The organism is Archangium sp., assembly GCF_057119385.1.
Genome location: NZ_DBNGVP010000111.1, coordinates 1 through 55,737, shown reverse-complemented (window position 1 = coordinate 55,737; position 55,737 = coordinate 1). Strand labels below are relative to the sequence as shown.

Sequence of the window (55,737 nt, the reverse complement as noted above, 5' to 3'; positions counted from 1 at the left end):
TGGCCCTGGCCGGAAGGCTGCCCGGGAGACACGGACGAGGGGGCGGGGAGGAGGTAGCCCGCCAGACATTCCGTCCACAGCTTGAAGCCGAGGCCCGGGGAGCGGAGAGGGAAGCCCGGGCGGAAAGGCACAGGACACGAGATGGCATTCGGATTTGCGGAGAACCCGGCACTCTCCATCACGCCCCACCTGGACTCCGTGGACTACCCGGCCACGCGCGAGCAGATCGTCGCGGCAGCGGAGGACAACGGCGCGTACACGGACATCATCAACGTGCTCAAGTCGCTGCCGCGGGAGGAGTACCCGTCGCGCGAGGATGTGATGAGAGACCTGGCGGAGGCGGCGCGGCGTTTCGCGTTGGGAGGCCGCAACTACGACGATGATGGGGTGGATCGGGATCGGCGCAACATCGGCCGGGACCTGGTGGAGAACGCCCCGGATGGGAACCAGCGGCATCCGTAGTCACGGGTGACCGTGTTGAGCAGCCGAGGCGCTCGCGGGCGCCGGCCACCAGAGGCCGGTCCTCGCGGGCGCTGTGGTTTTCCGGCGTGTGATGGCTTCTCTCGCGGCCCGCTGTGTAGGCTCCGGGTTCCTTCGGGCTCAGGGGGCCAGGGCATGAACCGCGTGCGCGTGACGGCAGGGCTGCTGGTGCTGATGCTTGGGACAGGGTGCCCCGTGGGCGGTGAGGCGGGAGTGCTGCGTCAGGCCATGCTCAAGGACCTGATCGAGGAGATGGCCCATGACAACTGCCCGGAGGAAGAGCTCCGAGCCGCGTGTGGACCCAGGTTCAAGGAGTGCATGGCGGATTGCCTGAGTGCGAGGGAGAAGAGAGGCTGGAAATGAGGTGGCGTGCGTGGCTCGCCATGGCGTTGGGCCTTCTGCTTCCAGTCCCATTGATGTGGGCCACGAGCAGGCTGCTGCTTGGCGGATTGGATGTGCCCGTCACGTACGAGCATGGCAGCAAGCTCGTGCCCATTCTTCCACCGGACGAAACGGGCCGGTTGCTCACCTTCAAGCGGTCCTGCGAAAAGAATGAAGACTGCGACGCTCCGCTCGCCTGTCTTCGCGATCAATTCATGTTGAAGAAGGCCTGTGTGGCGAGCACCTGCGCGACGGATGCGGACTGCGGCCAGGGCCTCTCCTGCTACTCGATCGCAGCGGGTGAACGCGTGGTGCGCCTCTGTGGTGCGCCAGGTGAGGTCGCGGAAGGGGAGTTCTGCATGGAACTGCCCCGCTTTCGTCACATGGCATGTGCGCCGGACCTGGTTTGTACGCACAAGTCTTGCCGCCGCCCCTGCCAACCCGAGACTCCAGGGAGTTGCCCGCGGGGTTATTCCTGTCACGCCGCGGATGTGAAGGGCTCCGTGTGTCTGCCGACCTGCGAAGGGCGTTCCTGCCCCGATGGGCAGCGATGCGTCGCTCTGGAGCATGGGGTCTCGATTTGCGCGCGGGTCCATGGAACGGATTGCCAGCTCAATCCCTGTCCAGCGGGGCAGGTGTGCGATGTTGCGGCTCGAGAAGCACGAAATGCCGTGAAGATGAGGTGTCTGCTTGAATGTGATTCCCAGTCAGGCTCATGTCCCGAGGGCTTCTCGTGCCTGAATGGTCAATGCATCCAACGATGCACCTCGGATGCGCCGGGCGCCTGCGGGCCGCTGGAGGAATGCGCCGGTCTACGGGAGGATCACCCCGGGTTGTGCATGCTCGACCTCGACGAGTGATGCGCGTGCGCATCGCTTCATGGCAGGCACGGCGGTGTTTTTCCCGGCATGCGATGGCTTTTCTTGAAGTTCGCGGTGTATGCTCCGGGTTTCTTCGGGCTCGAGAGGGCAGGGTGATGAACCGCGTCTACGGGGTTGCATGGATGCTGATGCTTGGGACAGGGTGTCCCGTGGGCGGTGAGGCGGGAGTGCTGCGTCGGGCCATGCTCATGGACCTCGCCAATGAACTGTCTCATGACGGTTGCCAACCCGCGGACATCCAGGAGCGGTGTGGGGACGAGTTATACAATGACTGCATGGCGGCATGCATCGATAAGATGAACAAGAGGGACCGGAAATGAAGTGGCGCGCCCGGCTTGCTGTCCTGCTGGCGTTTCTGCTCCCGCTCCCACTGATCTGGGTCTCGAGCAGGTTGCTGGTCGGTGAGCTGAAGGTGCCCGTTGCGAGAGATGAGGCGATCAGACTCGTCCCCATGCTTCCGCCGGACGAGACGAGCCGATTACTCACCTTCGCGAGGTCTTGTGCGGGGAATGAGGATTGCGAGGCTCCGCTCGTCTGCCTTCGCCAGTTGAAGTGGAAGATGGCCTGCGTGGCGAGCACCTGTGCAACGGATGCGGACTGTGGCAGCGGCCTTTCCTGCTATTCCGTCGCAGTGGGCGAGCGCGTGGTGCGCATGTGTGGCGCGCCAGGTGAAGTCGCGGAGGGGGAGTTCTGCACGGAGCTCCCTCGTGAGCGGAGCTGGGCGTGCGCTCCGGGTCTGGTGTGTACCCAGATGAGATGCCGCCGCCCCTGTCCGCCGCAGGCGCCCCAGGGCTGTCCCGCTGGCTATTTCTGCCGTGCCGCGGATGTGAAGGGCCCCGTGTGTCTGCCGGCCTGTGAGGGACGGACCTGTGCCGGGGGTGAACGATGCGTGGCGCTGAACCATGGCGTTTCAGTGTGCGCGCGGGTGCATGGAACGGATTGCCAGCTCAATCCCTGTCCAGCGGATCAGGTATGCGACGTCTCGGCCGGGAAGGCGCAGGGGCAGGTATGGATGAAGTGCGCGCTTCCTTGTGACAAGCAGGGACCTTCATGCCCCGAGGGCTTGTCGTGTATCGGGGGCAGGTGCCGCCAGCGCTGCACCTCGGATGCACCTGGCTCGTGCGGTCCAATGGAGGTGTGCGCGGGATTCTCGGAGCGCGCCCCAGGCGTGTGTATCTTCGACGTCGAGCCATGAGGTGCCCGGCGCCCGATTGGAGTGGGGCTGCTCACACGTGCTCGGTCTGACCATTGGGGTGGACTCGTCTGGCTTGCGGCCTCTATGCTTCACGGCTCCAAGGGGTTTGGCCGGGAGTGGTCCGATGAATCGCGCGTACCTGTTGGCATGGGGATTGTTGGTGGCGCTGGAGACAGGGTGCCCGGTGGGGGGAGATGCGGGAGTCCTTCATCAAGCCCTCCTCAAGGACCAGCTCAACGGACTGGTCCGTGACCGTTGCCGCCCTGCGGCCGTCGATGTCGTGTGTGGGCCTGACGACTACGATGACTGCATGGAGGCCTGCAGGCAGGAGATGGAGAAGAGAGGCTGGAAGTGAAGTGGCGGGCGTGGCTTGCCGTTGGGTCGGGCCTTCTGCTGCTGGTCCCGTTGATGTGGGTTTTGAACAGGCTGTTGCTGGTCGGCTCGGATGGGGCCGCTGTCGCGCACAAGCAGGGGAGCAGACTCGTCCCCATGCTCCCTCCAGACGAGACAAGACGGTTGCTCACCTTTGAGCGGTCCTGCGAAAAGAATGAGGACTGCGACGCTCCGCTCGTCTGCCTGCGCGGCCAGCTCATGCTGAAACATGCCTGTGTGGCGAGCACCTGCGCGACAGACGCGGACTGCAGCCAGGGCCTTTCCTGCTACTCCATCGCAGCGGGTGACCGCGTGGTGCGCCTTTGTGGTGCTCCCGGTGAGGAGGCGGAGGGGAAGTTGTGCATGGAATTGCCCATCTCCCGGAGCATGGCGTGCGCGCCAGGACTGGTGTGTACCCACAGGAAGTGCCGCCGTCCCTGCCAGCTTCAGGAGCCTCGGAGTTGTCCGGAGGGCCAATACTGTCATGCCGCGGATGCGAAGGGCTCCGTATGTCTGCCGACGTGTGAGGGGCGCTCCTGCCCCGAGGGGCAGCGGTGCGTGGCATTGGAGCACGGCGTATCGATTTGCGCACGGGTGCATGGGCCAGATTGTCAGCTCGAGCCCTGCCCGGTAGGTCAACAATGCGAAATCTCGGCTCGAGCGTCACGAAATGAGGTGCGGATGCAGTGCCTGCTTGCCTGCGATTCCCAGTCGCAACCGTGCCCCAATGGCTCTTCGTGCATGAGAGGCCGCTGCCTGCGACAATGCTCGGACGCACCGGGCTCCTGTGGGCCGAGGGACAAGTGTGTCGGATTCTCCGAGAGCGAACCCGGGTTTTGTATACCCGACTTCGGCAAGTGAGCAGCTCTCGGATTCATGTGTCCCTTCCGGAGACACGCGGCGCGCGGAGCGCCGCTGCCTCGGCATGGGCCCAGCCGCTCAGCGCCAGTCCGGCGGAGCCATGCTGACGCGGGGCATGTAGTAGCCCTCGGGTCCCTGCAACACCGTCTCGAAGCGCGGATCATTGAGCACCACACTGCCCGGGCTCTTGTCCACCCGCGCCGGGTCCACCTTGGCGCCATGCATGGGCAGCTTCGCGTACGTGGGGATTCCGTACTGGTGCTTGCCATCCACGGCCACGCCACAGATGGGATACGTGGTGCCGTCCGACAGGTAGAGACGGTCGAACTGGATGTAGACGCGGTGGGGCATCGTCACCGCCTCGCCGGTGATCTTCAGGTACAGCTCCTGGCCGTTCATCTCCACGAACATGGACGCACTGATGGGACCCGGTTTGAGGTTGAGGGCGCCTCCATCCTCGATGGATTCATCCGACACGGGAGTGCCTGATTCCGGATCGATGAAGGAGCCCTGCTCGTCGGGCTTGATGCCCAGCTTCACAGGGGTGGCACGAGCCTCGGGGGCGCAGCTCGCGAGGTAGCCGATGGGGTCGGGCCGCACGGGAGTGGTGGCGCACCCGATCAGTTGCGCGGTGACCGCTCCCAGAATGCTGGTGAGCAGCGCGCACCTGTGCGAGCCCGTCTGAGGCGGCATGGAGGAGGTATCGGGTGCTTCGGTGGCGAGAGGCGGCATGGGCGGTGTTCCTTTCTCGGAATGCGCCGGAGTGACCGGTGCGGTGGGCTCCGTGCGGAGCTGCATCCACCCTATCCCGAGCACTCCCATCCCGAGGGCCAGCGCGGCCAGACGCCGCAGCCGCTTGCCCCTCCTCCCCGTGCGAGCAGGTGGAGCGTTCTCCCGGGGAGGGCCGGAGGGCTCTGGTTCCGCGAGTTCCTCCCGTGGCTCCTCCAGCAGGTCTACCCCCGGGAACAGCTCCCGTACCCGCGCGCACTCGGAGGGGCGCTGCGCCGGAGTCCGCCAGGGCGCGGTGTGTCCCTCTTCCCCGAGCAGCCGCTCCAACTCCTCGCGGACGGCCCGGGCGCTCGGAGGACGCTGGGTAGGGTCCTTCGCCAGCAGGCGCAGGGTCAGTCCGCACAATGACGCGGGGGCACCGGGCGCGAGCAACCCGGGCTCCAGGGGCGGCGTGGAGGCAATGGCCGCCAGCAATTGCTCCAAGGGCACCCGGGTGCTGAAGGGGCGGCAGTTGGTGAGGGTTTCGTACAACAACACGCCCACGGCATAGAGGTCCGCCGTGGGACGGGCCTCCAGCCGCGCGTCCCGGGGCGCGTCCGCCGAGAGCAGGGACGCCAGGAAGAGGACGGCCTCGGGGGGCTGACAATGGAGCGTCCCCGGCGCGAGCCCGTCCGTCAGCGCGCTCGCACACGGCAGGTGGACCGTCCCGAAGTCGATGAGGAAGAGGGCGTCATCTCCCTCTCGCACCAGCAGGTTCTCCGCCTTCACGTCCCGGTGGCAGATGCCGCGTGCGTGCAGCACCTCGAGCGTCTTCAACAGCCCGCACAGCTCGCCCACGGCGCGATACAGCGGGGCGCGCTCGCGCCAGCGCCAGTCGTGGAAGGTGCGTCCGGAGACATGGGGAGTGACGAAATAGGCGTAGCCCTCCTCCGGGTCGGGCCACCGGCCCCGCTCGAGCACCGGCAACAGGTGGGGATGCTCCAGGTGCTCCAGGGAGGCCACCTCACGGCGCATCCAGTCGTCGACCCGATCCTCGTCCTCCTTCGAGGCGGGCCGGGCCGCCATCTTCAATGAACAGCGGCGTCCCCCGCGCTCCACCAGGAAGACGAAGGAGAACCCCCCGACGCCCAACCGGCGCACGATGAGGAAGTCCCGGAGGTGGTGCCCCGGGCGAAGCTGGTGGGGATGCAGTGGCGGGCTCATGGGGGCGTCCGCGCTTCTTCGAGGGGAAGGGGTTGGAAGGTCCCAGGCGAGTCCTCTCCGTCCAGCGCCAGTTCCAGCCGCGAGGCTCCCTCCGGGAGGACACCCGTCAGGATGTGGCGCTGACGTATCGGCCCCGCCTCTCCCGAGAGCAGGTGGGCGGGCCACTCCAGGAGGACGCCGTCCACGAGCGTCGCCCGCAGGCGCGCCTGGACCAGGCTCCACGGGGAGGCGCCCTTCTTGCGGCTGCGCAGGGCCACCGTGGCGAAGAAGCGCCGCTCCATCCAGAGCACGGACTCGGCCTCTCCCCGCGAGGCGCGTGTCTCGAGGTCCACCGTGCGCTGGGGGACGGCGAGCGTGGCGCGGCCGTCGGAGGTGGACAGGAGGCTCCTGGCCAGCGCCGACACGGCGGCCTCATCGGCGGAGGGCTCGCCCTTCACCACGCGCACCTGGAGATCCACCGAGTCTGGCCGTGTGACGAGCACGAAACGGAGCGGCTCGGTTCCAGGCCCGGTCTCCACGGAGAGGGGCACCTGCGTCCCCTCGGGCAGGTCCGTGATGGGGACGATGATCAGCGAGCCGTCGTCCATCGGTACGAACTGGAGGCGTTTCTCTTCCTCGGGGAGCGCCACGGCTCCGGGCTTCAGGGGTGCTTCGAACAGGAGGAGCGAGGCCACCCCCGTGCGCACCTGGAGCTCCAGCGGCGGCACCTGCCCGGGATGGAGGGGGAGCACGAGCATTCGCCGGCGGATCCACGGCGAGTTCAACCGGACCTGTGCGGCGGCCGGGACGGAGAGCAGGATCGACAGGACGAGGAGGAGCCAGGAACCAGGGCGCACGCGAGCACTCACAGGGCAGGCGCGCAGGGTAGGGGAGGCGCTTTCCTGGGGGCAAGAAGAAACCCACTTCCGCCGTTGCCTCGGTTTGGAGTACTCATGAGGTCATGGCGTTCCAACGGGTCCCGGTCACGGGCGTCACCGATCTCATCACGATGACCCTGGCACGGCTCCACGAGGTGGAACGGCATGCCGCTACCTCGGACCAGGTCGACGCCCTCGAGGCGTGCAGGACCACGCTGTATTTCATCCAGGGCAGGGGCGAGACAGGTGAATTCGCGGCGTTCGTGGAGAGCTTCGACACCGCCCCCGTGACGCCCCTCCTGTCGTTCACCACCCAGGAGGCAGCGGAAACCTGGCTGCTGAATCATCCTGCCCCGCCTCACGGCGCCCTCGTCAGGGCAGCGAACGACTTCTATACCGTCGTTGACGCACGCGCTCTCCACCACCGGAAGTTGCTCCTCCTTCCGCACCCAGAGGAAGTGACGCAGGTGGATGAGGCTGGGGAAGAGGCCGAGCAAGAAGTCGAGAACGCACCGGAGCCACCCAAACCGAGCCCTGGCGCGAAGTTCAGCCTCTTCAAGCTCTACGAGAGAACCTGCTACGACCTCCATCAGATGGAGAAGCGGATGTCCTCACCCGAGGATCTCGAGGCCATCAGGACCGCCAAGATCTCCTTCGACTTCGTGATGCGCGTGGGCGAGGAGTATGGCTTCGAGGAGTACCTGGAGAGTCTTCGCTCCGCCAGGACCTCACCGCCTCTCGAGTCCTTCACAACCCGCGAGGAGGCGGACAACTGGTTGGCGACTCAACCCGAGCCTCCGCCTCCAGCAGTGGTTTCCATTGGGAACGAGCTTTACTCCGTGGGCTACAATCGTCGCCGGAAGATGCGCTGGTTGATCCGTATCCCCACGCGACGGGAACTGGACACCCGCGCGCCGTAAAACGAACCGCTCGCGAGCCCGGGTGCTTTCTGCCAGCGTGCGTGGCCGTCATGCGCCTTCTCCGTTCGAGCGTCCTGCTGCTCCTCGTGGCCCTGGCCAGCGCCTGCAGCCGCAACGTTCCCTCGCTGGTGCCCAAGACGGGTGCGCCGCCTTCCCCGCGGCTCGAGTTCCGCCCTCCGGCTGACACGGTCCTCACCGAGTCCTTGAAGAGCACCGTGGGACGGAGCGGCGCCCTGAGCACGCAGGAGGCGGAGCTGACCACCGTGACGCGCTTCACCCCGGAGCAGGGCGGCTGGCTCCTCACGCAGCGGGTGACGCAGGCGCGCTACACGCGAGACGGCACCCCGGTGGAGACGTTGGTGGATGACGTCCTCACGCGCTTCCCCCTGCGCGTGCGGCTCGCGGGGGACGGAACCTTCGTGAGTCTGGTGGAGCCCGAGGCCGCGCTGGCGGCGCTCGCGGCGGTGGCCCCGGCGGGGCAGGACATCTCTCCGCTGGAGGGCTTCTTCGCCCCGGAGGCCCTGGAGAACCGAACCCGGGCCGAGTGGGACGTGAAGTACGGCGGCCTCTACGGACGCGCCTGGGAGCCGGGTGCACGCTCCTACGTGGTGGGCACGGTGCCCCTGGGCGGGCGCGAGGTGACGTACCTCCTGGAGCGCACCTTCAGCGGGACGGTGCCCACCGGGCACGGCGAGGCGATGCTGTTCTCCCTGCGCTGCCTGGAGGCTCCCGGAGCGGACGCCTCCCCCCAGGTGCTCGAGGCGTTGAGCCAGGCGGGGAACCCGGAGCTGACGCCGGGGGTTCAGTGCGAGGGAGAACAGTTGCTCGGAAGAGGCCGTTTCCTCCCGATACGGCGCGGGCTCACCTTGCGGGCGACGTTGGACGGAGAGACCTGGACGTGGGCGGCGAAGTCGCAGCTGGAGTCGCCGCAGGCGCCCGAGGAGGAGCGGAGATGAGCTACGAGCAGAACCTCATCGAGGACGAGGCGGGCATTCGCGCGGTGGTGCAGGCCAGCAAGCGCGTGGCGGTGCTGGGCATCAAGACGGAGCAGCAGCAGGGCCAGCCGGCCTTCTACGTGCCGCAGTACCTGGCGGGCGCGGGCGTGGAGGTGGTGCCGGTGCCCGTCTACTACCCGGACGTGACGCACATCCTCGGCAAGCCGGTGTTCCGGCGGCTGGTGGACATCCCGGGCGAGCTCGACCTGGTGGACGTGTTCCGGCGGCCCCAGGACATCGACCAGCACGTGGACGACATCCTCGCCAAGAAGCCCAGGGCCGTCTGGTTCCAGTCCGGCATCCGCAACGACGCGGCGGCCGAGAAGCTGGCCCGGGCCGGCATCCAGGTGGTGCAGGACCGCTGCCTCATGGTGGACCACCGCCGCTACGGGCGCTGAGCTCCGCGTGCGTCAGGCGTGCTCGAAGGGCACGGGCGGCCGGGCGATGGCGCGCTCGGCGCTGAGCTTCGCCTGGTGCAGGGCATCGAAGCCGCGCTCCATCCGCGACGGCGACACCGGCGGCAGGTTGGACACCACCACGTAGACGGGCACGTTGCGCTCCTTCAGCAACGACAGCTGCAGCCGGAAGTGGTCCTGCCTCAGCGCCGCCGAGCCCGCCGCGATGCCCTGCGCGTACGCCATGGGGCCTCCCAGCATCTTGCGCGTGCGGCTCGGCAGGTAGTGCACGAGGATGGCGTCCAGGTCCTTCCCGAAGCTGCTCTCCCGCATCGCCAGCGCGGGCGCCTTGTCCACCAGGCCTCCGTCCCAGTACAGGTCCCTCCCCAGCCGCACCGCGCGGAACAGGCCCGGGTAGGCGCACGTCGCGTGCACCCGCGGCGCCAGCTCGCCCGAGGTGAACACCTCGTGCGTCCCCTGCGTCAGGTTCGCGCTCACCAGCAGCAGCGGGTGCGGCAGCTCCTCGAAGCCGTGCACCGGCAGTGTGTCCTCCAGCAGCCGGCGGAAGCGCTCGCCCTTGAGCAGGCCCGTGGCTCCGTGGCCCTCGCTCGGAAACCCGTTGAGCACCGCTCCAATCGGATCCGGATCCCAGAACGCCTGCCGCGTCTGCTTGAGGACCAGCTCCTCAATCGTCTGCACGCTCGCCCCGGCGGCGGCGTAGGCGGCCACCAGGCCCCCGGCGCTCGTCCCGGCGTACGCCGCGGGCTTCAACCCCGTGGCCGCCAGCCCCTTGAGGAAGCCGGCGTGTCCATAGAAGCCGAAGTACCCGGCGGAGAGGACGAGTCCGAAACGTTTGCCTTCGAGGAGCTGGTTCAGGGTGGGGGCGGGCATAGGGGTTTGTCTCTAGACGACGCTTCCCCACATGGCAACGCGACGCGTCGCCCTCGCGAACTTCCCTGGCCTTCCGCGTCACATCGACGTATGTTGATTCGCCGATATGGAAGAGCTGTCCCAATCCTTCCGGGCCCTGGGTGACCCGACACGCTTGCGCATCCTGCGGCTGACGGCGCGGGCGCCGCTGAACGTGTCGGAGCTGGTGTCCCTGGTGGGGGTGGCGCAGTCCTCGGTGTCGCACCACCTGGGCAAGCTCAAGGGGCTCGGCCTCATCCGCGAGGAGCGGCAGGCGGGCTTCACCTACTACTCGCTCGCGCTGGAGCCCCAGGACGCGCGCTGGCCCCTCATCCGCCTGGCCCGCGAGGCCGCGGACGAAGAAGGGGACCTGGCCCGGCTGGAGGACCTGCTGCGCCAGCGCGAGGACCGGCAGGCCCTCAACGAGCGGCTGCTGGAGCCGGGGCAGTCCTGGTTCCTGTGGGCGGGGGCGCTGGCCTCGCTGCTGCCGGCGCTGGACGTGGCGGACTTCGGGTGTGGCACGGGGGTGCTGTCGGTGGCCATCGCCCGGTGGGCCTCGCGGGTGTGGGCCATCGACCAGAGCGAGGCCGCGCTGACGCAGGCCCGCGAGCGCGCCGCCCGCGAGGGCCGCACCAACATCACCTTCCTGCGCGAGGACCTGCACCGGCTGTCGCTGCCCCCGGGCCAGCGCGACCTGGTGGTCATCTCCCAGAGCCTCCACCACATGGAGTCCCCCCCGGCGGTGTTGTCGGAGGCCGCCCGTATCCTCAAGCCCGGGGGCAAGCTGGTGCTGTTGGAGTTGATGCCCCACGACGAGCGGTGGGTGCTGGATCGGTTGGGCCACCGGCACCTCGGCTTCGCGCCGGAGACGCTCGAGGCTTCCCTGCGCGAGGTGGGCTTTGGCGCCCTCACGCGCGAAACGCATGCACGCGAGGGGGCGAGCCCCTTCCGCGTCTTCCTCCTCACCGGAGTCAAACAGTCATGAGCAGCCATCTTCCCGCCCCCCTTCCTCCTCCTCCGGGGCAGCACGGCCGACGCGTGGAGGCCCTGCGGGCCGCGATGCGCGAGCGCGTGCTGGTGCTGGATGGCGCCATGGGCACGCAGCTGCAGGCCCAGAACCTCAAGGCCGCGGACTTCGGCGGCGCCGAGTACGAGGGCTGCAACGAGTACCTCGTCCTCACCCGGCCGGACGTCATCCAGGGCATCCACGCCGCCTACTTCGCCTCGGGCGCGGACGTGACGGAGACGGACAGCTTCGGCGGCACGCCGCTGGTGCTGGGCGAGTTCGGCCTGTCGCACAAGGCGATGGAGATCAACATCGCCGCCTCGAAGCTGGCGCTCCAGGCCGCCGAGGCCGCCGAGGCGAAGGACGGGCGGATGCGCTGGGTGGCGGGCTCCATCGGCCCCACCACCAAGGCCATCAGCGTGACGGGTGGCATCACCTTCGAGGAGCTGGTGGACAACTTCGCCCTGCAGGCGGAGGGGCTCGCGCTGGGCGGCTCGGACTACCTGCTGATCGAAACGTGCCAGGACACGCGCAACGTGAAGGCGGCGCTGCTCGGGTGCGAGCGGGCCTTCCGCAAGCTGGGGTGGAAGGTGCCGGTGGCGGTGTCCGGCACCATCGAGCCCATGGGCACCATGCTCGCGGGCCAGTCCGTGGAGGCGCTCGCGGCCTCGCTGGAGCACGTGGAGCTGCTCTACCTGGGCCTCAACTGCGCCACCGGCCCCGAGTTCATGACGGACCACATCCGCTCGCTGGCCGCCCTGAGCCCCTTTCCCGTGTCGTGCGTGCCCAACGCCGGCCTGCCGGACGAGAACGGGCACTACCTCGAGTCCCCCGAGATGCTGGCGCGCTCGCTGCGCCGCTTCTGTGAGCAGGGCTGGCTCAACGTGGTGGGGGGCTGTTGTGGCACGCACACCGGCCACGTGAGCGCCATCGCCCAGGCGGTGAAGGGCCTCACGCCCCGCCGTCAGCTCCCGCCCCCGCGCTCCACGCTGTCCGGCGTGGACTTCCTGGAGGTCCGTGACGAGGAGCGCCCCGTCATCGTCGGCGAGCGCACCAACGTCATCGGCAGCAAGAAGTTCAAGGAGCTCATCGTCGCGGGGCAGCTCGAGGACGCCTCGGAGATCGCCCGGGCCCAGGTGAAGCGGGGCGCGCAGGTCATCGACATCTGCCTGGCCAACCCGGACCGGGACGAGCTCGAGGACATGCGCCGCTTCCTGGAGGTGGTCGTCAAGAAGGTGCGCGTGCCCCTGATGATCGACTCCACGGACGAGCGCGTGCTCGCCATGGCGCTCACGTACTCGCAGGGCAAGGCCATCATCAACTCCGTCAACCTGGAGGACGGGGAGGAGCGCTTCGAGAAGGTGGTGCCGCTGGCGCGCGAGTTCGGCGCGGCGCTGGTGGTGGGCTGCATCGACGAGCAGGGCATGGCCGTCACGCGCCAGCGCAAGCTGGAGGTGGCCGAGCGCTCCTTCGCGCTGCTCACCGGCAAGTACGGCATGAAGGCGGAGGACCTGTACTTCGATCCGCTCGTCTTCCCGTGCGCCTCGGGCGACGCGCAGTACACGGGCAGCGCGGTGGAGACCATCGAGGGCGTGCGTCTCATCAAGCAGCGCTTCCCCCAGTGCAAGACGGTGCTGGGCATCTCCAACGTGTCCTTCGGCCTGCCCACCGCCGGCCGCGAGGTGCTCAACTCGGTGTTCCTCTACCACTGCGTCCAGGCGGGCCTGGACATGGCGCTCGTCAACTCGGAGAAGCTCGAGCGCTACCCGTCGCTGCCCGCCGAGGAGCGCCAGCTGTCCGAGGACCTGCTCTACAACCGGGGTGGAGACCCGGTGACGCCCTTCGCCGCGCACTTCCGCGAGCGCAAGCCGAAGAAGGCGGACGTGAGCACGCTGCCGCTGGAGGAGCGGCTGCAGCGCTACATCATCGAGGGCAGCCGTGACGGCCTCCAGGCGGACCTGGAGCTGGCGCTGGAGAAGTACGCCCCGCTGGAGATCATCAACGGCCCGCTGATGAAGGGCATGGACGAGGTGGGCCGGCTCTTCGGCGCCAACGAGCTGATCGTGGCCGAGGTGCTTCAGAGCGCCGAGTCGATGAAGGCGGCGGTGAGCTACCTGGAGCCGAGGATGAGCAAGGCCCAGGCGGCCAGCCGCGGGAAGATCGTCCTGGCCACGGTGAAGGGCGACGTGCACGACATCGGCAAGAACCTGGTGGAGATCATCCTCGCCAACAACGGCTTCCAGGTGGTGAACCTGGGCATCAAGGTGCCGCCCGAGCAGCTGGTGCAGGCGGTGCGCGAGCACTCCCCGGACATCCTCGGCCTGAGCGGCCTGCTGGTGAAGAGCGCGCACCAGATGGTGGCCACGGCGGAGGATCTCAAGCGCCAGGGCGTGGACGTGCCCATCCTCGTGGGCGGTGCCGCGCTGAGCCGCAACTTCGTGGACCGCAACATCGCGCCGGCCTACGGGGGCGGCACGGTGGCGTACGCGCAGGACGCCATGAGCGGCCTGGAGCTGGCCAAGCAGATCGTCGATCCCAAGGCCCACGAGAAGCTCAAGGGCGAGCTGGCCGAGCGCCGCACGAAGCTCGCGCGGCAGGACCAGGACCGGCCCAAGGCCAGCGCTCCGGTGGTGACGGCGCGCAGCAAGGAGGTCTCCATCCTGGAGCAGGTGCCGCCCGCGCCGGACTACGTGCGGCACGTGTTGACCAACACCCCGCTGGACACCCTCTGGCGCTTCATCAACCCGGTGATGCTCTACGGGCGTCACCTGGGCCTGCGCACGGCCTCGCGCGCGCTGGGCACCCCCGCCGAGGCGGAGCTGGCGAAGACGGAGGAGGGCCGCAAGGCGCTCGCGCTCAAGGAGCAGGTGGAGCTCATCAAGGGCTCGCTGCGCGGCGGGCGCATGCAGGCCAAGGCCGTGTTCCGCTTCTTCAAGGCGGGTGGCGAGGGCAACCGCCTCCACCTCTTCGACGGCGAGACGGGCCAGCCCAGCGTCGTCTTCGAGCTGCCGCGCCAGGACAAGCCGGACGGGCTGTGCCTGGCCGACTTCGTCCAGCCGCTGGTGAACGGCGAGCCGCGCGACAACCTGGCCATGTTCGTCGTGACGGCCGGCCAGGGCATCCGCGAGCTGAGCGAGGAGTACAAGGCCAAGGGCGAGTTCCTGAAGATGCACGCCGTGCAGGCGCTCGCGCTGGAGACGGCCGAGGCCTACGCCGAGATGCTCCACACCCAGCTGCGCAGCATGTGGGGCTTCCCGGACAAGCCGGACATGACGATGCTCGAGCGCTTCCGCGCCGAGTACCAGGGCAAGCGCTACTCCTTCGGCTACCCCGCCTGCCCCCGCCTCGAGGACCAGACGCTCCTCTTCCAGGCCCTGCGCCCCGAGGACATCGGCGTCCAGCTCACCGACGGCTGCATGATGGAGCCCGAGGCCAGCGTCTCCGCCCTCGTCTTCCACCACCCCCAGGCACACTACTTCTCAGTGTCGTGAGAGGGTTGACGCCATGTAGAAGTCCATCCCCACTGGTGGCGCGGTGGGGCGGCTTGCCTCATCCTGGAGGCCCATGAGCACACGCAGTCCGGAAGGCCGTCATTTCGGAGTCGTTCGGGAGCTGAAGAACCAGTACGCGGAGGCTCAATCCCCGGCCGTTCCGAAGGAGCACCTGGAGCGCATCCAGGCGCGGGTGAAGGAGCTGGTGCCCTCGCTGATGGCCTGGCGGGAGCGCTTCCCGGCCATCCTCGCCTCGCGGCTCAAACCCGCCACGTTGGGGAGTGTGGCGGGCCACCCGGACGTGCCCCTCGAGCAGCACCTGCTCATCGCCAAGGCGGGCCTGCTGGTGTTCGCCGTGGACGACATCGCGGACGGGGAGATCGGCTCGCTGGAGGACGCGGAGATGCACCGCGTGCTCGAGCGCTACGTGGAGACGGCGCGCGCTCCGGACTCGCAGGAGTGGACGGGGACGGACGAGGCGAGCCTCGTGGGCGGCGCGGTCCAGGACGTGGCGAGGCAGCTGCACGCGGCCCCGGGGGCGCGGCGCTTCCTGGCGCTCTGGCAGGAGCACTTCCGGCGCATGTGCTCCGGCCACCTGACGGAGCTGCACGACAAGCGCCGCTACCAGCACGACGGCACGCTGCCCACGCTGGAGCACTACCTGGACGTGTCGCGGTGGACGTGCGGCGCGCCCATGTACCACAGCGCGGCGCTCGTGGTGCTCGGGCCGGACTTCGCGGCGGATCCGCTGCGCGAGCCGCTCGTGGAGCAGGCCCTGTCGGACATGGCGCTGCTGGGCCGGTGGATGAATGACGTGCGCAGCCTGGAGCGCGAGCGCGCCGAGGGGAAGGTCAACAGCCTCACCCTGCTGTGCGCGGCGGGCCTGTCCGAGGCGGAGGCCGAGCGCGAGGCGGTGAAGCGCTCCGGCGAGCACCTCGCGTCGCTCGCGGACGTCGCCGGACGGCTCCCCGAGCCGCTGCGTCCCTGGGGGAAGACGCTGGTGGCCACGGGCCACTTCAGCCGGATGTTCTACATGCAGCGCGAGTTCCACCATCCCGAGTCCCGCTCTTCCGAAGAGGACTGATGAAACGCATCCAGGACGTCTTGTTGGCGGAGCTGCACTCGCTGGTGTCCGCCCTGGGCTCGAAGGGTGGACTGATGAGCCCTTCCGTCTACGACACGGCGCAAGTGCTCCTGACGTTGCCTCCGGCGGAGGGGGGCTGGCCGGCGGTGGAGTGGCTGCTGTCCCAGCAGCACCCGGATGGGGGGTGGGGAGACCCGGCCATGCCGCTGCACCGGGACATCCCCACGCTGGCCGCCGTCCTCGCGCTGCGGGAGTACGGGCGCCGCCAGGGAACCCGCGCCGCCATCCAGGAGGGCGTGTCCTTCCTGCGCAAGCAGGCGGCGCTGTGGGCCAGCATGGCCAGGGATGATCTGCCCGTGGGGGGGGAGATCGTCCTGCCCAGCCTGTTGAACCAGCTCGACGCGGCCGGGGAGATGCACATCCCCCGCAGGCCCTATGGCAAGTTGCTCGAATTCGGCGAGCGCAAGCGCCAGTCCGTCGCGAAGCTGCCGAAGGTGCAGGGCATGCCCTGGAACCATGTCTGGGAGATCACCGGCACCGAGCCCGAGCCCTGGCTCATCGACGGCTCGGGAGGCCTCAGCCACAGCCCGGCGGCGACGGCGGCGTGGGTGAAGGCCGCCTCGGGCCGGCCGGAGCTGGAGGAGACCGCGCAGCGCGCCCGCGGGTACCTGGCCAACGCCGAGCGCGCGTGCGAGATGGGCATTCCCGGCGTCACCTCGACCATCTACCCGTTCGATCGCTACGAGCAGCTCTTCTCGCTCTACGCCCTGCAGATCGCCGGCGTGCTGAAGGATCCGCGCCTGGAGGGCGTGGTGATGCCCATCGTCCAGGAGCTGGCCACGGCGCTGGGCCCCAAGGGCATCGCCATGAGCGACCATTTCCTGCAGGACGGGGATGACACGGCGGCGGCCGTGATGCTCCTGCACGAGTTCGGCTATCCGGTGGACCTGTCGGTCCTCTACCGCTTCCAGAACGACAACCACTTCGTCGCCTACGCCGGGGAGCTGCACCCCTCGCCGACGGTGACGGCCCGCTGCATCCACGCCCTGAGGGTGATGGGCCAGGACGTGGCGCCCTTCCAGCGCTTCCTGCTCGACCGCCAGGACGCGGATGGGCGCTGGACGGTGGACAAGTGGAACCGCTCCTGGCTGTACACGACGGGCCACGCGGCCATCGCCCTCATCGGCTCGCCGCACGTGGAGGCGCTGCGCGAGGCCGTCGAGGCCGTGCTCGTCTGCCAGAACCGCGACGGCGGCTGGGGCACCAATGGCCCCTCCAACCTGACGGAGACGGCCTACGCGGTGTTGATGCTCGCCTACCTGGAGCGCCAGGGCTTCAGCCACCAAGGCATCCCCCTGGCACTGGACCGGGCCTTCGCGTGGATGCTGCAGAACTACCGGCCCTTCGCCCGGCCCGACACCAAGGTGAAGTGCTGGATCGCCAAGGAGCTGTACCGCGTGGACCGCATCGACACCCTCTTCGAGCTGGCCGCGATGCTGATGCTCGACCAGCGCAAGTCCAGGGAGCGCGGCGCCTGAGCCCCGGTCCGGGCGGCCGGACCCTACCTGCATTGCAGGCCCAGCCAGGCCCGGTCGAACCGGCAGGCGCGTAAATCCTGCTCGCGGATGAGGAGGTAGAGGTTGCCCGCGTCCCCCCAGGTGAAGCCGGTCTGGTCGTCCGAGCCGATCTGCCACAGCAGGCGCCAGGAGGAGGCACCGGGCTCGAGCCGGCGCGCCTCGGGGGAGTCGTAGCCGCGCGAGCCGCCGCAATACAGCCCGTGGGTGACGAGCTGGGCCTCCAGGCGGGCGTCGTTTTGTATCCACCAGGGATGGCCTTCCACCTGGTGGGCGTGCTCGCCGCCGGTGAGCCGCTCGCGCAGCACGGCGTAGTCGTCCGCCTGCGCCTGGCCCCACGCGTCCGCGGGCAGGGGGGCGCGGCGGTCCCTCGGGTCCGGCAGGCAGACGCCGAGCCGGGGCTCCAGCCGCAGCGGCAGATCGAAGGCGAGGCCCGCGTCCTCCAGCTCCTTCGGGGGCGCGAGGGGCACGGCCTCGTCGCGGTGGGGCGTCCAGACGAGCTTCCAGTACTCGCTGTCCTTGGGGTTGTACCCCCAGCGTTGCTCCTGGGCGTCGTAGAAGAGGGCGAGGACGCCATCGCGAGGCAGGTGGGGCAGGGCGTCGCCCCGGCACGCGGCGAGCTCGGCGAAGTCGAGCTGGCCCACGAAGACGAGCGGCCCCCGGGGCGAGCGGGGCCACGGCGTGCCCGGAGGGACGAGCGGGTGTCCTCCGTAGCGGCAGCCGGGCATGTCCGGGTCCTCCGCGTCGCGGGCGGAGAAGAGGAGGCAGGGCGCGGCGGCGGCCTCGAGGCGCTCGTGCCAGGCGTGGAGCGAGGAGGGAAGGGGAGGGAGCTCGAGCATGGGCGCGGCAGGGTACCCGACTCCGGGCGGCCACTGGTGCTTCCGTGGTAGGGAAGGGGCCATGATCACGCGCACGCTCGACCTGGACGGACCCGTTCACTACATGGACTTCGGCGGCACCGGGCCGACGCTGGTGCTGGTGCATGGACTGGGGGGCTCGCACCTCAACTGGATGAAGGTGGGGGAGCGGCTGGCCCGGCGGGCGCGGGTGGTGGCGGTGGACCTGGTGGGCTTCGGCCTGACGCCGCTGGAGGGGCGCTCGGCGAGCGTGCACGCCAACCAGGCGCTGCTGGACCGGTTCATCCAGGCGGTGTCCCCCGGCGCGCCGGTGTTGCTGATGGGCAACTCCATGGGCGGGGCCATCTCGGTGATGCAGGCGGCGCGCCGGCCCGAGCGGGTGTCCGGGCTGGTGCTGGTGAACCCCGCGCAGCCCCGGGCGGAGGGCACGAAGATGGAGCGGGCGGTGCTGCTCCAGTTCGCGCTCTACGCGATTCCGGGCGTGGGGGAGTTCTTCGTGAAGCGGCGCGTGGCGAAGCACGGGCCGGAGAAGCTGGCGCGGGGCATGCTCAAGCTGTGCTGCCAGGACTTGAATCGCTACCCGGAGGGCGTGGTGCAGGCGCACGTGGACTTCGCCCGCGAGCGGCACGAGCGGATGCCCTGGAGCAACGACGCCTTCGTGGAGGCGGCGCGCTCGTTGGTGAAGCTGCTGGCGCGCAAGAAGCAGTTCCGGGAGATGGAGAAGAGCATCCGGGTGCCCACGCTGCTGGTGCAGGGCTCGGAGGATCGGCTGGTGCCGGTGACGAACTCCCGGGAGCTGGCGCGGGTGCGGCCGGACTGGACATATGTGGAGTACCCGGGAGTGGGCCACGCGCCGATGATGGAGATTCCGGACGGGTTCCTCTCAACGGTCGAGACGTGGCTGGAGGGGCCGGGCCGGGGTGCGCTGGGCAACGGGGAGCGGGTGGCGCGGGCTTCCTGAGTTAGAGTGGGGCGCATGAGCGCGCCGAACATCCGCCGGGCCATCCAGCTGCTCCCCACGTGTGCCACCACGGGCATCGGGAGTCTTCCGCACACGCAGCTCGAGATGGGCCTGCAGGCCGCGCTCGCGCTGGACATTCCCTTCCTGCCGCAGCTGCCGGTGGGGAGGCCGGCGGAGTTCATGATTCCGCAGGCGCTCGAGGGGTTGCCGGGCCTGAGGTGGGACGACGAGGGCATGTGCACGGTGGACCTGGGGGCGTGGGAGGCGGGGCGGGCGGACTTCCTGGCGCGGCTGGAGGCGGGGCTGTCCTCGGGAGCGCTGGAGGGCTTCGAGCCCTCGCTGGACAACTGCCGGGCGTGGAGGCCGTTCCTCTGGGAGGTGGAGAACCGGAAGCTGGCGTTCGCGAAGGCGCAGCTGGCGGGGCCCTTCACGGTGCGCTCGGTGGCGCGCACGAGCGAGGGGCTCGCGACGCTGGACGTGCCGGGGTTGGACGAGGCCATCTTCCGGCTGGTGCTGGCGCGCTCGCTGGGGATGGTGAAGGCGCTGAGGCGGGCGGGGACGACGCCGCTGTTCTTCCTGGACGAGCCGGGGCTGTACGCCTTCGAGCGCTCCAACCCGAGGCACCTGCTGGCGATGCAGGAGCTGCGGCTGCTGGTGGTGGCGCTGCAGCGGGAGGGGGCGCTGGTGGGGGTGCACTGCTGCGGCAACACGGACTGGGCGAGCCTGCTGGACGCGGGGCTGGACGTGCTGTCGCTGGACGTGAGGCTGTCGCTGGACGCGGTGCTGGAGGAGTCGGGAGCGTTCTCGCGGTTCCTGGAGTCGGGGGCGACGCTGAGCCTGGGCATCATCCCCACGGACCTGGCGTCCACGTACGCGGTGGAGGAGCTGGTGGACGCGGTGGAGGTGTCGCTGAAGGCGGCGCTGCCCCCGGGACAGCGTTTCGAGCGGGTGGGCGCACAAGTCCTGCTGACGCCGGCCTGTGGCCTGGCGATGCGCACGGTGGTGGACGCGGAGCGGGTCCTCGAGCAACTCAAGGTGGCGCAGCGGAGGCTCCGGGAGGCCCTGTCCGCCGAGCCGTCCACCGCGAGACCCCCGTACGTCAGCTGAGCCCCCACCCCGAGGGCCCACCCCTCTCCCTCTGGGAGAGGGCTGGGGTGAGGGTCTACGCGAAACTCAGCGTCCGAGCTTCAGCTCGCGCTCGGCCTGGGCCCAGTCCTGCTCGTGCTGCCCATGGCCACCGCCGCGAGCCATGAAGAGCTCATAAGCGCGCCGGGCGATCTGCTCATGGGTGGGGCCGTTGCGGTGGGAGGCCGCGGCATTGCGAGCCGGGTTCTCCGGCGGCATGTGCTGGACCGGAGTGTTGTGGGACGTCTTGGAGTGCGTACGTGCCATGCGGGGCTCTCCTCCAGGTGCAAAGGAAGACTGCGGCCCGCAGCATCGGCACGGGGGCGAGGGAGGGAAATTGGCCCCGTGAGCCTCCGTTGCCGGAGAGACACGGGGGAACGGAACCTGTCCTCCAGCGGACGCTCCTCAGTCGCGAAGCGCACCGGCGGAGACAGCGGCCTCGAGGGCCTTGTGCATGGCGGTGCTCATGCCGAGCGAGGAGGCCTCGTCGGGGGTGCACCAGCGCAGCTCCTGGAAGGCGGGGGCGCGGGTGGGGTGCTGACGTCCCGTGACGCGCAGCAGCCGGAGCGAGAGGGCGCGGTGGGTGAGCTGCCGGCGCACGGTGCCGAGGTGGGCCCGCACGGAGACGTCGGCGCCGAGCGCCTCGGCGAGCTTCACGGCGGAGTCGGGGTCGGGCGTGTCGTCCTCGACCTCGGCGGCGGGCAGCTCCCAGAGCCCACCGAAGAGGCCCTTCTCGGAGCGCCGGGCGAGCAGCAGCCGGCCCTCATGGGCCCAGACGGCCACCGCGAGCGTCATCCGCTTGGGAACGGCGCGCACCTTGGCGGGAGGCAGCTCGTCCACGCGGCCATGCCTGTACGCGAGACACGCCTCGCGCACGGGGCACAGCAGACACAGAGGATTCTCCGGGCGGCACACGGTGGCGCCGTGCTCCATGAGGGCCTGGTTGAAGTCACCGGGCCGCTCGCCGGGGACGAGCGCGGTGGCGAGCTCCCACAGCCGGGCCTCGCGGGCGCGGTCTCCGGGGGGACCCTCGACCTCGAAGATGCGCGAGAGCACACGGGCCACGTTGCCATCCACGAGGGGAGCGGGCTCACCGAAGGCGATGGAGGCCACGGCCCCGGCGGTGTAGCGGCCGAAGCCGGGGAGGGAGAGCAGCTCGGCGGCGGTGGAGGGGAGCCTGCCGCCGAAGCGGGAGACGATCTCCTGCGCGGCGCGGTGCAGGTTGCGGGCGCGCGAGTAGTAGCCGAGCCCGCGCCACCCGGCGAGCACGTCGGGCAGGGGCGCGGCGGCGAGCGCCTCCACGGTGGGGAAGCGCTGCAGGAACCGCTCCCAGTAGGGGATGACGGTGGCCACCTGCGTCTGCTGGAGCATGACCTCGCTGAGCCAGATGGCGTAGGGGTCGCGCGTGCGGCGCCAGGGGAGGTCGCGCTTCTGCCGGTCGTACCACGCGAGCAATCCGTCACGGATGGACTCGCGGCGAGTGGGCTCGACGAGGGGCGCGGGGGAGGACGCCTTGCGCTTGCGCTGGGGGCTCATGTGCGCGGAGGGCTCACGGCGCCTTGGCGGGGTTGACGATGCGGCGGGCCACGCGGTCGAAGAGCGAGGGCATCCACCGGTTGGCGAGCACCATGACGCGGCCGGGGAGGGTGAGGACCGTTTCCCGGCGCTTGCGGCGGCTGGCGCGCACCATGGCGGAGGCGACGGTGGCGGAGCTCATCGCGTTCAAGGGGATGGCGTCCTGCTTCCAGCCCTCGGCGTTGAGGCGGGCGTCGCGGAACTCCGTCTCGGTGAGGCCGGGGGAGACGAGCAGCACGGAGATGCCCTCGGCGGCGAGCTCGGCGCGCAGGGACTCGGTGAGGAGATTCACGGCGGCCTTGGAGGCCCCGTAGCCCCCGAGCAGGGGCAGTCCCCGGTGGCCGAGCACGGAGCTGACGTTGACGACCTGGGAGCCGGGAGCGCGCTTGCGCAGCAGGGGGAGGGCGGCGCGGGTGACGCGCACGAGGCCGAAGAAGTTGATGTCGAAGACCTGGCGCAGCTGGGCCTCGCTGAAGCCCTCGACGGGGCCGTAGAGCCCGAGCCCGGCGTTGTTGACGAGGATGTCGAGCCCGCCGAACGCGGCCTCCGTCTCGCGCATGAGACGTGTGACCTCCTCCTCCACGGTGACATCACAGCGGACGGGGAGGGCCCGCACGCCGAGTGCTTCCACTTCGCGCGCGGCGTCCTGGAGTGGGGACTCGCGGCGGGCGGCGAGCACGACGTGGGCGCCCTGGGAGGCGTAGGCGGAGGCGGCGGCGCGGCCGATGCCACTGGAGGCGCCGGTGATGAGGACGACCTTGCCCTGGAAGTCTCTGGTGGCCATGAGGCGGGGCACCATAGCGGCTCGGGGGAGGGGGAAAAGGACCTGCTGGGGAGTGCCTGCACGCCTGTCCCTCTTTCGACTTCAGCGAGCGCGCGTCTAGGATGCGCGCCTCCCATGCGGCGCACCTCCTTCGCGAACGATTTCTCCTGGTCCAAGAGCCGTCACGAGAAGCTCCAGGAGTGCCTGAGGGCCTACTACCTCTACTACTACCGCTCGTGGGGCGGCTGGGAGTCGGGGGCGCCGAAGGAGGTGCGGGAGCTGTACGTGCTCAAGAAGCTGGGCAACCGCTACGCGTGGGCGGGCAGCGTGGTGCACGACGCCGTCAAGGACGCGCTGCTGGACATCCGGGCGGGGCGCGCGGTGGAGCCGGAGAAGGTGGAGGCGAGGGCGCGCAAGCTGATGCAGGACGACTTCCGGTATTCGCGGGGCAAGTCGTACTGGACGCAGAAGTACCGCAAGACGTTCTCGGGGCTGGTGGAGCACGAGTACGACGAGCCCGTCACGGACGAGGCGTGGAAGCAGAACTGGGAGACGGTGCGCTCGGCGCTGGCGTGGTTCTTCGGCTCGCGCTGGCCGGAGCTGGCGCGGGGGCTGAAGCCGGCGCAGTGGCTGGAGGTGGACGCGGGGGCGGACTTCTCCACCTTCACGATGGATGGGGTGAAGGTGTTCGCGATTCCCGACTTCGCGTACGTGGACGCGGACGGCTCGCCGGTGGTGGTGGACTGGAAGACGGGGAAGGCGCGCGAGGGGTATGACGAGCAGGTGCTGGGCTACGCGCTGTACGTGTCGCAGCGCTACCGGCTGCCGATGGAGAAGGTGCGTGCGTCGCTGGTGTACCTGAACGACGGGGTGGAGCATCAGGTGCAGGTGGACGCGGACGCGGTGGAGGGCTTCAAGTCGCGCTTCGCGCAGAGCGTGGCGCGGATGCGCGAGCTGCTGGCGGATCCGGCCAGCAACACGCCGAAGGACGAGTCCGCCTTCCCGCAGACGGAGAACCTGTCGGCGTGCACGCGCTGCGCGTTCCGCCGGCCCTGTGGACGCGAGGCCGCGGCGGCGAAGGTGGCCTGAATCACTCCGGCGAATGCAATTCACGGCGGATGGGCGGGCCGACCTGGAAGTCCCGGAAGGTGGCGACGAAGCCGCTGCGCTGAGGGGAGCAGGCCATGGGGCCGACGCTGGCCGGACGCCCGGGCGGAAGATACGCGAGCCGGAGCATCCGGAAGACCGCGCCATCGAGCGCATATTCCACGCGCACCGCATCCCCATGGCGGCTCAACCGGAGCGTTACCTCGTCCGGCGGCTGGGTGAGCGGGAGCACCGACCAGTCGGAGAACTCCCGCGTCACCACCACGCTGAGGTGTTGCACGCCATCGGTGTACTCGATGCCGGCTTTGAGCCAATGGCGCTCGTCCAGGCGGACCATCAACCCGGCCTGGTCGTACAGCGCCCGGTACTCTCCCGAGAACCGGACGGTGGCGGTGAAGTCGCCCTCCACCTCCTGGTGGAAGAAGTGCCCGCTGTCGCGGATGAAGCCGTAGTGGGTCTCGCGCCAGAAGTCCGTCTGGTCGCCCGTCTCGAGGGTGAGGTGCCCCTCGCTGGCGGTCCAGCGCGGGGGAGGGTTGTGCCACTTCATGCCTTCCTCCTGTGCTCATACGAGCGGGCAGGGCATATCAAAGCAGGGCACGGACAGGTGACCTTCCGCTGGCACAGGTGGCACAGCCGCTGGCACGGGTGGGCGTCGCGCCGTGCCACTCGCAAACCCCTGAAAGTGCTCGGAAACGGGCCCGCGGGTGTGCCTCCCAACCCAGGCATGGCCATTGCTCTACCCGGAGACGGTTCAACAAGGAGAACCTCTCATGACCCTCTTGAAGACAGACCGCTCCCGCGGGCTCCTCGCCGCCCTCGTCCTCGCCGCCGCCGCACCGGGCTGCGGCACCTCCGATGCCCAGCCCGATGCCCAGCCCGAGGAGAAGGAGACGCCACAGGTCGCGCAGGTCGCCTCGGCGATCACCGCTCCGGCCGGTACCGGCAACTACTGCAGCGTCACCTATCCCAGCGGTGGCTGGGGCTTCGCCTTCTACAAGACCGGTGGCGGCGATCCCTGCGATTACATCAACGACACCCTGGGCAGTGGCTTCACCATCCAGCGCAAGGGGCTCTACTCGGGCGATGGGGTGAACAACGTGGTCGTGCGCTGCGATCCCAACTACGTCTACATCTACGTCGGCACGGGTGACGATCCCCTGGGCTGGGCCTTCAACGCCGCGAAGGGCAAGTCGAACTGCGTCTTCACCGTCGCGCCCAAGAACCTGCCGATCTTCAACTCACCGTTCAGCCTGTCCACGAGCTACACCCACGTCACCGGCTTCGACTTCGCCAAGTGGCCGTACAACACGCTCGACGTGACGCAGTTCGGGCAGGCGGGTTCCACCACGGCCACGGTGGTGGACTGGAAGGGCCGCGACCGGAGCCCACCGGCCTACAACTTCATCGACGGCCACGACGGCCACGACTGGTTGCTGAACGCGGGCGAGCCGATCCGCGCGGTGGCCGACGGCTACGTGATGGTCGCACGCGATTGGCAGAGCCCCGCCTCCTGCGGCGGTGACGTGCAGAAGGAGATGTTCATCCGCCACACCGTCAATGGTCCCTCGCCGGGCCCGTACTCCTATTACGAGCAGTTCGTGAGCTACTACGCCCACTTCAGCTCGTACATCGTGAAGGCGGGCGACTACGTCACCCAGGGGCAGATCATCGGCTACGCCGGGACGACGGGCTGCTCCTCCGGCAACCACCTGCACCTGTCGGTGCTGAGGCTGACGAATACCGCCGACAAGCTGCTGGAGACGCTGGCGACGTACGCGGGACCCAACCAGCACAGCAACGGCTGGCAGATGGCCATCGAGCCGTACGGCTTCGCTCCGCCGAGTGGTTTCGATCCCTGGGGCTGGAGGGGCTACCCGGATGGTGCGCTGAGCATCAACCTGTGGAAGTCGGGCCAGGCGCCGGGCACGGGGAGCTGGTAGCCCCCCTCGCCACAGGGACGATCAACGGCTCTGCGAGAGGCGGCGTACCACGACACCGGCCGCGTTCATGCCGAACACGGAGGTGACGAAGGCCACGCTGCCGTCGATCTGGTTGCGGTGCTCGCAGCTGTGGAAGTCGTTGTCGTTGGGGCACACGCAGGAGAAGCCGTCATCCGCGTCGTAGCGCAGGGACAGGGGCTGGCGCCGCTGCTCGATGGAGTAGACGGCGGTGATGCCCGTGGGCCGCTCGGTGGGCACGCCGTACTTGCGCTTGAGCAGCTTGCGGATGTCCTTGGCGAAGGGATCCATGTGCGTCTCGCACAGGTCCTCCACGCGGATGGCGGTGGGATCCAACCGGGCCGCGGCGCCCATGGAGCTCACCACCGGAATGCCCAGGCTGACGCAGCGGTGCAGCAGGTGCAGCTTGGCCTTCACGTTGTCGATGGCGTCCACCACGTAGTCGTAGCTGCCCGGGGCGAGCAGCTGATCGGCCAGCTCGTCGCGGTAGAACTCGCGCAGGCCCTGCACCTGGGCGTCCGGGTTGATCTCCTTGCAGCGCTGGGCCATCAGCTCGGCCTTGGGCTTGCCCACCGTCTTCGCGGTGGCGTGCAGCTGGCGGTTGCCGTTGGTGACGCACACGGTGTCGAAGTCCACCAGCGTGAGGTGACCAATCCCGCTGCGCACCAGTCCCTCGGCCGCGTAGCTGCCCACGCCGCCCAGGCCGAAGACGATCACCCGGGACTTCGCCAGCCGCTCCATCGCCGGGTCGCCGAGCAGACGGCCAGTGCGGTCGAAGCGCCGGTGCAGCTTGAAGGGCTTGGGCTCCGAGGGAGCGGGGGTGCCAGTGGCGGCGGGGACGGCTTCCGGGGGAGTGGGCTGCGGATTCATGAAGGGCCTCTATAGCGCGACCGCCTCCCTACCGCTAAGGCCGGGGAAAGGCTTCCCGGAACAGGCGGCGGGCGTTCTCGGTCGTCCGCTGGGCAAGCTCCTCCACCGGCTGCCCCAGCACCCGGGCCATGCCCTCGAGGATGCGCGGCAGGTAGCCGGGCTCCGAGCGCTGCCCCCGGTGGGGCGTGGGGGCTTGGTCCGGGGCATCCGTCTCCACCATCAGCCGCTCCGGGGGGATGACGCGCAGGGCGTCCAGCGGCTTGCGCGCCTCGGCCCAGGTGACGGGGCCTGCGAAGGAGAAGTGGCAGCCCTTCTGGATGTAGAAGCGCGCCAGGTCCGCGCCCCCGCCGTAGCTGTGCATGAGCACGCCGGCCTCGGGCAGGGGCTCCTGCTTGAAGAGCTCGATGAGGGCGGGGTGGGCGCGGAAGCAGTGCATGAGCACGGGCAGGTGGTGCTTGCGCGCGAGCTCCAGGTGCCGCCGCAGCACCGCCACCTGCCGCTCCATGGGCGCGCCCGCGGCCGAGGGCCCATCCAGCCCACACTCGCCCACGGCGATGGCGCCGCCCTGGGAGAGCAGCGCATCCAGGCGCTCGAGGTGCGCTTCGTCCTCCTCGGGTGGGAGGTCCGGGAGCAGCTGGGGGTGGATGCCGAGCCCCACCTGGAGGCGTGGCTCGGCGCGGGACATGGCGAGCAGGGGCTCCCAGTTGTCCGGTCCTACACCGGGGACGAGGATGCCGTGCAGTCCGGCGGCCCAGGCGCGGGCGAGCACCTCGTCCCGGTCCGGCTCGAAACGCGACGCATCGAGATGGCAGTGGGTGTCAATCATCGGAAAGGTCCGCAGGCACTTCGTTCGTCCGTCGTTCAGCCCGAGACAGCCGCCGCGGTGTGGGGACCCGGATCAGTCCCCGAGCCCAGGGGGGCGAGCCTATACGCACGCGGCGGTTTCGGAGGGTCCATATGACCAGGCGGGCATCAACGCGGATGGCACCCTGAGCAGTGCCGCGCCCACCGTGCTCACCCCGGCGGCCCTGAGGGTGCGGACCGGTCTCGGCAACGACCACCGCCCGCGCTGGCAGCCGCGGTCGTCCCCTGACGCACGAGCAGGGCCCGGCGCCCGCGTCCCGGAGGCCACGGGGCGCGGGCGTTGTCCTGTGTACAGTCGGCCGCATGCCGAGGCCGGGGACTTCCCTCTCCATCACGGACGTGCCCCGAGGGCCTCCGCGTGGGCTCACCACTCCCCTCGGGCCACGAGGCCGCTGGGGGAGGGGAGACTCAGCCTTCCAGGACGATGCGCCGTCCCAGGACCCGGGTCATCTGCGGCGAGGTGACGAGCTTGAGCACCTCGAAGCTCTCTCCGCCGGCCGTGTCGTAGGCCGCCGCGATGAGCTCCCCCAGGGTGAGCAGCGCCGGAGCCGCCTTGCGATGGGTGGCCCTCCGGGGCGTGGGCATCGCCCTGCGTCCCTGCCGCTGGACCGAACCGCGCTTGCGTGTCGCCGTCTTGGCCATGGTGTCCTCCCACCTGCCACATGTGGGTCGATGGACTGATCAGCCCTGTAGCATATGCATGCGGCATGCCAGGGGCTCGTCCGCCTGCCTGTCATGGAGAATCAGGGACTTGCAGTCACCACTCGCCTCGGACCGTGGGGAGGGATTCCAAACTTCGTTCAATCTTCCGTGGGGGAATGACTCGTTTCGTTGAGGCTTTTCGTACACATCTGACATGGGAGTCAGGTAAGGCCACCGGCATGAACGTCCAGGTTCTCTTCCACGACAGCTGCTTCGACGGGGCCGCGAGCGCGGCGGTCTTCACCCGCTTCTACCGCGAGCGCGTGCGTCCGGATGCCCGCTTCAGCTACCGGGGCCTGTCCCACCAGGCGGGGGGCGCGGCCATCGATCCGGCCGTCTTCACCGGGGACGAGAACGTCATCGTCGACTTCCGCTACAGCCAGGACGCGCGGCTCACCTGGTGGTTCGATCACCACGTCTCCGCCTTCCAGCAGCCCGGCGACGAGGCCCATTTCCGCGCCGACACCAGCGGGCGCAAATTCCACGACGCGCACCGCAAGAGCTGCACCGTGTACCTGGCGGACGTGGCGCGCGAGCGTTTCGGCTGGGACTCCTCTCCGCTGAAGGAACTGCTGCACTGGGCGGAGATCATCGACGGCGCGCTCTTCCCCAACCCGGAGATGGCCGTGGCGCTGGAGGAGCCCGCGCTGCGCATCATGACGGTGCTCGAGGCCAACAAGGATCCCGCGCTCATCCCCCAGGTGATCGAGCGGATGCAGACGGACTCGCTGGCCGCCATCGCCGCCTCGCCGCTGATCGCCACGCCGCTGGCGCCGCTGCTCGAGCGCCACCGCCAGCACATCGAGCTGGTGCGCGCCAAGGCCCGTTACGAGAACGGCGTCGTCTCCTTCGATCTGGCGGACGAGGGCGTGGACAGCCTCAACAAGTTCATCGCCTATGCGCTCTACCCCGAGGCCCGCTACACCCTCTGGGTGGGGCAGGGCCCCTCGCGCGCCAAGGTGTCGCTCGGCTCCAACCCCTGGCGGCCCCAGGAGCGGCGGCACGACCTGGCCGCCATCGCCTCGCGCTACGGCGGCGGCGGGCACCCCGTGGTGGCCGCCATCAGCTTCAAGGCCGGGGAGCTGGCGCGCGCCCGTTCCGCCTGGATGGAAATCCTGTCCGAGCTGTCGGCTTGAGCTCGGCTCACTACGTCTTGCGCACCTCGCAAAATTTGCGAGCGTCCAGGCCGCAACGCGTGCGGTGATCGCCATCGGACAGTCGTGCTTTCGGGGGGTTGGCAGGCGGCCCACCGTTTGCTTGGCGTCCTGGCTGTGATCGGTTTCCCGCCATTTTTCCAGCAGGCTCGCAACTCCGGGCGGGGCCCGAGGCCAACGGCCCCCGAGAGGGCGAGCCGCCGGGCGGGCCGGTTTGCTTCTTCTCGGTGCGTTGAGGGATTCTTTACCCCGGGAGGGACCCAACCTCGTGGATCGGCCTTCCTCCAGGGGCACGGTGTTGGGCTGCCAACTTTCAGCAATCTGAGAATTGTTTCCTTCCCGTGTAAACGGGCGTAATCTGTTCTCCGTTATAGAGTCGCCGGAATGACGAACCACGCGAATCCAACCAGACACGAAGGGCGGGAGAGGGGCTTCACGCTCCTCGAGGTGCTGCTCGTGCTGGCCATCCTGGGCGTGCTGACGGGGATGGCGGTGGTGGCCTTCGACGCGGTGGGACGGCGGGGTGCGTTGCAGAACGCGGCCTTCGATTTCCAGGGCGCGATGGTGTCGGCGCGGACGCGGGCGGCGTCGCGCGGCTATCCGGTGTGGGTGGTGCTCTATCCGGAGGCCAACCGCGCGAGCCTGACGGATGGCATGGGCGCGTTCGTCGTGGTGGAGGATCACGCGAGCACCTACGTGCGCTCCCCCGCCGAGCTCTTCAAGCTCGAGCGCAAGCCGAGCGAGGTGGGCGGCAAGCCGCTCGTGTCGGCGGTGTACTTCCTCGAGGACTACAACAAGAAGGTCCGTTTCGAGACGCTGACGCCCGGCGAGGTGGGCCTGTTCGGCGCGCCCTTCGAGAAGCTCGCGGCGCGGACGTGCAGCTTCTGCACGACGGGCGCGTTCGTGTCCGGCGCCCTCGGCTTCTTCCCGGATGGCAGCGTGCGCTTCGTGGATGGCGAGGGCGACTTCGTCTCCGGCACCAACCAATCCCTTGCCCTCCGCAGTCTGGAGGGCCGCAACCAGCAGCTGTTCGCCATCTCTGGCCCCTCTGGCTACATGGCGGTCTTCAGCCCGGACAAGCACTAGCCTCGGAGGTACTGCCGTGGACTCCACTTCCCGCCGCCCCGTCCGCCGCAACCGTCACGCCCGCCGGGGTGTGTCCCTCATCGAGGGGATGACTGCTTCCGTGGTGCTGCTCATCGGCATGGTGGGCGTCTTCCAGGGCATCATGGTGGCCAGCCGGCAGAACATGATGGCCAACCACGCCACCCGCGCCTCGGGCATCGCCTCGCAGGTGCGCGTGGCGCTGGACACGCTGGGCTGGGCCCGGGTGATCGGCACGGCGGAGCGTCCCGGCCTGCTGGCGGGCCAGCGCTGCAACGCGACCGACGAGGTGCGCGCGCTCACCGGCGGCCTGGATAACCTCACGCCCGGCGACGACGACCAGTGGCGGGTGCGCTGCATCTTCGACCTGGATGCCTACGAGCAGGTGGCGCTGCCCACCCTGCGCGTGCTGCCCAGCTACGCCGCCTCGGACATGAGCCACTTCCGGCGCGTCCTCGTCGTCGTCGACACGCTGGACGAGGCCACGGGCGTGACCGTCAACCAGGTGACGGTCGTGGTATCCTGGGTGGAGATGGGCAAGCGCCGCTTCGTGCGTCAGAACTTCGGGTTCTACGACTCGGGCCCGTTCGGCAACGAAACCTACGTCGAGATCTGATGGGTTCCATGATCCCCTCGAGAAACTCCCAGGCCCTCGCGCCGCGCGGTGTCACGCTGCTCGAGCTGATGGTGGGCACGGTGACGACCACCATCATCCTGGCCGCGGTGGCCGTGTCCTTCGCGGGCGTCCAGGGCTCCTACCAGACCGAGTCGCGCATCAAGGTGGCGGTGGAGGGGGTGCGCACGGCGACGCAGTTCGTCGAGCAGCGGGTGCGTCTGGCGGGTTACGGCATCGATCCGCGCTTCGCGTTCGACTTCAACCCCGGGGGGCTGCCCGGGGAGACCAAGTCCAACCACACCCTCGTGTTCGCCCACGGCGCGCCCAAGTCCGTCACCGATGACCTGGCCTTCCGCTACCGGGACGCGGCCTACCTGCGCCGGGGGCAGTTCCTGGGGGCGGCCGGCGTCCAGTTGGAGCCGGGCTCCTCGTTCGGAGTGGATCTGGCCAAGGGCCAGCGCCTCCTCGTCTCGTGCAACAACGGCAAGAAGTACCTGGTGCTGAAGGTCAACGCGGGGGGAGTGGCCAGCAACGCGGGCGCCTCCGCCAACTTCACGGTGGACACGAAGCTGTCCTCCACCACCCAGGACGACACGTGCCTGGCCAAGGTGGGGGAGCTGGACGCCCCCTACATCATGCTGCTGCACGAGGTGCGCCTGCGCATCATGGACCTGGGGGGCCGTCCGTTCCTCATGGCCTTCCAGGGCCTGGATGAGCTGAACATGGACACCGCCGTCCCGCTGGCCGCGGACGTGGAGTCCTTCCAGGTGGCCTACCTCATGAACCGGCCGCCGCAGGAGGGACCCAACGCGGAGCTCCCGCCGGTGGACGTCGCCTCCGACGAGCCCAACTGGATCCTCGGGGACGTGAACAGCGCGGACTCGAATCGCCACCCGCCGCAGCGCGATCCGCTCCAGCCGGAGCCCAAGTACAGCGATCCCTACGATGCCGCCATCCGCTACGCCAACCACCCGGCCAACATCCGCGCGGTGCGCGTGGCCATCTCGGTGCGCTCGGCGACGGCCGAGCCCAACGGGCGCCGGGGCTTCGTGCGGGAGGACCTGGAGGACTCCGGGGAGTTTTCGCTGCCGGATGGCTACTACCGGACCAACATGACCACGACCGTGCGCGTGCCGAACCTGCTGTCGCGCTCCGGTTTCAACCCGCCGGTGGGGGCTCTCCACCCCTCCGGTTCCAACGTGTGGGGAGGCTGACCATCATGCAGCTCAGGACGAGGGCTCCCCGCGGCAACGCCCTGATGTTGACCCTCATCGCCATCGCCGTGCTGATGGTTCTGGTGGGGGGCGCCATCCAGTTCACCAACTACAACCGCGAGGCCACCGTCGAGAAGCTGCGCGGTGACAAGGTGGGCGCCTGCGCGGACGCGGCGCGCCGCCATCTGCTCTCGCGCCTGAAGCTGTTCCGGGCCACCACGGAGCTGCAGGTGCTCGACACCCGCCTCATCGATGATCCGGATCCGAGCGCGCGCTCGAAGATGAAGACGGGTCACTACGGCTCGGATGACGCCGTGAACACGGTGGTGGCCGTCAACGCGGTGGCCATGGGCGAGGCGACGAAGCAGGCCCGTGACATCGCCAATACCGTGACCGACTCTGGCGGCACCCTGGGCGGCAAGTACTACCGCGTGGTGGTCAAGTGCCAGGAGAGCGGTGGTCGCGAGTCCGAAGTCGAATTCCTCTTCCGTTACGGCCTGTGAGGAAAGGCGCCATGTTCCGCAAGTTGACGCTCAGCCTCGTTGCCATCCTGGTGGTGCTGCTCCGGGCGGACACCGCGTCCGCCATTGATCAAGCGGCCTGCTGCCTGCCCACCACGTCCCGTCTGGACGCGCTGATGAACCCGCCCAAGGGCAGCGACGAGAAGTTCTTCTCGCGCCCGGGGGGGCCTCCCAACATCCTCTTCGTCATCGACACGTCCAGCTCGATGCACTCGTGGCCGAAGACCTGGCCTGGCACCAGGGGCTGCTCGGACTCGTTCCTCAACGGGTTGGGGTACACCCACTCCGAGCAGTACCCCCGGCTGTGGACGGGCCTCAGCACCCAGTCCGACAACTGGTTCGCCAACGCCAGGTACTACGAGGCCCCGACCAAGGGGTACGGCGTCATCTTCGGCAACGCCCCGCAGAACACCAACACCTGGACGGACGTGAGCAGCGCGTGCTCGTCCATCTCGGGCATCAACGGCACGGACCAGAGCACGTGCCGCAGCTGCCTGGATACCCGGGGCTACTACATCCACGACAGCAGCACCCGGCGGGTGAAGGGCAACTTCCTCAACTTCTACGCGCCGCGTGACTCGGGTGCCGTGAAGGTGCTGGCGGACGTCATCCGCGACCTGCGCGAGGTGCGCTTCGGCGTGATGGGCTTCCAGACCCGCGCCGCCAGGACGTGCTGGGGCCCCAAGGAGGGCACCAGCAACCAGTGCCTCTGCATCCAGCAGCCCATGGGCCCCACCTGCGCCAAGTCCTATCCGTTGGACAGCAGCTCGGTGGAGAACAACCGCAACTCGGTCCTCAACGACCTGACCAACGTCAACACCAACAACAACAACGGCCTGGGTTGGGACGGCTGCAACACCCCGCTCGCCGACGCGCTCTACGCGGCCGGTTTCTACTTCCAGTCCAAGGGCTCGCCCACGCCCTACGCCACCTACCTGGGTGGCACTCCCCCGTCGAGCAGCAACTACTCCGCGACGGATGGGGTGTGCTTCGAGTGCGGCTTCAACGCCGTCATCATGCTGACGGATGGCGAGCCCTCCTCGGAGGGCAAGGTGGTCAAGATGCCGGCCGCCATCGCCAATGACACGACGACGCCCTGCGAGGGCTGCTCCACCAGCAACCTGCACAAGGTGGCGCGGATGCTGTGGGACAAGGATCTGCGCTTCGACATGAATGGCCAGCAGCGCGTGGCCACCTACACCATCGGCTTCTCCGAGGACGTGGAGGACAGCAAGCTGCTGCAGGAGACGGCGCGGTGGGGCGGCGGCAAGTTCTTCCCGGCCCGCAGCACCAGCGAGCTCAAGCGCGTCATGCTCGCCATCCTGGATGACATCAACACGCGCAACACCGCCTTCTCCTCCGCGGCCGTCAACACCCTGCAGACGCAGAGCGTGTCGGCCACGGCCATCATCCCGCGCATGATGCCGGCCAAGAACGGCGCCTGGACGGGCAAGCTCTACCGCTTCGAGCAGTTCAACGAGTTCGTCGAGGACATGGACAAGAACGGTGACGGGGACCGCGCCGATGTCCTGCTCGTGGACAAGGCGGGCTCGCTCGTCGCCGAGGACTCCGCGGTCGAGTACCGCAAGGTGGTGTCCACCACCGGCGGCACGCCCGTCTTCGGCGCCAAGGCCGAGGAGTTCTGGGAGGCCAACGCCAAGCTGCGGGAGATGGGCCACAAGAACCGCAAGATCTGGACGGTGACGGACAACAACGGCGGCGGCTCGAAGGACGGGCTGATGACGGAGAAGGACCAGGTGGTCGAGTTCTCCCTCGCCAACATGAGCAAGCTGCGCCAGTACCTGGCCGTGGGCGGCGCGCCCCTGTGCCCCACCGGCGTGCTCACCACCTACAAGCCGGGTCTCATCCTCGAGAAGATGAAGCTGACGGCCACGGTGGACCTCACGACGGCCGTGTCGATGATGACGAAGCAGGGGCTGGTGGGGATTCCGGCCAACCCGACGACGCAGGACGCGTATGATCTGCTGTGCGCGGCGCTCGTCATGCAGTACGTGCGCGGGCAGGATCTGTTCGACGAGGACTCCGACAACGACCGTGAGGAGACGCGCCTGTCCGTGCTGGGCGACATCTTCCACTCCTCGCCGGTGGTGGTGGATCCGCCGGTGGACAAGTTCCTGTGCGACATCGGCATCAGCAACCAGTGCGTGAGCACGCTCTTCGCCACCAAGGCTCGCACGGGCGTGGAGTCCACGGAGCTGGCCCGGTACTCGCAGGCCACCGCGTGCAACATCTCCACGCCGGTGCAGAAGGACGCCTACGACGCCTGGCACTTCGTCAACCGCAAGCGCGAGCGCCTCATCCTGGTGGGCGCCAATGACGGCATGCTGCACGCCTTCAGCGACGGCCAGGGCCAGGAGGACACCAACTGCGAGGTGACGTACCCCAGCACCTCGGCGGGCGGAGGCCAGGAGAGGTGGGCCTTCATCCCGGCGGATCTGCTGTCGCGGCTGCAGGACATGCTGCAGGGCCACGCCTACTACGTGGACGGCGACATCATGGTCCGCGACATCTGGGCGGACGACAACAACGACGGCAAGAAGCAGATGGAGGAGTACCACACGGTGGCCGTGGTGGCCGAGGGCCGGGGTGGCACGCACTACTTCGCGCTGGAGCTCCAGTGGGATGGAGCCGCCACGCTGGCCACCACCGCGAAGACGGCGCCGAGCTTCCGCTGGATGTTCCCGCAGCCGTGCACGGACGAGGCGCTGCGCTTCGGCAAGACGCTGATGAGCCTGAGCCCCAAGCCGCCGCCCATCGGTCCCGTGCTGCTGCAGTCCGCGACGGGCCTGTCGCGCCACGAGGACCCGAAGATTCTGAGCTCCGAGCGCTGGGTGGCGATGCTGTCGGGTGGCTGGTCTCCCGCCAACGAGAAGGGGCGTGGCATCTACATGGTGGACGTGTGGAACGGCACCGTGCCGGATCGCCGCGACAACCTGCTGTGGAAGTGGGAGTACTCGGAGCAGTTCAAGGACAAGACGGATGCGCGCAAGTACCTGACGTATGGCTTCGCGGCGCCCGTGGCGCTGGCGGACTACGGCTCCAACACCAAGGTGCGCTTCGACGGCTTCTTCGACACCGCGGTGGTGGGGGACCTGGGCGGCCAGCTGTGGACGCTGCGCTTCCACGAGGCGGGTGTGCGCGATGCCACCACGAAGCTCATCTCCAACTGGAGTGGTGCGCGCTCCTTCACCATGGACAGCAAGGGGGAGGGCGGAGGCGGTGAGGCGAGCATCCGCGGCCGCGCGCCCTTCTACTACCTGACGTCGCTGGCGATGCAGCCGGAGAACCGCGCCCTGCGCGCCTTCGTCGGCTCGGGCAACCGCTACCAGCTGCTGGACAATGGCGCCGGCACCTGCCGCTTTGACAACCCGCAGGCCTGCTCCAAGCTGGGGTGCGGCGACACGCTGTCCACCTACAAGATGGTGCGTGGCACGGACTATCAGCGGCTGGGCAACCAGTGGGCGGACCGCGCCTACACGTCGGCCCAATACCGGCCCTTCTCCTCGGAGTCGACGAGCACCTCCGATTTCTGCGGTGCGGTGGGTGATACGGACTTCATCACGGCCGAGTACGAGTCCCGCTACGCCAACTCCTGCCCGGCGCCCTCCGGCGGGAGCAAGGTGAACTACGAGTTCGCCCGCACCAAGGCGCTGTGCGGCCAGGACTCGGCGGGCACGTTCGACTGCCGGGTGAGTGTGCCGGGCAACACGCTGAACATGAACGACCTGGACCTGGGCTCGTCCTCCACCCCGAGCACGCTCGGCAAGAACCGCTTCTACGGCATCTGGGCCTATGGCGGCACGGCGGCGCGCATGTTCGACGAGAACTCCGCGAGCAGCTCGAAGAACAAGGCCTGGGACTACGATCAGCGGCGGCTGACCGACACCGGCACTGCCACCACCACCACGGGTGACCTGGTCAACGTGACGAACGTGGAGTGCGATGCCACGGGCAACTGCAAGTGCGCCGCGGGCAAGACGTGCCCGGCGAAGGTGCTGGCGAGCGCGGATGGCTACGGCTGGTTCTACGAGTACGACGGGCTGCCCCACAAGACGGCCAGCGGCGCGGCGGTGCTCTCCAGCTGCACCATGTGGAACTCCATGTACCCCGGCCCGTCCTCGGCCGGAGCCTGCGCCGGCTCCAACGCCAACCTGGCCCGGCTCTTCCAGGCGGACTTCGTCACGGGTGCGCCCAACTGCGCGGCGGGCTTCCTCAACGGCACCACCTTCGCGCGCTTCCAGAACCGCTCCGTGCTGGCGCCGCCTCCGGAGCCGGCCATGAGCATCCAGATCTCGAAGACGGGCCAGGTGGTCTACGGCGTCAACTTCTTCGAGCCTGGCAAGGCGCAGGCCACCGGCGTGCAGGTGTCGGGTGACCGGGACGTGCTGCAGTACATCTACGAGCTGCCGGTGTCGCAGTCGCTGCATGCCTGCCGGCACGACGCCAGTGGCGGCCAGGGCGCCTGCCTCCCCTCGGGCCTGTAGGCCGGAGCCGAGCCAGGTGTCCCACCGGGGCCCGTCCTCGCCGCGCGGCGATGGCGGGCCCCGCCGTTTGCGGGGGTGGAGGCCAGGGAGGCCAGGGAGGCCGGGCGGGCGGGCAGCTGGCAACTTCCCGTGCCGCGGGTGATGCCGTAGCCTTCGCTCCCCCATGTTCCGGCGCGGTCCGTTCGCCCTCTGCTTCCTCTTCCTCGGCTCCTGTCAGTGGACGTCTCCGTCCGCTCCGGCCGTTCCCGACGCGGGGGGTGCCCCGGTCGCCTCGGCGCCAGCGCCCGTGCCCGCGGCGGCCCCCGTGCCCGAGCCCCTTCCTCCGTGCCGCGCGAAGGGCGCCAGTCCCCTCAGCGCGGCGCTGGACTACCTCGACAGCGGCAAGTACCCGGAGGCCCTCTCGTGCGCGGCCCAGGCCTCGGCGCTGGAGCCGGACTCGGCCGCCGCCCACTCGGCGCGGGGCGAGGCGCTGGCCGCCCTCCAACGCACGGCCGAGGCCCAGGTGGCCTATGCCCGGGCCCTGGCGATCGATCCGGGCCAGCCGGACGCGCTGCTCGGCGCGGCGCACCTCTATGCCGTGCAACTGCCCTCCAACCGCGAGTACGACGAGCTGGGGGCCCTCTACGCCGAGCGCGGGCTCTCCCAGGCCGACGCGGCGCCGGAGTTGCTGCCCCGCTTCGCGCTGGTGGCCGCCATGGCGCTCAATGACCTGGGGCAGGCCGCCGAGGCCCTCCAGCGCGCCCAGCTCGTCCTGGCGCGCGAGCCGGACAACCGCGAGGCCGCCTACGAGAAGGCCCTGGCCCTCTTCGAGCTGTGCCGTTTCGCCGAGGCCCGGGCCGCCTTCGGCACGCTGCGGAATGATCCGCAGCGCGGGGCGCACGCGCACTACCACCTCGGGCTGCTGCTGGAGCGCGAGGGGAAGTGGAAGCAGGCGAAGGAGCACTTCGACAAGGCGCGGGCCCTCTCGCCGGAGGACTTCCCCGCGCCCCCCACGCCCACCGAGGCCGAGTTCCGCGAGGAGGTGGCCCGCGCGGTGGCGGCCCTGCCCGAGGACATGCGCAAGGACCTGACCGGGGTGCCGGTACGCGCCGAGGAGCTGCCCGCGGAGGAGGATCTGCTCTCCGGGGAGCCGCCCCTGTCTCCCGCCATCCTGGGCCTCTTCCGGGGCCCGCCGCTGAACGAGCCCTGTGACGGCTCGGAGACGCCCTGCCGCTCGGTGGCCCTCTACCGCCTCAACCTGGCCCGGGCGGTGCGCACCCGGGAGGAGCTGCGCGAGCAGATAAAGGTAACGCTGCTCCACGAAGTGGGGCACCTTCGGGGCGAGGACGATCAGGAACTGGCCGCTCGCGGCCTGGAGTGACACGAGACATGGCTCGCCCAACCCCCCCCACCGCCCGCGTGAGCCTCAAGGGGGCCAAGGCCCTGCGCAAGGGCCACCCCTGGCTGTACCGCACCGAGCTGTTGGAGCCGCCCCAGACGCAGGAGCGTGGCGCCGTGGTGCCGGTAGTGGACCCGCAGGGCAACCCCGTGGGCCAGGCCTTCTACGCGCAGCGCTCGCCGCTGGCGCTGCGGCTGCTCACCCGCAAGGGCCCCGCCGAGGAGAAGGTGGACGAGGCCTTCCTGCGCCACCGCCTGGAGCTGTCGCTCGCGAGGCGCGCGCCGCTGCGCCAGCGGGACGGCGTGCGCCTGGTGCACGGCGAGGCGGACCTGCTGCCCGGCCTCTTCGTGGACCGCTATGGGGCGGGCCTGTCGCTGCAGACGCTCTCCGAGGGCATGGACGTGCGCAAGGAGTGGGTGGCGCGCACGCTGGCGGAGCTCACCGGGGCCACGCACGTGGTGTGCCGGGACGATGCCTCGGGCCGTGACTTCGAGGGCCTCACGCGCGAGGTGAAGCTGCTGCACGGGCAGGGCGAGGCGCGCTTCAGCTACCACGAGGGGGAGAACCTCTTCGAGGTGGACCTGCTGGGGGACATGAAGACGGGGGCCTTCCTGGACCAGGTGGACAACCACGTGCGCGCGGGCGAGCTGGCCCGGGGCGAGGGGTTGGACCTGTTCAGCTACCACGGGGGCTTCGCGCTGGCGCTCAGCCGGAGCTGCGACTCGGTGCTGGCGGTGGAGCAGGACCCGAAGGCCTCCGAGCGGGCCCGGGCGAACGCCGCGCGCAATGGGCGCACCCACGTCACGGTGGAGAACGCCAACGCCTTCGACGTGCTGCGCCGCTTCTCCGAGTCCGGCCGCCGCTTCGACACGGTGGTGGTGGATCCTCCGGGGCTGGCCAAGCGCCGCGAGGGCCTGGCCACCGCGCTGCGCGCCTACCACGAGCTCAACCTGCGTGCCCTCAAGTGCCTGCGCCCCGAGGGCCTGCTCGTCACGTGCTCGTGCTCCGGCAAGCTGACGCGCGAGGCCTTCGAGGAGATGGTGCTCTCGGCCGCCTCGGACGCGAAGCGGCCCGTGCAGATTCTCGAGCGCCGGGGCGCGGGCCTGGACCACCCGGTACTGGGCGGCCTGCCGGAGACCGAGTACCTCAAGGCCTTCTTCGTCCGCGTGCTGCTGTAGCGCCCGGAGGGGCGTGGGTCAGATGCCCATCTCCTCGCGCAGCCGCTTCACCTGCTTGAAGTACTCGGTGCGGGGGAAGGGGACGTTGAGGATGTGGAAGTCCTTCTTGGAGAGGCCCACGCTGCCGAAGCAGTAGTTGCTGTCGGACATGTTGCGGCACAGCACCAGGTAGGCGCTGCTGGTGCAGTTCTCGCTCTGCACGCAGTAGGCGCAGTTGTGGCACTGCTTGCAGTCCACGCAGTGCGAGCAGTTGTTGCACAGCTCGCAGCGGGTGCAGTGGGTGCACTGGTAGCAGCTGTCGCAGTCCTTGCAGAACATGCAGTTGGCGCAGCGCTCACAGCCCTCGCACGCGTAGGAGCCGGGGTTGCCCGGGTCCGCCGTGTACATCTTGGCGAGCCGCTGGTACTGCTCGAGGAACTCGCGCTTGCCCATGCGCCCGACTTCCTGGCGCGCCTGGGCCTCCCGCTCGAGCACCTCCGGTACGTTCACCCGCGACCCTTTGTCCTTCACCACGGAAGCTCCTTTCTCTTGGCGGTCCGTTCCGCCGGGGCCTGGTGCAACCGCGCCAGCCCCTCGAGGTCGATGTCCTGTGCCACCCGGCGCACCTCCACCGTGCCCGGGTATCCCCGGCTGCTCACCGCCACCACGTACCGGTTGCCCACCAGCAGGCTCGCCTCGGCCAGCGTGGTGGACGCGTCGTAGCGTACGAAGCCCACCGCCTCCTTGTCCTTCCAGAAGATGGGGGCGGTGGGATCATTCGTGGCCCGCTCCCTTCCCTCGTCCGCCGCCGCCCGGATGGCCTGCCCCAGCTTCATGCCCAGGGAGGTGTCCACGATGCGCACCTTCACTTCCCGCTCCTCACCGCGGGTGAAGCTGCGTTCCACCTCGCTGACGGACACCTCTCCGTACCTGCCGGTGGAGCCCCCCTCCTGGGAGCGCTGCAGGCCCTCCAGGTGCTCCGGGAGGAAGGCCCGCAGGTCCTCGAAGTGGGCGCAGGGGAAGGCCGCCGGGGTGTTGGCGGCCGGGCTGTCCGCGTCTCCCGGTGTCTTTTTTCCACCATCCGTGCAGGCCGCGCTCGCGACGAGCGCGAGGAGAAAGAGCCGCTGGAGAAAAGAATAGTCGCGCACGGGAGAATCAAAGGGTATCCCCGGGCCGCGCGCAATGGACCTCTCGAAGCTCAACCCCCCTCAGCGCGAAGCCGTGCTCACCACCGAGGGCCCCCTCCTGGTGTTGGCGGGCGCTGGCAGCGGCAAGACTCGCGTCATCACCCACCGCATCGTCCACCTGCTCGACAAGCGGCCGGGTGGCCTGCTGGCCCGCAACATCCTGGCGGTCACCTTCACCAACAAGGCCGCCACGGAGATGAAGGAGCGGCTGGTGCACATGGCGGGCCCCCGGGCCCAGAACGTGCTGGTGTGCACCTTCCATGCCTTCGGCGCGGAGATGCTCCGCGAGGACATCTACCGGCTGGGCTGGCCCAAGAAGTTCACCATCGCGGACCAGGGCGACCAGGCCGCCATCATCAAGCGGGCCATGCGCGAGCGGCGCATCGACGACCGCACCTTCGATGCCCGCAAGGTGCTCACCCTCATCTCCAAGGCGAAGAACGCCGGCAAGACGCCCGAGCCGCTCGGGGAGGGGATGGGGGACGACTATGATCTCATCGCCCACATGGTCTACGAGGCCTACCAGCTCGCGCTCAAGGCGCAGGGCTCGGTGGACTTCGATGACTTGCTGATCCTCCCCTCGCGGCTGCTGCGCGAGCACGAGGACCTGCGGCACAAGTACACCCAGCGCTTCCGCTACATCCTGGTGGACGAGTTCCAGGACACCAACCAGGCCCAGATCGATCTGTTGACGCTGCTGGCCAGCGGCGAGACGCGCAACGTGTGCGTGGTGGGGGACGACGACCAGTGCATCTACAGCTGGCGCGGCGCCGAGGTGCGCAACATCCTGAGCTTCGACTCGTACTTCGCCGGGGCCAAGGAGGTGCGGCTGGAGCAGAACTACCGCTCCACGCAGGTGGTGCTGGACGCGGCCAACGCGGTGATCGCCAAGAACCCCGAGCGCAAGGCCAAGAAGATGTGGTCCGACCGCAAGGGCGGCGAGCGCATCAAGGTGGTGTCGGCGCCCACGGAGGAGGAGGAGGCCCGGTACGTGGCCACGGAGATCTCCCGGCTGCTGGCCGGAGGGATTCCGGCGGATGAGATCGCCATCCTCTACCGGGTCAACGGCCAGGCGCGCCCCATCGAGGAGATGCTGCGCGAGAAGGGCATCCGCTACGAGGTGGTGTCGGGCAGCGAGTTCTTCGACCGGCGCGAGGTGAAGGACGTCATCGCGTACTTCAAGCTGATCGCCAACCCGCGGGACGAGACGGCGCTGCTGCGCATCATCAACGTGCCGGCGCGGGGCATTGGCGACGTCACCATGGAGCGGCTGGTGGCGCACGCGCGGCGCGACAGCGTGACGCTCTGGGGTGCCATGGAGCGCGCCGAGCGCTACGAGGACCTGCCCAAGGGCGCCGCCGAGAAGGTGAAGGACTTCCTCCAGCTGGTGGAGCGCTACCGGCAGAGCTACGAGACCGGCAAGCTGGCCGAGGTGACGCGCAAGCTGCTGGAGGAGATCGGCTACAAGGACGACGCGAAGTCGCTCACCACCTCGCAGGCCAGCGCGGACCGGAAGCTCAAGTCCATCGACCAGGTCATCAACTCCCTGGAGTCCTTCGAGAAGCGCGAGGGCCCGAAGGCCAGCCTGCTCACCTACCTCAACCGGCTCAGCCTCGACACCCGCCAGGAAGAGGAGGAGGTGCCCGGCGCCCACAAGGCCGTCACCCTGATGACCCTCCATGCCTCCAAGGGCCTGGAGTACCGGGTGGTCTTCTTCATCGGCATGGAGGAGGAGCTGATGCCCCACAAGGGCATGCAGGGCGAGGCGCAGAACCTCGAGGAGGAGCGCCGCCTCTGCTACGTGGGGATTACCCGCGCCAAGGAGCTCCTCTACCTGACGCGCTCCGCCATGCGGGTGAAGCGGGGCAAGGAGGTGCCGCGCACCCCCTCGCGCTTCCTGGAGGACATCCCCCCGGAGCTGGTGGAGGTGATGGACCTTGACGCACCGCGCAAGGGCCCTCCGACCGAGCAGGAGAAGAACTTCTTCGCCAGCCTGAAGGAGCGCTTCAAGGCGCCGGGGACGAGCGGGGGAGTGGCCCCTGGGAGCAAACCGGCCGTGGGGCCCCCGACAACCGGGGCACCCGCGGCGACGGGAACCCCGGGTGGGGCACGGTGAACGCAGTGCGACCTTGACTTGCCCCCCGCCCCCCTCTAAGACGGTCGGCCTTTCCGGGCCGGCTTGGAAGTTTACGGGCCAGACCCGTGGTTGCTACGGCTACAGGCGCTTCAGGCGCCAACCATGCTTTTGGAGTTCAAACAATGTCGCAGAGGACCTACAGCGCGAAGCAGGCGGATATCAAGCGCGAGTGGCACATCATCGACGTGAACGGCAAGGTGCTGGGCCGCGCGGCGAGCCAGATCGCCACGCTGCTCAAGGGCAAGCACAAGCCCACGTACACCCCGTCCATCGACACGGGTGACCACGTCATCGTCATCAACGCCGACAAGGTGAAGGTGACGGGGACGAAGGAGCAGGACAAGATGTACTACCGGCACCCCCGCGCCGGTTTCCCCGGTGCGCTGAAGAGCACCAACCTGGCCAAGCTGCGCGCCCGGCACCCCGAGGACATCATCCTCAACGCCGTGCGCCGCATGCTGCCGCGCAACGCCCTGGGCCGTCAGATGATGACGAAGCTCAAGGTGTACGCCGGTGACACCCACCCGCACGCCGCGCAGAAGCCCGCGACGCGCGAGGTCGAGGCGTAAGCGCTGTCCTACCTTCCCCACTTTCCGCACCCTATTTAGAGAAGAGACGACATGGCTACCGCCACCGAGAAGGGTTTCTATGGCACCGGCCGCCGCAAGGAGGCCACCGCGCGCGTGTGGATCCGCCCGGGCACTGGTGTTGTGATTGTCAACGGCCGCGACATCAACGTGTACTTCGGCCGCGAGACGTCCAAGATGATCCTGAACCAGCCGCTGGACGTGCTGGAGCAGAAGGGCAAGATCGACATCGAGGTCAACGTGCGCGGCGGCGGTCTGAGCGGCCAGGCCGGCGCCATCCGCCACGGTCTGTCCCGTGCGCTGTGCAACTACAACCCCGAGTTCCGTCCCGCGCTGAAGAAGGCCGGGTTCCTCACGCGTGATGCTCGCGCGGTGGAGCGCAAGAAGTACGGCCAGCCGGGCGCGCGTCGCCGGTTCCAGTTCTCCAAGCGCTAATCCGTTCTCACGCGGTCTCGCTGGAGTACACGCACGGCGGGGGTTCCTTCGGGAGCCTCCGCCGTGGTGCTTTGCGGGCCAGGGCAGGCGAGCGCGGCCGCGTCCAGGCCCCCTCGTCGGCACTGTTGGGCGTGCTACCATCGGCGCATCCATGGAACTCAACGAGATCCTCCAGATTGCGCTCCGCGGCGGTGCCTCCGACATCCACCTCAAGGCGGGCCTGCCGCCCATGTTCCGTGTCGACGGCTCGCTCGTCCCGCTGAAGGACGGCAAGCGGCTGCCTCCCGAGGAGGTGGCGCGCATGGTCTTCGGCATCATGAACGAGTTCCAGAAGGAGAAGTTCAAGCAGAGCAACGAGGTGGACCTGGCCTACGGCGTGCCCGGGCTCGGCCGCTTCCGCGTCAACGTCTTCCAGCAGCGCGGCACCATCGGCGCGGTGATGCGCGTCATCCCCACCAAGGTGATGGCCATCAAGGAGCTGATGCTCCCGCCCATCCTGGAGAAGATCTGCCTGGACGAGCGCGGCCTCATCCTCGTCACCGGCACCACGGGCTCGGGTAAGTCCACCACGCTCGCGGCGATGATCGATCACATCAACGCCACCGAGACGAACCACATCATGACGATCGAGGATCCGATCGAGTTCCTCATCCGTGACAAGCGCTCCATCGTGAACCAGCGCGAGGTGGGCGTGGACACGATGTCCTTCGCCCAGGCGCTCAAGAGCGCGCTGCGGCAGGATCCGGACGTCATCCTCGTGGGCGAAATGCGTGACCACGAGACCATTGAGACGGCGCTCGCGGCGGCGGAGACGGGCCACCTGGTGATGTCCACGCTGCACACGCTGGACGCCACGGAGACCATCAACCGCATCGTCTCGGCCTTCCCGCCGTACCAGCAGAAGCAGGTGCGCATCCAGCTGGCGAGCGTGCTCAAGGCCGTGGTGAGCCAGCGTCTGATTCCGCGCGCGGACGGCAAGGGCCGCGTGGCCGCCGTGGAGGTGCTGCGCTGCACCGCCCGCGTGAAGGAGCTCATCGAGGACAAGGACCGGACGAAGGAGATTCCGGACGCCATCTCGCAGGGCTTCGACACGTACGGGATGCAGACCTTCGACCAGTCGCTGATGTCGCTGGTGAAGCAGGGGCTCGTCACCTACGAGGAGGCCCACCGGCAGGCCACCAACCCGGACGACTTCGCGCTGCGCTTCTCCGGCATCAGCGCCACCTCGGACTCGAAGTGGGACAACTTCGATGGGGGTGGCCCCAAGCCGGTGCCGGGCTCGGCGAGCTTCGGGCAGAACCAGCAGCCCGCGCCCGCCGCGACGCCGGCTCCGCGTGCGGCCCCCTCTGCCGCCGCGCCCCGTCCGGCGGGTCCGGCCTCCGTGCCCCGTCCGGGCGTGCCCGCCGCTCCCGCCGCCGCGTCCCGCCCGGGGGTTCCGGCCGTGGGGGCTCGTCCCGCGGCTGCGGCGCCCGCTCCCGCGGCTCCGAAGGCTCCCGCGGCCGACGACGACTTCCAGATCGAGCGCTTCTAGTCCCGCCGCAATCCTTGCGGCCCCAGGTGCCGTCCCCGCACCTCTTGCAGGCCCCCGGGTGAGGGCCGCGAGAGGGGCGGGAGAGGCCGTGGGTGGAACGTCGTTTGCTCTTCGTCTGGCCTGGAGCCCCGAGCCGGACGGAGAGACCGACGATGAAACCCGAGCCCCCCGTGGTGCGCAGCCAATGGTGGCACCTCCCGCTGTTCGTGGTGCTGCTGGCGCTGGGCTACCAGCTGCTGGACCACTCGGAGCGTGCCTCCCTGTCGTACACCGAGTTCCGCGAGGCCCTGACGGCGGGGAAGGTGAAGGAGGTGACGGTCTCGCCCGAGCGCGTCAGCGGCCTGCTGGCGCCCGAGCAGCCCGGAGGTGAGCCGAAGCCCTTCGCCGCCATCCGGGTGGAGGATCCGGACCTGCTGCGCGAGCTGGTGGCGCACCAGGTGAAGGTGACGGGGACGGTGCCGGGCAATCCGTGGGTCCAGGTGGGCCTCTGGGTGCTGCCGCTGGGGCTCGTGTTGCTGATGATTCGCATGCAGTCCCCGGCGGGCGGGGGGGGCGGTGGCTACCTGTCGGTGGGGCACAGCAAGGCGAAGGTGTACGTGGAGCAGTCCATCCCCGTGCGCTTCTCCGACGTGGCGGGCGTGGACGAGGCCCGGGCGGAGCTGCAGGAGGTCATCGAGTTCCTGCGCGCCCCGGAGCGGTTCACCCGGATGGGGGGCAAGATTCCCAACGGGATTCTGCTGGTGGGGCCTCCGGGCACGGGCAAGACGCTGCTGGCGAAGGCGGTGGCGGGCGAGGCCAACGTGCCGTTCTTCAGCCTGAGCGGCTCGGAGTTCGTGGAGATGTTCGTGGGCATTGGCGCCGCGCGGGTGCGCGACCTGTTCGCCCAGGCCCGGCAGAAGGCGCCGTGCATCATCTTCATCGACGAGCTGGATGCGCTGGGCAAGGTGCGCGGCTCGGGGCCCAACGCGCACGAGGAGCGCGAGCAGACGCTCAATCAGCTCCTGGTGGAGCTGGACGGGTTCGATCCGCGAGCAGGTGTCATCCTGATGGCGGCGACGAACCGGGCGGAGATTTTGGATCCGGCGCTGTTGCGCGCGGGGCGGTTCGATCGGCACGTGCTGGTGGATCGGCCGGACAGGGCGGGGCGGCTGGCCATCCTGAAGGTGCACGCGCGCAAGATGCCGCTGGAGAACGAGAAGGACCTGGAGTTCGTGGCGGCGATGACGGTGGGGGCGGTGGGCGCGGACCTGGCCAACATCCTCAACGAGGCGGTGCTGCTGGCGGTGCGCCGGCAGAAGGAGCAGGTGGGGCGCGCCGAGCTGGAGGATGCGGTGGAGCGGGTGGTGGCCGGTCCGGAGCGGCGGACCCGCGTGCTGTCCTCCGCGGAGCGCGAGCGCGTGGCCCACCACGAGATGGGGCATGCCCTGGCGGGCTCGTTGCTCGCGGCGGGGCAGTCGGTGAAGAAGATCTCGATCATCCCCCGGGGAATCGGGGCACTGGGGTACACGCTGCAGCTGCCCACCGAGGACCGCTACCTGATGACACGCAGCGAGCTGGAGTCTCGCATCGCCGTGCTGCTGGGAGGCCGGGTGGCCGAGGAGCTGATGTACGGGGAGGTGTCGACGGGAGCGCAGGATGACCTGCTGAAGGCCACGGACATCGCCCGGAGCATGGTGAAGGGATACGGCATGAGTGATTCGCTGGGTCCGGTGACGTTCGATCTGGAGCGCCGCTCGCCGCTTCACGACGCGGGCCTGCCGGAGCCACGCGGCGACTACAGCGAGGAGCTGGCGCGGCGTATCGACCAGGAGATTCGAGGCATTTTGGATTCGCAGCACGCGCGGGTGACGCGGGTGCTCAGCGAGCACATCGAGCTGCTCCGGGCGGGGGCGGCGCAGTTGCTCGCCCGGGAGGTGATGTCGGGCGAGGAACTGGCCGCGCTGGTGGCCTTAGGGGAGGAGACGACCCCCGGACCCGTGAGGGATGCCGCGTAACACTCCCCACTGTCCTCACTTTCCCCTCTCCCTCCGGGAGAGGGTCAGGGTGAGGGTATCTGTCCCCGTGTTCCAACCCGTGAGGCGCGGGTAGGGGATCCAACCCGCGTCCACCCGATACCCTCACCCCGTCCCTCTCCCGAGGGGAGAGGGGAAATGGGGGGAGATTGGGCGCACTGGGGAACGCTACGCCTCCTCGTCGCCAATCTGCGACCGCAGCCGGGAGAGCCGCTGGGTGCCGACGAGACCCTCCTTGGCCAGCAGCTGGAGGAAGTCCACGGTGGCGCGCAGTCCGGCCTCCATCTCGGCCTCGGGCTTGTCGGCGATCTCGGACTCGTAGAGCGCCTCCATGTGCTCGGGGTTGATGGGGGTGGGGCCCTCGCCCCAGGCGATGTTCACCAGGGCCCGCGAGATGTGCGCGCGCACGGTGCGCTCCGCCTCGTCCCGCGCCCCCTTCTCGAAGCTCAGGATGAGGGCATCCACCTGCTCACGGGTCAGCGCCGCCAGGGACGGCACCTCGCCGAGTGCCTCCTGGACGAACGAGCTGTCGAACGCCTCCACCTCCTCCTCGTAGCCGAAGGCCTCCTCCAGGAGGATGGCGGCGATGAAGGCATCCGTCTCGTCATCGGTGGCGCCCTCGGCCTTGAGGGACTCCCGGGCCTTCTGGGTGGCATCCTTGAGCGCGGCGTCCTCGGCGATGGCGCGGGTGGCGGCATAGGCGGCCAGGAAGACGACCGCTGCCTCGGCGTCCGAGGACAGGTGGCGCTTGCCCTTGCCTCCCATCAGCTCGTTGCGCTTGTCGGGGTGGGCGGTGGCGGTCTGGGCGAAGAGCCGCTCCTCGGGCCCGAGCGGCTCTCCGTTCTTCTCCTTCTCGAGCGTCTCACGGGCGGCTTCGGGGCTGAGATAGCGGGCAATCAGGGGGTGCATGCCGCGCCTGTTACCACATGCTAGAGAGCAGGCGATGGACTCCGACGCGGTCACCCCCGAGGAAGTCAAACGTGCGACGGACGCGTGCCTGCGGCTGTTGGCCGTGCGGGCCCGCAGCCGGCACGAGTTGCTGACGGCCCTCGAGCGCAAGGGCTTCTCCGAGCCGGTGCGCGAAGCGGCGCTGGAGCAGGTGGTGGGGTGGGGCTACCTCGATGACGAGCGCTTCGCCCGGGACCGGGCGGCGGTGCTGCTCCAGCGGGGCAGATATGGCCCCCAGGCGGTGCAGCAGCGGCTCGAGGCGCACGGGCTGAGCCGCGAGGCGGCGAGCGAGGCGGTGGCGGAGGCCCGTGGCGCGGTGGAGTTCGACGCGGAGGCCACGGCGCGCCAGGTGCTGGCGCAGCGGGGCCTGTCCGGCCGGCAACTGGGGCCCAAGGAGCATGCCCGGGCCGGCCGGCTCCTGTTCAGCCGGGGCTTCTCCGAGGACGTCATCCAGCGGGTACTCGGTGACGCGGCGCTGGAACCTTCGGGTCCGGACGATTAGCTTGCTTCCCTACCCATGCGTCTCCTTCGAGCTGCCTGCCTGACTGTCCTCCTGTGTACCGCCGCCGGTTGCGCGGCCCTCTCCTCCGGCCAGGCCGGGGATCCGGACTACGCCGCGGATGCCGCCACCAACCTCCAACTGGGCGACGAGGCCCTGGAGCGGAAGGACTTCCTCCAGGCCGAGCGGTACTACGAGCACGTCCGGACCAAGTACCCCTACCTCGAGGTGGCCAACGAGGCCGAGCTGAAGCTGGCGGACCTCGCCTACGCCCAGGAGACGTACCCGGAGGCGCGCGAGAAGTACCAGTCCTTCATCAAGCTCCACCCCACGCATCCCAAGGTGGACTACGCCGCGTACCGCTCGGCCCTCTCCCACTACGCGGACATCCCCTCGGATCTCTTCATCCTGCCTCCCTCGACGGAGAAGGATCAGACGGAGATCCGCGCGGCGCTCGTCTCGCTGAATGACTTCGTCCGCCAGTACCCCAACTCGCAGTACGTCCCCGAGGCCAGGAAGAACATCGAGGACACGCGCCGCCGGCTGGCCGAGCACGAGCTGTACGTGGCCTCCTTCTACGCCAGGCGCGAGCGCTGGAAGGCCGTGGTGCAGCGGCTGGAGGGGCTGTTGAAGAACTACCCGGGCACTTCGGTCGAGGACAAGGCCCTGTTCGATCTGCACGAGGCCTACGTGAAGCTCAACGAGCCCGAGCAGGCGAAGCAGACGCTGCAGCGGGTCATCGAGCGCCTGCCGGGGACGCCCGCAGCCGAGCGGGCCCGGAGGATGATGGGCTCGTGAGGAGCGCCGAGGACTGGAGCCGGCTGGGCGGGGTGCTCATCACCGTACTGGCCGCCGCGGCCGTGGCGGTGCTCCTGGTTCCCCGGCTCCTGGGCGTGGCCGCCGGGCCCGAGGCGGACATCATCACCGCCCTGAAGAGCACCGAGCGGGACGGGCTGTCGCTGACGCTGCCCGGGGTGGAGGAGCCGCTCCGGTCCCAGAAGCATCACTTCGCGCGCATCACCGTCAACGTGGAGCCCGGGGGCGAGCGCGCCGTGGCCTGGGCGACCCTGGACTTCGACGGTCTGCTGGGCAGCACGGCCATCAGCTCCCTGGGCGTGGAGCGGGTTCCCTTCGTCCGCCGCGAGGGGGAGTGGGTGCCGGAGACCCTGGCCGCGCCCCGGCTGGCGGCGGTGGTCCGGGCGTTGGAGTCCCGGCGCCGGGCGCTGGAGGCGGGAGACCGCCGGGCCCTGGCGGCCCTGCTCGCACCGGGCCTGGAGTCGTCCACGGGGGGAGGGGAGGCGGAGCTGGAGCGGGTGATGGAGCTCCAGAAGCGCCGCTACCGGGCGGAGACGTGGTGGCTGCGGCTGGAGCGGGACGAGGCGGTGGCCACCGAGACGTGGCGCCTGGAGGGACAGACGCCTTCACGGCCCGTGGACGAGAGGGGCCAGCGCCGGTTCTCGCTCATTCGCCACGAAGAGGAATTCTTGTTTTCGTCCGGTCTCATGTAGGCTAGGCGCCGTTCGCAGCAAGGCTCAGCCGGGTGGGACGGACGAGGCAGTGGGCGGGAGGCTGAAGGCCATGGCCACACTCATCATCGAGGTCGTAGCACCGTGAGCACTCCGAGCGGATCGCCGGCGAAGACGTACGCGCTCAAGTTCATCTCCGGCAAGTACCAGGGTGGTGAGTTCCCGCTGAAGGCGGAGAAGCAGATCGTCATCGGCCGCTCGAGCGAGCTGGACATGGTGCTCGTCGAGGACATGGTGTCGCGCAAGCACGCGCGCATCGTGGTCAACGGCGCCGGGCAGATCTCCATCGAGGACCTGGGCTCGACGAACGGCACCTTCGTCAACGGCGAGAAGGTCAAGCAGGCCACGCTCAAGGAGGGGGACCGCATCCTCATCGGCACCTCCATCCTGAAGCTGATCCTCCAGGGCGTGGGCGCGGGCGAGGTCGACGAGGTGGTGGCCAAGCAGCGCCTGGAGGAAGTGGCGGTGCAGGCGGCGCGCACCTCGACGAAGGCCTCGTCCATGACGGGGAAGATCGAGGAGATTCCGCTGCCGGACCTGCTGCAGCTCTTCCACACGTCCAAGAAGAACGGCGTGCTGGCGGTCAGCAACGATCACGAGGGGAAGATCTACCTGCGCCAGGGCCGCGTGTACTACGCGGTCATCGACGACAACCACAACCTCGGCCCGCAGAAGAGCTTCAACCGCATCGTCACCTGGGAGCAGGGTGACTTCGAGCTGCGTCCGGCCGATCCCCAGGAGTTCATGGTGGAGCTGGACTCGTCCACCGAGGCGCTGCTGATGGACGCGCTGAGGCAGCTGGACGAGTACAAGCGCATCCAGAAGGATCTGCCGTCCATGGCCACGCAGCTGTCGCTGTCCAAGCCGATGACGGCGCCGCTGCGCGAGCTGACGCCGGAGCTGCTGGACGTGCTGCAGCAGGTGCACAACTACGGCTCGCTGGGTGGGGTGCTGGACCACTCGGAGCAGGACGACGTGCAGGCGGCCGAGGCGGTGTTGCAGCTCATCAAGCGCGACTACGTGCGCGCCAGTTAAGAGGCCTACCGTGTCCGAAGAGCAGAAGCCGCGCCGGCTCACCGAGCTGGCGAATTGCGCGGGTTGAGCGGCGAAAATCCGTCCCGCGGATCTGGCGCAGGTCCTGCGCCAACTGAAGACTTCGAAGGATACGAGGGCGCTGGTGGGCTTCAACACCAACGATGACGCGGCCGTGTATCGAGTGGCGCCCGGGCTGGCGCTGGTGAGCACGGTGGACTTCTTCCCGCCGGTGGTGGACGACCCGTTCCAGTTCGGGGCCATCGCCGCGGCGAACGCGCTGTCGGACATCTACGCCATGGGGGCCAGACCCCTGTTCGCGCTCAACCTGGTGGGCTTCCCGAAGGACAGGCCCATGGAGGAGCTGTCGCGGATTCTCGCGGGCGGCCAGGCGAAGGCGGACGAGGCGGGCATCCCCATCCTGGGCGGGCACTCCATCCAGGACCCCGAGCCGAAGTATGGGCTGGCGGTGACGGGCCAGGTGCACCCGAAGAAGGTGCTGACGAACGCCGGGGCGAAGCCGGGCGACGTGCTGATGCTGACCAAGCCCCTGGGCTCGGGCATCGCGACCACGGCCATCAAGCGCGGCGTGGCGTCCAAGGAGCTGACGAAGCGCGTGGTGGCGCTGATGTCGGAGCTCAACAAGAAGTCGGGTGAGGTCTTCGCCTCGGGTCGGTTCAAGGTGAACGCCCTCACGGACGTGACGGGCTACGGCCTGCTGGGGCACCTGCTGGAGATGATGACGGGGGCCAAGGCGAAGGCCTTCCTGGACCTGGAGCGCATCCCCATCCTCTCGGAGGTGCCGGCGCTGGCGCAGCAGGGTGTGGTGCCGGGCGGGACGAAGTCCAACCTCGCCCACGTGGGCAAGAAGGTGCGCTTCCCCAAGGGTCTGCCCGAGGACATCCAGTGGGTGCTCGCCGACGCGCAGACGAACGGCGGCCTGCTGGCCTCGGTGCCCGCGAAGGACGTGCCCAAGGCCTACCGGGCGCTGGAGAAGGCCGGTGTGGACGTGGCCCTCATCGGCGAGGTGGGCGAGGGCCGCCCCGGCATCGAAGTCGTCGGCTGAAGGCCGTACCGCCGGCCGCTGGCGCTCCACCGGGCGCGCCTCTACGATCGGCTCCGGCCATGACACTCCGCCTCCCCCCCCTCGTCGGCGTGCTCGTCCTGCTGTGCCTGCCTTCCTCCTCCCGTGCGGCCGAGCGCCCCGCGCGCATCGTGGTGGACCCGGGCCACGGTGGAGACCAGGAGGGGGCCACCAGCCCCACGGGCCTGCTCGAGAAGGACGTGTCGCTCCAGGTGGCGAAGCGGGTGAGGGATCATCTGGAGGAGATCGGCGCGCAGGTGCTGATGACGCGGGAGGAGGACCAGTCGCTGCCCCTGCCCGAGCGGGTGGAGTTCGCCAACAAGCAGCGGCCGGACCTCTTCGTGTCCATCCACTGCAACGCGATGCCCACCCGGCGCACGCGCGCGCGCGTCCAGGGCATCGAGACGTACTTCCTCTCGGCCAGCGCCTCCAACGCCACGGCCCGGGCGGCCGCGGACCGTGAGAACGCCGAGGCCCCGGCGTCGCGGGGCGGACGGGGTGACTCCACGCTGGCCTTCATCCTCCATGACCTCGCGCGCACCGAGGCGCACCAGGACTCCTCGCGCCTGGCGTACGCCATCCACCAGAAGCTCATCTCGGCCACGGGGGGGGCGGACCGGGGGGTGCTGCAGGCGCCCTTCTACGTGCTCAACGGTGTCGAGGCCCCGGCCGTCCTCGTGGAGATTGGCTACATCTCGCACCCGGACGAGGGGAGCCGGCTGGCCCGCGCCGAGTACCAGGAGCGGCTCGCCACCGCCATCACCGAGGGCGTGAAGGCCTTCCTGGCCGAGGTGCGCCGGCGCGATTCGCCCAAGCCCGCGAAGGTGGCGGCTCCCGCGACTCCCTGACAGAGGAGCGCACTCGCGACGGACAGCGGGGTGGCTCGTCTGCTAGAGAGGCGCCCCATTTCCCTTGCCGAGGAGCCTTCCCATGCGGTCCTTCAACCGTGGGGCGCTGGACATGCGCCCCGTTACCCTCACCCCTGGTATCACCCGTCACGCCGAGGGCTCCACCCAGGTGGAGTTCGGCGATACCCGCGTGCTCGTCACCTGCTCGGTGGAGGAGAAGGTGCCGCCCCACCTGATGGGCAAGGGCTCCGGCTGGGTGACGGCCGAGTACGGCATGCTCCCGCGCTCCACGCACACCCGCACGCAGCGTGAGGCCGCCAAGGGCAAGCAGACCGGGCGCACGCTGGAGATTCAGCGGCTCATCGGCCGCTCCATGCGCGCCGCGGTGGACCTGCCGGGCCTGGGCGTGCGCACCTTCACCCTGGACTGTGACGTCCTCCAGGCCGATGGCGGCACCCGCACGGCCTCCATCACCGGCGCCTACGTGGCCCTGGTGCTCGCGATGCGCAAGCTGCACAAGGCCGGAGTGATGCCGCGCATGCCCAAGCTCACCCCCATCGCCGCGGTGTCCGTGGGCGTGGTGAAGGGCGAGGTGCGGGTGGACCTCGACTACGACGAGGACTCCACCGCCGACGTGGACCTGAACCTGGTGGCCACCGGCGACGGCCGCATCGTCGAGGTGCAGGGCACCGCCGAGCACCAGCTCTTCGACCGCAAGACGATGGACGCCATGCTGGACGCGGGCCTGGCCGCCATCCGCCAGCTCACCGAGGCCCAGCAGAAGGTGCTCGGCGCATGAAGCCCCGGCTGCTCTTCGCCACGGGCAACCAGGGCAAGCTGCGCGAGCTGCGCGGCCTCGTGGGGGACGCCGTGGAGGTGGTCTCCCTCAAGGACCTGCCGCCCATCCCCGAGCCCGAGGAGACCGGCGCCACCTTCGAGGAGAACGCCGAGCTCAAGGCCCGCGCCTACTCCGCGGCCAGCGGCCTGCCGGCGCTGGCGGACGACTCGGGGCTGTGCGTGGACGCACTGGGAGGCCGTCCCGGCGTGCACTCCGCGCGTTATGCCGAGGGCGACGACAAGGCGCGCTACCAGAAGCTGCTCGCCGAGCTGTCGGGCGTGCCGGACGACCAGCGCACCGCTGCCTTCGTGTGCGCGCTCTGCCTGGTGCAGCCGGGGGGAGGGCCCGCCGTCTTCGAGCTGGGCCGCTGCGAGGGCCGCATCGGTCACGAGCCCCGGGGCTCCCACGGCTTCGGCTACGATCCGGTCTTCCTCCTGCCGGGCGGCAAGACGATGGCGGAGCTGACGGCCGAGGAGAAGGCGGCCCTCTCGCACCGGGGTGTCGCCTTCCAGAGGATGCTGCCGCATCTCCGGGCGATGGTGGGCGGGCAGCCTGTTGGGGGGTGAGCAGGCGTCAGGTACGTTTGCCTTGCGCGTCCGTTCCGGATGGTTCAACAATGTTGAACTTCATCGGGGCGTAGCGCAGCCTGGTAGCGCACCTGCCTTGGGCGCAGGGGGTCGGAGGTTCAAATCCTCTCGCCCCGATACAGCGGTACCGCGGTAACGGAGTGGATTGCGTGCCAGTAGCTCAGCTGGATAGAGCATCGGCCTTCTAAGCCGAGGGTCGTGGGTTCGAGTCCCGCCTGGCGCGAGCTTTCAAGGGGCTGGAATCGTTGGGGAGTCTCCCCGCTGGTTCCAGCCCCTTCTTGTTGTCGCGCGGGCCCTTGCAGCATGGATGCCGCATGTTGATGGTCACCAGGAAGCGCTGATTCCTGTTCATGGGACGCCGGGCGTCAGCGCACTATCACGCCCGGCAATGTGACATTCCCGCAGGGGGCCAAACCGTGGGAGCCTGTGAAGCAAGGCCGCAAGCACCGTGTCGTTTCGCCCTTCAGCCCCGGTGCCGCTCGGCCACGCGGTAGAGCCAGGTGAGGGAGCAGTCCAGGAGCGACTGCCGCGAGCGCATGTAGTTGCGGGCCCGGACGAAGGGAAGCCACACGCGGTTGCCCACGAGGACCTGGGCCTCCTCGAGCTTCTGGCGCGGAATCCACCGGCCGCCCAGGTTGCGCACCAGCACCTCCCCCAGGTACGCGCCAATGGCGGGCACCGCGTGCTCGTCGATGGCTTCGCGCAGGCGGCTCTTCGGGAAT

The 55,737-nt window shown here is 69.2% G+C and carries 48 protein-coding genes, 2 tRNA genes and 1 pseudogene; 36 read left to right on the top strand and 15 right to left on the bottom strand.

Going from position 1 to position 55,737, the window contains the following annotated elements; translation table 11 throughout:
* Positions 1-141: 141 nt before the first annotated feature.
* Both AC16DP_RS26685 and AC16DP_RS26680 read left to right on the top strand, forming a co-directional pair.
* Positions 142-462, top strand: coding sequence for a DUF2795 domain-containing protein (locus AC16DP_RS26685; RefSeq protein WP_329734056.1), 321 nt, complete (start codon positions 142-144; stop codon positions 460-462).
* A gap of 153 nt (positions 463-615) precedes the next feature.
* On the top strand, positions 616-843 hold the full coding sequence (locus AC16DP_RS26680) for a hypothetical protein (protein ID WP_329734055.1): 228 nt from the start codon (positions 616-618) through the stop codon (positions 841-843).
* A gap of 3,405 nt (positions 844-4,248) precedes the next feature.
* Here AC16DP_RS26680 and AC16DP_RS26675 read toward each other — a convergent pair.
* Complete coding sequence (locus AC16DP_RS26675; RefSeq protein WP_329734054.1) at positions 4,249-6,102, bottom strand: serine/threonine protein kinase; 1,854 nt, start codon at positions 6,100-6,102, stop codon at positions 4,249-4,251.
* A complete protein-coding gene (locus AC16DP_RS26670) occupies positions 6,099-6,938 on the bottom strand; it encodes a DUF2381 family protein (protein ID WP_329734053.1) in 840 nt (279 codons plus the stop codon). The genes AC16DP_RS26675 and AC16DP_RS26670 overlap by 4 nt, the downstream gene beginning before the upstream one ends.
* A 104-nt stretch (positions 6,939-7,042) precedes the next feature.
* Here AC16DP_RS26670 and AC16DP_RS26665 point away from each other — a divergent pair, with 104 nt between their 5' ends.
* From AC16DP_RS26665 to AC16DP_RS26655, 3 genes are read left to right on the top strand one after another with little or no spacing between them, the layout of a single operon-like run.
* Positions 7,043-7,879: a hypothetical protein gene (locus tag AC16DP_RS26665; protein ID WP_329734052.1), complete on the top strand. Its 837-nt coding sequence runs from the start codon at positions 7,043-7,045 to the stop codon at positions 7,877-7,879.
* Between the two features lie 50 nt (positions 7,880-7,929).
* Entirely contained in the window at positions 7,930-8,835 is a 906-nt protein-coding gene (locus AC16DP_RS26660; protein ID WP_329734051.1) for a hypothetical protein, read from the top strand.
* Complete coding sequence (locus tag AC16DP_RS26655; protein ID WP_329734050.1) at positions 8,832-9,272, top strand: CoA-binding protein; 441 nt, start codon at positions 8,832-8,834, stop codon at positions 9,270-9,272. Before AC16DP_RS26660 ends, AC16DP_RS26655 begins: the two co-directional genes overlap by 4 nt.
* Before the next feature lie 12 nt (positions 9,273-9,284).
* On the opposite strand, the gene AC16DP_RS26650 is transcribed toward AC16DP_RS26655, so the two are convergent.
* The gene (locus AC16DP_RS26650) at positions 9,285-10,160 is read right to left on the bottom strand and encodes a patatin-like phospholipase family protein (RefSeq protein ID WP_329734049.1); all 876 of its coding nucleotides are present in this window, start codon (positions 10,158-10,160) and stop codon (positions 9,285-9,287) included.
* Positions 10,161-10,266: 106 nt separating this feature from the next.
* Here AC16DP_RS26650 and AC16DP_RS26645 point away from each other — a divergent pair, with 106 nt between their 5' ends.
* The 4 genes from AC16DP_RS26645 (at position 10,267) to AC16DP_RS26630 (ending at position 17,297) form a co-directional block, all read left to right on the top strand.
* Entirely contained in the window at positions 10,267-11,163 is an 897-nt protein-coding gene (locus tag AC16DP_RS26645; protein ID WP_329734048.1) for an ArsR/SmtB family transcription factor, read from the top strand.
* The gene (gene metH / locus AC16DP_RS26640) at positions 11,160-14,675 is read left to right on the top strand and encodes a methionine synthase (RefSeq protein WP_329734047.1); all 3,516 of its coding nucleotides are present in this window, start codon (positions 11,160-11,162) and stop codon (positions 14,673-14,675) included. Before AC16DP_RS26645 ends, metH begins: the two co-directional genes overlap by 4 nt.
* A 73-nt stretch (positions 14,676-14,748) precedes the next feature.
* A complete protein-coding gene (locus tag AC16DP_RS26635; RefSeq protein WP_329734046.1) occupies positions 14,749-15,759 on the top strand; it encodes a terpene synthase family protein in 1,011 nt (336 codons plus the stop codon).
* The gene (locus AC16DP_RS26630) at positions 15,759-17,297 is read left to right on the top strand and encodes a prenyltransferase/squalene oxidase repeat-containing protein (RefSeq protein ID WP_329734045.1); all 1,539 of its coding nucleotides are present in this window, start codon (positions 15,759-15,761) and stop codon (positions 17,295-17,297) included. Before AC16DP_RS26635 ends, AC16DP_RS26630 begins: the two co-directional genes overlap by 1 nt.
* A 23-nt stretch (positions 17,298-17,320) precedes the next feature.
* Here AC16DP_RS26630 and AC16DP_RS26625 read toward each other — a convergent pair whose 3' ends face one another.
* Positions 17,321-18,172 carry a YwqG family protein gene (locus AC16DP_RS26625; protein ID WP_329734044.1) on the bottom strand — a complete coding sequence of 284 codons (852 nt, stop codon included), beginning with the start codon at positions 18,170-18,172 and terminating at the stop codon, positions 17,321-17,323.
* A gap of 61 nt (positions 18,173-18,233) precedes the next feature.
* Here AC16DP_RS26625 and AC16DP_RS26620 point away from each other — a divergent pair, with 61 nt between their 5' ends.
* Positions 18,234-19,151 carry an alpha/beta fold hydrolase gene (locus AC16DP_RS26620; RefSeq protein WP_329734043.1) on the top strand — a complete coding sequence of 306 codons (918 nt, stop codon included), beginning with the start codon at positions 18,234-18,236 and terminating at the stop codon, positions 19,149-19,151.
* 15 nt (positions 19,152-19,166) lie between these two features.
* Positions 19,167-20,258 (top strand): uroporphyrinogen decarboxylase/cobalamine-independent methonine synthase family protein, encoded by a 1,092-nt coding sequence (locus AC16DP_RS26615; protein WP_329734042.1) that lies wholly within the window; start codon positions 19,167-19,169, stop codon positions 20,256-20,258.
* A gap of 66 nt (positions 20,259-20,324) precedes the next feature.
* Here the strand turns inward: AC16DP_RS26615 and AC16DP_RS26610 are convergent, their stop codons facing one another.
* The 3 genes from AC16DP_RS26610 to AC16DP_RS26600 all read right to left on the bottom strand — a co-directional run bounded on the left by AC16DP_RS26610 (position 20,325) and on the right by AC16DP_RS26600 (position 22,635).
* Positions 20,325-20,543 (bottom strand): DUF2934 domain-containing protein, encoded by a 219-nt coding sequence (locus AC16DP_RS26610; RefSeq protein ID WP_329734041.1) that lies wholly within the window; start codon positions 20,541-20,543, stop codon positions 20,325-20,327.
* Between the two features lie 138 nt (positions 20,544-20,681).
* Positions 20,682-21,812: an A/G-specific adenine glycosylase gene (mutY, locus tag AC16DP_RS26605; protein ID WP_329734040.1), complete on the bottom strand. Its 1,131-nt coding sequence runs from the start codon at positions 21,810-21,812 to the stop codon at positions 20,682-20,684.
* Positions 21,813-21,825: 13 nt separating this feature from the next.
* Positions 21,826-22,635, bottom strand: coding sequence for an SDR family oxidoreductase (locus tag AC16DP_RS26600; protein ID WP_329734039.1), 810 nt, complete (start codon positions 22,633-22,635; stop codon positions 21,826-21,828).
* Between the two features lie 114 nt (positions 22,636-22,749).
* Here AC16DP_RS26600 and AC16DP_RS26595 point away from each other — a divergent pair, with 114 nt between their 5' ends.
* Positions 22,750-23,703, top strand: a complete 954-nt coding sequence (locus AC16DP_RS26595; protein ID WP_329734038.1) for a PD-(D/E)XK nuclease family protein — start codon at positions 22,750-22,752, stop codon at positions 23,701-23,703.
* Between the two features lies 1 nt (position 23,704).
* On the opposite strand, the gene AC16DP_RS26590 is transcribed toward AC16DP_RS26595, so the two are convergent.
* Positions 23,705-24,268: a DUF1349 domain-containing protein gene (locus AC16DP_RS26590; protein WP_329734037.1), complete on the bottom strand. Its 564-nt coding sequence runs from the start codon at positions 24,266-24,268 to the stop codon at positions 23,705-23,707.
* A gap of 223 nt (positions 24,269-24,491) precedes the next feature.
* Here AC16DP_RS26590 and AC16DP_RS26585 point away from each other — a divergent pair, with 223 nt between their 5' ends.
* Positions 24,492-25,661, top strand: coding sequence for a M23 family metallopeptidase (locus tag AC16DP_RS26585; RefSeq protein WP_329734036.1), 1,170 nt, complete (start codon positions 24,492-24,494; stop codon positions 25,659-25,661).
* A 21-nt stretch (positions 25,662-25,682) separates the two neighbouring features.
* Here AC16DP_RS26585 and AC16DP_RS26580 read toward each other — a convergent pair whose 3' ends face one another.
* From AC16DP_RS26580 to AC16DP_RS26570, 3 genes are all read right to left on the bottom strand, one after another.
* On the bottom strand, positions 25,683-26,549 hold the full coding sequence (locus AC16DP_RS26580; RefSeq protein WP_329734035.1) for a tRNA threonylcarbamoyladenosine dehydratase: 867 nt from the start codon (positions 26,547-26,549) through the stop codon (positions 25,683-25,685).
* Between the two features lie 34 nt (positions 26,550-26,583).
* Positions 26,584-27,375: a TatD family hydrolase gene (locus AC16DP_RS26575; protein WP_329734034.1), complete on the bottom strand. Its 792-nt coding sequence runs from the start codon at positions 27,373-27,375 to the stop codon at positions 26,584-26,586.
* A 446-nt stretch (positions 27,376-27,821) separates the two neighbouring features.
* The gene (locus AC16DP_RS26570) at positions 27,822-28,055 is read right to left on the bottom strand and encodes a hypothetical protein (protein WP_329734033.1); all 234 of its coding nucleotides are present in this window, start codon (positions 28,053-28,055) and stop codon (positions 27,822-27,824) included.
* Positions 28,056-28,294: 239 nt separating this feature from the next.
* Between AC16DP_RS26570 and AC16DP_RS26565 the strand changes: the two genes are divergently transcribed.
* The 8 genes from AC16DP_RS26565 to AC16DP_RS26530 all read left to right on the top strand — a co-directional run bounded on the left by AC16DP_RS26565 (position 28,295) and on the right by AC16DP_RS26530 (position 39,785).
* Positions 28,295-29,251 carry a DHH family phosphoesterase gene (locus AC16DP_RS26565; RefSeq protein WP_329734032.1) on the top strand — a complete coding sequence of 319 codons (957 nt, stop codon included), beginning with the start codon at positions 28,295-28,297 and terminating at the stop codon, positions 29,249-29,251.
* Positions 29,252-29,653: 402 nt separating this feature from the next.
* On the top strand, positions 29,654-30,355 hold the full coding sequence (locus tag AC16DP_RS26560; RefSeq protein ID WP_329734031.1) for a pilus assembly FimT family protein: 702 nt from the start codon (positions 29,654-29,656) through the stop codon (positions 30,353-30,355).
* Positions 30,356-30,371: 16 nt separating this feature from the next.
* Positions 30,372-30,989 (top strand): prepilin cleavage protein, encoded by a 618-nt coding sequence (locus AC16DP_RS26555; protein WP_329734030.1) that lies wholly within the window; start codon positions 30,372-30,374, stop codon positions 30,987-30,989.
* Positions 30,990-30,997: 8 nt separating this feature from the next.
* Positions 30,998-32,203, top strand: a complete 1,206-nt coding sequence (locus AC16DP_RS26550; RefSeq protein WP_329734029.1) for a prepilin-type cleavage/methylation domain-containing protein — start codon at positions 30,998-31,000, stop codon at positions 32,201-32,203.
* A gap of 5 nt (positions 32,204-32,208) precedes the next feature.
* A complete protein-coding gene (locus tag AC16DP_RS26545) occupies positions 32,209-32,706 on the top strand; it encodes a hypothetical protein (RefSeq protein ID WP_329734028.1) in 498 nt (165 codons plus the stop codon).
* A gap of 11 nt (positions 32,707-32,717) precedes the next feature.
* On the top strand, positions 32,718-37,229 hold the full coding sequence (locus AC16DP_RS26540) for a PilC/PilY family type IV pilus protein (protein WP_329734027.1): 4,512 nt from the start codon (positions 32,718-32,720) through the stop codon (positions 37,227-37,229).
* 163 nt (positions 37,230-37,392) lie between these two features.
* Entirely contained in the window at positions 37,393-38,589 is a 1,197-nt protein-coding gene (locus tag AC16DP_RS26535) for a metallopeptidase family protein (protein WP_329734026.1), read from the top strand.
* Positions 38,590-38,597: 8 nt separating this feature from the next.
* Positions 38,598-39,785, top strand: coding sequence for a class I SAM-dependent rRNA methyltransferase (locus AC16DP_RS26530; protein ID WP_329734025.1), 1,188 nt, complete (start codon positions 38,598-38,600; stop codon positions 39,783-39,785).
* 18 nt (positions 39,786-39,803) lie between these two features.
* Here AC16DP_RS26530 and AC16DP_RS26525 read toward each other — a convergent pair whose 3' ends face one another.
* Positions 39,804-40,298, bottom strand: coding sequence for a caib/baif family protein (locus tag AC16DP_RS26525; protein ID WP_483956883.1), 495 nt, complete (start codon positions 40,296-40,298; stop codon positions 39,804-39,806).
* Positions 40,292-40,912 (bottom strand): hypothetical protein, encoded by a 621-nt coding sequence (locus AC16DP_RS26520; RefSeq protein WP_329734023.1) that lies wholly within the window; start codon positions 40,910-40,912, stop codon positions 40,292-40,294. The genes AC16DP_RS26525 and AC16DP_RS26520 overlap by 7 nt, the downstream gene beginning before the upstream one ends.
* Before the next feature lie 34 nt (positions 40,913-40,946).
* On the opposite strand from AC16DP_RS26520, the gene AC16DP_RS26515 reads away from it, so the two are divergent.
* The 5 genes from AC16DP_RS26515 to ftsH all read left to right on the top strand — a co-directional run bounded on the left by AC16DP_RS26515 (position 40,947) and on the right by ftsH (position 47,635).
* Positions 40,947-43,067 carry an ATP-dependent helicase gene (locus AC16DP_RS26515; RefSeq protein WP_483956882.1) on the top strand — a complete coding sequence of 707 codons (2,121 nt, stop codon included), beginning with the start codon at positions 40,947-40,949 and terminating at the stop codon, positions 43,065-43,067.
* Between the two features lie 143 nt (positions 43,068-43,210).
* Complete coding sequence (gene rplM / locus AC16DP_RS26510) at positions 43,211-43,657, top strand: 50S ribosomal protein L13 (RefSeq protein WP_329734021.1); 447 nt, start codon at positions 43,211-43,213, stop codon at positions 43,655-43,657.
* Between the two features lie 51 nt (positions 43,658-43,708).
* The gene (gene rpsI, locus AC16DP_RS26505; protein ID WP_047856232.1) at positions 43,709-44,110 is read left to right on the top strand and encodes a 30S ribosomal protein S9; all 402 of its coding nucleotides are present in this window, start codon (positions 43,709-43,711) and stop codon (positions 44,108-44,110) included.
* Between the two features lie 151 nt (positions 44,111-44,261).
* Positions 44,262-45,641: a type IV pilus twitching motility protein PilT gene (locus tag AC16DP_RS26500; RefSeq protein WP_329734020.1), complete on the top strand. Its 1,380-nt coding sequence runs from the start codon at positions 44,262-44,264 to the stop codon at positions 45,639-45,641.
* Positions 45,642-45,793: 152 nt separating this feature from the next.
* Positions 45,794-47,635 carry an ATP-dependent zinc metalloprotease FtsH gene (ftsH, locus tag AC16DP_RS26495; protein ID WP_329734019.1) on the top strand — a complete coding sequence of 614 codons (1,842 nt, stop codon included), beginning with the start codon at positions 45,794-45,796 and terminating at the stop codon, positions 47,633-47,635.
* Positions 47,636-47,821: 186 nt separating this feature from the next.
* On the opposite strand, the gene AC16DP_RS26490 is transcribed toward ftsH, so the two are convergent.
* Complete coding sequence (locus AC16DP_RS26490) at positions 47,822-48,562, bottom strand: hypothetical protein (protein ID WP_329734018.1); 741 nt, start codon at positions 48,560-48,562, stop codon at positions 47,822-47,824.
* A gap of 34 nt (positions 48,563-48,596) precedes the next feature.
* On the opposite strand from AC16DP_RS26490, the gene AC16DP_RS26485 reads away from it, so the two are divergent.
* From AC16DP_RS26485 to AC16DP_RS26440, 10 genes are all read left to right on the top strand, one after another.
* A complete protein-coding gene (locus AC16DP_RS26485; protein WP_329734017.1) occupies positions 48,597-49,103 on the top strand; it encodes a regulatory protein RecX in 507 nt (168 codons plus the stop codon).
* A gap of 15 nt (positions 49,104-49,118) precedes the next feature.
* Positions 49,119-49,898 (top strand): outer membrane protein assembly factor BamD, encoded by a 780-nt coding sequence (locus AC16DP_RS26480; protein ID WP_329734016.1) that lies wholly within the window; start codon positions 49,119-49,121, stop codon positions 49,896-49,898.
* Entirely contained in the window at positions 49,895-50,608 is a 714-nt protein-coding gene (locus AC16DP_RS26475) for a hypothetical protein (RefSeq protein WP_329734015.1), read from the top strand. Before AC16DP_RS26480 ends, AC16DP_RS26475 begins: the two co-directional genes overlap by 4 nt.
* Positions 50,609-50,710: 102 nt before the next feature.
* The gene (locus AC16DP_RS26470) at positions 50,711-51,661 is read left to right on the top strand and encodes a DUF4388 domain-containing protein (RefSeq protein WP_329734014.1); all 951 of its coding nucleotides are present in this window, start codon (positions 50,711-50,713) and stop codon (positions 51,659-51,661) included.
* A 10-nt stretch (positions 51,662-51,671) separates the two neighbouring features.
* The gene (gene selD, locus AC16DP_RS26465; RefSeq protein ID WP_329734013.1) at positions 51,672-52,724 is read left to right on the top strand and encodes a selenide, water dikinase SelD; all 1,053 of its coding nucleotides are present in this window, start codon (positions 51,672-51,674) and stop codon (positions 52,722-52,724) included.
* Between the two features lie 59 nt (positions 52,725-52,783).
* On the top strand, positions 52,784-53,590 hold the full coding sequence (locus AC16DP_RS26460; RefSeq protein ID WP_329734012.1) for an N-acetylmuramoyl-L-alanine amidase family protein: 807 nt from the start codon (positions 52,784-52,786) through the stop codon (positions 53,588-53,590).
* An 82-nt stretch (positions 53,591-53,672) separates the two neighbouring features.
* Positions 53,673-54,389, top strand: a complete 717-nt coding sequence (gene rph, locus AC16DP_RS26455) for a ribonuclease PH (protein ID WP_329734011.1) — start codon at positions 53,673-53,675, stop codon at positions 54,387-54,389.
* A complete protein-coding gene (gene rdgB, locus AC16DP_RS26450) occupies positions 54,386-54,994 on the top strand; it encodes an RdgB/HAM1 family non-canonical purine NTP pyrophosphatase (protein ID WP_329734010.1) in 609 nt (202 codons plus the stop codon). The genes rph and rdgB overlap by 4 nt, the downstream gene beginning before the upstream one ends.
* Positions 54,995-55,058: 64 nt before the next feature.
* Positions 55,059-55,132 (top strand) — tRNA-Pro (locus tag AC16DP_RS26445).
* A gap of 32 nt (positions 55,133-55,164) precedes the next feature.
* Positions 55,165-55,238, top strand: a tRNA-Arg gene (locus AC16DP_RS26440).
* Positions 55,239-55,478: 240 nt separating this feature from the next.
* Here the strand turns inward: AC16DP_RS26440 and AC16DP_RS26435 are convergent.
* A pseudogene (locus AC16DP_RS26435) lies at positions 55,479-55,737 on the bottom strand (hypothetical protein); the annotation flags it as partial.

What these genes read in the sequence shown, in the direction of transcription:
- rpsI (WP_047856232.1), top strand. Translation starts at nt 43,709, where the DNA reads ATGGCTACCGCCACCGAGAAGGGTTTCTATGGCACCGGCCGCCGCAAG.
- metH (WP_329734047.1), top strand. Translation starts at nt 11,160, where the DNA reads ATGAGCAGCCATCTTCCCGCCCCCCTTCCTCCTCCTCCGGGGCAGCAC.
- AC16DP_RS26645 (WP_329734048.1), top strand. Translation starts at nt 10,267, where the DNA reads ATGGAAGAGCTGTCCCAATCCTTCCGGGCCCTGGGTGACCCGACACGC.
- AC16DP_RS26500 (WP_329734020.1), top strand. Translation starts at nt 44,262, where the DNA reads ATGGAACTCAACGAGATCCTCCAGATTGCGCTCCGCGGCGGTGCCTCC.
- AC16DP_RS26570 (WP_329734033.1), bottom strand. Translation starts at nt 28,055, where the DNA reads ATGGCCAAGACGGCGACACGCAAGCGCGGTTCGGTCCAGCGGCAGGGA.
- AC16DP_RS26540 (WP_329734027.1), top strand. Translation starts at nt 32,718, where the DNA reads ATGTTCCGCAAGTTGACGCTCAGCCTCGTTGCCATCCTGGTGGTGCTG.
- rdgB (WP_329734010.1), top strand. Translation starts at nt 54,386, where the DNA reads ATGAAGCCCCGGCTGCTCTTCGCCACGGGCAACCAGGGCAAGCTGCGC.
- rph (WP_329734011.1), top strand. Translation starts at nt 53,673, where the DNA reads ATGCGGTCCTTCAACCGTGGGGCGCTGGACATGCGCCCCGTTACCCTC.
- AC16DP_RS26680 (WP_329734055.1), top strand. Translation starts at nt 616, where the DNA reads ATGAACCGCGTGCGCGTGACGGCAGGGCTGCTGGTGCTGATGCTTGGG.
- AC16DP_RS26485 (WP_329734017.1), top strand. Translation starts at nt 48,597, where the DNA reads ATGGACTCCGACGCGGTCACCCCCGAGGAAGTCAAACGTGCGACGGAC.
- rplM (WP_329734021.1), top strand. Translation starts at nt 43,211, where the DNA reads ATGTCGCAGAGGACCTACAGCGCGAAGCAGGCGGATATCAAGCGCGAG.
- AC16DP_RS26565 (WP_329734032.1), top strand. Translation starts at nt 28,295, where the DNA reads ATGAACGTCCAGGTTCTCTTCCACGACAGCTGCTTCGACGGGGCCGCG.
- AC16DP_RS26580 (WP_329734035.1), bottom strand. Translation starts at nt 26,549, where the DNA reads ATGAATCCGCAGCCCACTCCCCCGGAAGCCGTCCCCGCCGCCACTGGC.
- AC16DP_RS26675 (WP_329734054.1), bottom strand. Translation starts at nt 6,102, where the DNA reads ATGAGCCCGCCACTGCATCCCCACCAGCTTCGCCCGGGGCACCACCTC.
- AC16DP_RS26535 (WP_329734026.1), top strand. Translation starts at nt 37,393, where the DNA reads ATGTTCCGGCGCGGTCCGTTCGCCCTCTGCTTCCTCTTCCTCGGCTCC.
- AC16DP_RS26480 (WP_329734016.1), top strand. Translation starts at nt 49,119, where the DNA reads ATGCGTCTCCTTCGAGCTGCCTGCCTGACTGTCCTCCTGTGTACCGCC.
- AC16DP_RS26625 (WP_329734044.1), bottom strand. Translation starts at nt 18,172, where the DNA reads ATGCTCGAGCTCCCTCCCCTTCCCTCCTCGCTCCACGCCTGGCACGAG.
- AC16DP_RS26515 (WP_483956882.1), top strand. Translation starts at nt 40,947, where the DNA reads ATGGACCTCTCGAAGCTCAACCCCCCTCAGCGCGAAGCCGTGCTCACC.
- AC16DP_RS26630 (WP_329734045.1), top strand. Translation starts at nt 15,759, where the DNA reads ATGAAACGCATCCAGGACGTCTTGTTGGCGGAGCTGCACTCGCTGGTG.
- AC16DP_RS26610 (WP_329734041.1), bottom strand. Translation starts at nt 20,543, where the DNA reads ATGGCACGTACGCACTCCAAGACGTCCCACAACACTCCGGTCCAGCAC.
- AC16DP_RS26560 (WP_329734031.1), top strand. Translation starts at nt 29,654, where the DNA reads ATGACGAACCACGCGAATCCAACCAGACACGAAGGGCGGGAGAGGGGC.
- AC16DP_RS26615 (WP_329734042.1), top strand. Translation starts at nt 19,167, where the DNA reads ATGAGCGCGCCGAACATCCGCCGGGCCATCCAGCTGCTCCCCACGTGT.
- AC16DP_RS26600 (WP_329734039.1), bottom strand. Translation starts at nt 22,635, where the DNA reads ATGGCCACCAGAGACTTCCAGGGCAAGGTCGTCCTCATCACCGGCGCC.
- AC16DP_RS26550 (WP_329734029.1), top strand. Translation starts at nt 30,998, where the DNA reads ATGATCCCCTCGAGAAACTCCCAGGCCCTCGCGCCGCGCGGTGTCACG.
- AC16DP_RS26655 (WP_329734050.1), top strand. Translation starts at nt 8,832, where the DNA reads ATGAGCTACGAGCAGAACCTCATCGAGGACGAGGCGGGCATTCGCGCG.
- AC16DP_RS26575 (WP_329734034.1), bottom strand. Translation starts at nt 27,375, where the DNA reads ATGATTGACACCCACTGCCATCTCGATGCGTCGCGTTTCGAGCCGGAC.
- AC16DP_RS26595 (WP_329734038.1), top strand. Translation starts at nt 22,750, where the DNA reads ATGCGGCGCACCTCCTTCGCGAACGATTTCTCCTGGTCCAAGAGCCGT.
- AC16DP_RS26665 (WP_329734052.1), top strand. Translation starts at nt 7,043, where the DNA reads ATGGCGTTCCAACGGGTCCCGGTCACGGGCGTCACCGATCTCATCACG.
- AC16DP_RS26620 (WP_329734043.1), top strand. Translation starts at nt 18,234, where the DNA reads ATGATCACGCGCACGCTCGACCTGGACGGACCCGTTCACTACATGGAC.
- AC16DP_RS26590 (WP_329734037.1), bottom strand. Translation starts at nt 24,268, where the DNA reads ATGAAGTGGCACAACCCTCCCCCGCGCTGGACCGCCAGCGAGGGGCAC.
- AC16DP_RS26650 (WP_329734049.1), bottom strand. Translation starts at nt 10,160, where the DNA reads ATGCCCGCCCCCACCCTGAACCAGCTCCTCGAAGGCAAACGTTTCGGA.
- AC16DP_RS26460 (WP_329734012.1), top strand. Translation starts at nt 52,784, where the DNA reads ATGACACTCCGCCTCCCCCCCCTCGTCGGCGTGCTCGTCCTGCTGTGC.
- AC16DP_RS26635 (WP_329734046.1), top strand. Translation starts at nt 14,749, where the DNA reads ATGAGCACACGCAGTCCGGAAGGCCGTCATTTCGGAGTCGTTCGGGAG.
- AC16DP_RS26490 (WP_329734018.1), bottom strand. Translation starts at nt 48,562, where the DNA reads ATGCACCCCCTGATTGCCCGCTATCTCAGCCCCGAAGCCGCCCGTGAG.
- AC16DP_RS26685 (WP_329734056.1), top strand. Translation starts at nt 142, where the DNA reads ATGGCATTCGGATTTGCGGAGAACCCGGCACTCTCCATCACGCCCCAC.
- AC16DP_RS26545 (WP_329734028.1), top strand. Translation starts at nt 32,209, where the DNA reads ATGCAGCTCAGGACGAGGGCTCCCCGCGGCAACGCCCTGATGTTGACC.
- mutY (WP_329734040.1), bottom strand. Translation starts at nt 21,812, where the DNA reads ATGAGCCCCCAGCGCAAGCGCAAGGCGTCCTCCCCCGCGCCCCTCGTC.
- ftsH (WP_329734019.1), top strand. Translation starts at nt 45,794, where the DNA reads ATGAAACCCGAGCCCCCCGTGGTGCGCAGCCAATGGTGGCACCTCCCG.
- AC16DP_RS26530 (WP_329734025.1), top strand. Translation starts at nt 38,598, where the DNA reads ATGGCTCGCCCAACCCCCCCCACCGCCCGCGTGAGCCTCAAGGGGGCC.
- AC16DP_RS26660 (WP_329734051.1), top strand. Translation starts at nt 7,930, where the DNA reads ATGCGCCTTCTCCGTTCGAGCGTCCTGCTGCTCCTCGTGGCCCTGGCC.
- AC16DP_RS26585 (WP_329734036.1), top strand. Translation starts at nt 24,492, where the DNA reads ATGACCCTCTTGAAGACAGACCGCTCCCGCGGGCTCCTCGCCGCCCTC.